This window comes from Streptomyces sp. NPDC033177 (assembly GCF_055577715.1).
On record NZ_JBVIPS010000005.1, the window covers coordinates 12624 to 69529 of the forward strand.

General features: G+C 70.3%; 51 protein-coding genes (1 of these 51 only partly in view). 33 read left to right on the forward strand and 18 right to left on the reverse strand.

The window, feature by feature from the left end; translation table 11 throughout:
• From ACZ5U5_RS18120 to ACZ5U5_RS18155, 8 genes are all read right to left on the reverse strand, one after another.
• A partial coding sequence (locus tag ACZ5U5_RS18120) for a GNAT family N-acetyltransferase (protein WP_469022521.1) occupies positions 1-1115 on the reverse strand: 1115 nt, incomplete at its 3' end.
• Entirely contained in the window at positions 1112-1771 is a 660-nt protein-coding gene (locus ACZ5U5_RS18125; RefSeq protein WP_469022523.1) for a YveK family protein, read from the reverse strand. The genes ACZ5U5_RS18125 and ACZ5U5_RS18120, both read right to left, overlap by 4 nt.
• Positions 1771-2901, reverse strand: coding sequence for a glycosyltransferase (locus ACZ5U5_RS18130; protein ID WP_469022526.1), 1131 nt, complete (start codon positions 2899-2901; stop codon positions 1771-1773). Before ACZ5U5_RS18130 ends, ACZ5U5_RS18125 begins: the two co-directional genes overlap by 1 nt.
• Positions 2898-3683 (reverse strand): polysaccharide deacetylase family protein, encoded by a 786-nt coding sequence (locus ACZ5U5_RS18135; protein WP_469022528.1) that lies wholly within the window; start codon positions 3681-3683, stop codon positions 2898-2900. Before ACZ5U5_RS18135 ends, ACZ5U5_RS18130 begins: the two co-directional genes overlap by 4 nt.
• A complete protein-coding gene (gene murJ / locus ACZ5U5_RS18140) occupies positions 3673-5337 on the reverse strand; it encodes a murein biosynthesis integral membrane protein MurJ (protein ID WP_469022530.1) in 1665 nt (554 codons plus the stop codon). Before murJ ends, ACZ5U5_RS18135 begins: the two co-directional genes overlap by 11 nt.
• A complete protein-coding gene (locus ACZ5U5_RS18145) occupies positions 5334-6638 on the reverse strand; it encodes an O-antigen ligase family protein (RefSeq protein ID WP_469023704.1) in 1305 nt (434 codons plus the stop codon). Before ACZ5U5_RS18145 ends, murJ begins: the two co-directional genes overlap by 4 nt.
• Before the next feature lie 59 nt (positions 6639-6697).
• Positions 6698-8176 carry a sugar transferase gene (locus ACZ5U5_RS18150; RefSeq protein ID WP_469022533.1) on the reverse strand — a complete coding sequence of 493 codons (1479 nt, stop codon included), beginning with the start codon at positions 8174-8176 and terminating at the stop codon, positions 6698-6700.
• Positions 8173-9327 carry a glycosyltransferase gene (locus ACZ5U5_RS18155; protein WP_469022535.1) on the reverse strand — a complete coding sequence of 385 codons (1155 nt, stop codon included), beginning with the start codon at positions 9325-9327 and terminating at the stop codon, positions 8173-8175. Before ACZ5U5_RS18155 ends, ACZ5U5_RS18150 begins: the two co-directional genes overlap by 4 nt.
• 354 nt (positions 9328-9681) lie before the next feature.
• Between ACZ5U5_RS18155 and ACZ5U5_RS18160 the strand changes: the two genes are divergently transcribed.
• The 7 genes from ACZ5U5_RS18160 (at position 9682) to ACZ5U5_RS18190 (ending at position 14140) form a co-directional block, all read left to right on the forward strand.
• Positions 9682-9921: a chaplin gene (locus ACZ5U5_RS18160; protein WP_365820107.1), complete on the forward strand. Its 240-nt coding sequence runs from the start codon at positions 9682-9684 to the stop codon at positions 9919-9921.
• 179 nt (positions 9922-10100) lie between these two features.
• Entirely contained in the window at positions 10101-10778 is a 678-nt protein-coding gene (locus ACZ5U5_RS18165; RefSeq protein WP_469022538.1) for a hypothetical protein, read from the forward strand.
• A 246-nt stretch (positions 10779-11024) separates the two neighbouring features.
• Positions 11025-11306, forward strand: a complete 282-nt coding sequence (locus ACZ5U5_RS18170; RefSeq protein ID WP_363209031.1) for a hypothetical protein — start codon at positions 11025-11027, stop codon at positions 11304-11306.
• Positions 11307-11528: 222 nt separating this feature from the next.
• Positions 11529-12032 carry a DUF5949 family protein gene (locus ACZ5U5_RS18175; RefSeq protein WP_469022541.1) on the forward strand — a complete coding sequence of 168 codons (504 nt, stop codon included), beginning with the start codon at positions 11529-11531 and terminating at the stop codon, positions 12030-12032.
• Between the two features lie 83 nt (positions 12033-12115).
• Positions 12116-12766, forward strand: coding sequence for a vitamin K epoxide reductase family protein (locus tag ACZ5U5_RS18180; RefSeq protein ID WP_469022543.1), 651 nt, complete (start codon positions 12116-12118; stop codon positions 12764-12766).
• 45 nt (positions 12767-12811) lie between these two features.
• Entirely contained in the window at positions 12812-13228 is a 417-nt protein-coding gene (locus ACZ5U5_RS18185; RefSeq protein WP_469022546.1) for a tyrosinase family oxidase copper chaperone, read from the forward strand.
• 39 nt (positions 13229-13267) lie between these two features.
• The gene (locus ACZ5U5_RS18190; protein ID WP_469022549.1) at positions 13268-14140 is read left to right on the forward strand and encodes a tyrosinase family protein; all 873 of its coding nucleotides are present in this window, start codon (positions 13268-13270) and stop codon (positions 14138-14140) included.
• Between the two features lie 76 nt (positions 14141-14216).
• On the opposite strand, the gene ACZ5U5_RS18195 is transcribed toward ACZ5U5_RS18190, so the two are convergent.
• Entirely contained in the window at positions 14217-14492 is a 276-nt protein-coding gene (locus tag ACZ5U5_RS18195) for a chaplin (RefSeq protein ID WP_469022551.1), read from the reverse strand.
• Positions 14493-14651: 159 nt separating this feature from the next.
• On the opposite strand from ACZ5U5_RS18195, the gene ACZ5U5_RS18200 reads away from it, so the two are divergent.
• From ACZ5U5_RS18200 to ACZ5U5_RS18255, 12 genes are all read left to right on the forward strand, one after another.
• Positions 14652-14915 carry a hypothetical protein gene (locus ACZ5U5_RS18200; RefSeq protein WP_469022554.1) on the forward strand — a complete coding sequence of 88 codons (264 nt, stop codon included), beginning with the start codon at positions 14652-14654 and terminating at the stop codon, positions 14913-14915.
• Between the two features lie 416 nt (positions 14916-15331).
• On the forward strand, positions 15332-17392 hold the full coding sequence (fusA, locus tag ACZ5U5_RS18205) for an elongation factor G (RefSeq protein ID WP_469022556.1): 2061 nt from the start codon (positions 15332-15334) through the stop codon (positions 17390-17392).
• A 281-nt stretch (positions 17393-17673) separates the two neighbouring features.
• Positions 17674-18003, forward strand: a complete 330-nt coding sequence (locus ACZ5U5_RS18210) for a hypothetical protein (protein WP_135335256.1) — start codon at positions 17674-17676, stop codon at positions 18001-18003.
• A gap of 56 nt (positions 18004-18059) precedes the next feature.
• The gene (locus ACZ5U5_RS18215) at positions 18060-18371 is read left to right on the forward strand and encodes a pore-forming ESAT-6 family protein (protein WP_469022560.1); all 312 of its coding nucleotides are present in this window, start codon (positions 18060-18062) and stop codon (positions 18369-18371) included.
• A gap of 57 nt (positions 18372-18428) precedes the next feature.
• Complete coding sequence (locus ACZ5U5_RS18220; RefSeq protein ID WP_469022563.1) at positions 18429-18821, forward strand: DUF6507 family protein; 393 nt, start codon at positions 18429-18431, stop codon at positions 18819-18821.
• The gene (locus ACZ5U5_RS18225; RefSeq protein WP_469022566.1) at positions 18818-21325 is read left to right on the forward strand and encodes a hypothetical protein; all 2508 of its coding nucleotides are present in this window, start codon (positions 18818-18820) and stop codon (positions 21323-21325) included. The genes ACZ5U5_RS18220 and ACZ5U5_RS18225 overlap by 4 nt, the downstream gene beginning before the upstream one ends.
• On the forward strand, positions 21300-22160 hold the full coding sequence (locus tag ACZ5U5_RS18230) for an immunity 49 family protein (protein ID WP_469022569.1): 861 nt from the start codon (positions 21300-21302) through the stop codon (positions 22158-22160). Before ACZ5U5_RS18225 ends, ACZ5U5_RS18230 begins: the two co-directional genes overlap by 26 nt.
• 14 nt (positions 22161-22174) lie before the next feature.
• A complete protein-coding gene (locus tag ACZ5U5_RS18235) occupies positions 22175-22465 on the forward strand; it encodes a hypothetical protein (RefSeq protein WP_469022571.1) in 291 nt (96 codons plus the stop codon).
• A gap of 64 nt (positions 22466-22529) precedes the next feature.
• Complete coding sequence (gene eccD / locus ACZ5U5_RS18240) at positions 22530-23861, forward strand: type VII secretion integral membrane protein EccD (RefSeq protein ID WP_469022574.1); 1332 nt, start codon at positions 22530-22532, stop codon at positions 23859-23861.
• 9 nt (positions 23862-23870) lie between these two features.
• Positions 23871-24965 (forward strand): type VII secretion protein, encoded by a 1095-nt coding sequence (locus tag ACZ5U5_RS18245; protein ID WP_469022575.1) that lies wholly within the window; start codon positions 23871-23873, stop codon positions 24963-24965.
• Positions 24962-28972, forward strand: coding sequence for a type VII secretion protein EccCa (gene eccCa, locus ACZ5U5_RS18250; protein ID WP_469022578.1), 4011 nt, complete (start codon positions 24962-24964; stop codon positions 28970-28972). Before ACZ5U5_RS18245 ends, eccCa begins: the two co-directional genes overlap by 4 nt.
• Positions 28969-30405 (forward strand): DUF6177 family protein, encoded by a 1437-nt coding sequence (locus ACZ5U5_RS18255; protein WP_469022580.1) that lies wholly within the window; start codon positions 28969-28971, stop codon positions 30403-30405. The genes eccCa and ACZ5U5_RS18255 overlap by 4 nt, the downstream gene beginning before the upstream one ends.
• 79 nt (positions 30406-30484) lie before the next feature.
• Here ACZ5U5_RS18255 and ychF read toward each other — a convergent pair whose 3' ends face one another.
• Positions 30485-31573: a redox-regulated ATPase YchF gene (ychF, locus tag ACZ5U5_RS18260; protein WP_469022583.1), complete on the reverse strand. Its 1089-nt coding sequence runs from the start codon at positions 31571-31573 to the stop codon at positions 30485-30487.
• Positions 31574-31770: 197 nt separating this feature from the next.
• On the opposite strand from ychF, the gene ACZ5U5_RS18265 reads away from it, so the two are divergent.
• Positions 31771-32409, forward strand: a complete 639-nt coding sequence (locus tag ACZ5U5_RS18265; RefSeq protein ID WP_469022586.1) for a DUF6542 domain-containing protein — start codon at positions 31771-31773, stop codon at positions 32407-32409.
• Positions 32410-32447: 38 nt separating this feature from the next.
• Here ACZ5U5_RS18265 and ppgK read toward each other — a convergent pair whose 3' ends face one another.
• Positions 32448-33194, reverse strand: a complete 747-nt coding sequence (ppgK, locus tag ACZ5U5_RS18270) for a polyphosphate--glucose phosphotransferase (protein WP_469022589.1) — start codon at positions 33192-33194, stop codon at positions 32448-32450.
• 35 nt (positions 33195-33229) lie between these two features.
• Entirely contained in the window at positions 33230-34222 is a 993-nt protein-coding gene (locus ACZ5U5_RS18275) for a 4-hydroxy-3-methylbut-2-enyl diphosphate reductase (protein WP_453448389.1), read from the reverse strand.
• 76 nt (positions 34223-34298) lie between these two features.
• Here ACZ5U5_RS18275 and ACZ5U5_RS18280 point away from each other — a divergent pair, with 76 nt between their 5' ends.
• From ACZ5U5_RS18280 to ACZ5U5_RS18295, 4 genes are all read left to right on the forward strand, one after another.
• The gene (locus ACZ5U5_RS18280; protein WP_469022593.1) at positions 34299-35705 is read left to right on the forward strand and encodes an APC family permease; all 1407 of its coding nucleotides are present in this window, start codon (positions 34299-34301) and stop codon (positions 35703-35705) included.
• A gap of 153 nt (positions 35706-35858) precedes the next feature.
• On the forward strand, positions 35859-37100 hold the full coding sequence (gene xseA, locus ACZ5U5_RS18285; protein ID WP_469022595.1) for an exodeoxyribonuclease VII large subunit: 1242 nt from the start codon (positions 35859-35861) through the stop codon (positions 37098-37100).
• 56 nt (positions 37101-37156) lie between these two features.
• A complete protein-coding gene (locus tag ACZ5U5_RS18290) occupies positions 37157-37420 on the forward strand; it encodes an exodeoxyribonuclease VII small subunit (RefSeq protein WP_469022597.1) in 264 nt (87 codons plus the stop codon).
• 152 nt (positions 37421-37572) lie between these two features.
• Entirely contained in the window at positions 37573-38163 is a 591-nt protein-coding gene (locus ACZ5U5_RS18295; protein ID WP_451206895.1) for a malonic semialdehyde reductase, read from the forward strand.
• Positions 38164-38254: 91 nt separating this feature from the next.
• Here the strand turns inward: ACZ5U5_RS18295 and ACZ5U5_RS18300 are convergent, their stop codons facing one another.
• Entirely contained in the window at positions 38255-38773 is a 519-nt protein-coding gene (locus ACZ5U5_RS18300) for a DUF4245 domain-containing protein (RefSeq protein WP_469022599.1), read from the reverse strand.
• A 195-nt stretch (positions 38774-38968) separates the two neighbouring features.
• On the opposite strand from ACZ5U5_RS18300, the gene glpX reads away from it, so the two are divergent.
• The gene (glpX, locus tag ACZ5U5_RS18305; protein ID WP_451206901.1) at positions 38969-40000 is read left to right on the forward strand and encodes a class II fructose-bisphosphatase; all 1032 of its coding nucleotides are present in this window, start codon (positions 38969-38971) and stop codon (positions 39998-40000) included.
• A gap of 101 nt (positions 40001-40101) precedes the next feature.
• On the opposite strand, the gene ACZ5U5_RS18310 is transcribed toward glpX, so the two are convergent.
• Both ACZ5U5_RS18310 and ACZ5U5_RS18315 read right to left on the reverse strand, forming a co-directional pair.
• Entirely contained in the window at positions 40102-40482 is a 381-nt protein-coding gene (locus tag ACZ5U5_RS18310; RefSeq protein WP_469022602.1) for a WhiB family transcriptional regulator, read from the reverse strand.
• A gap of 127 nt (positions 40483-40609) precedes the next feature.
• Positions 40610-41290 carry a DUF1707 SHOCT-like domain-containing protein gene (locus ACZ5U5_RS18315; protein ID WP_469022605.1) on the reverse strand — a complete coding sequence of 227 codons (681 nt, stop codon included), beginning with the start codon at positions 41288-41290 and terminating at the stop codon, positions 40610-40612.
• 180 nt (positions 41291-41470) lie between these two features.
• Between ACZ5U5_RS18315 and ACZ5U5_RS18320 the strand changes: the two genes are divergently transcribed.
• Positions 41471-43180: a fumarate hydratase gene (locus tag ACZ5U5_RS18320; RefSeq protein ID WP_469022607.1), complete on the forward strand. Its 1710-nt coding sequence runs from the start codon at positions 41471-41473 to the stop codon at positions 43178-43180.
• A gap of 84 nt (positions 43181-43264) precedes the next feature.
• On the opposite strand, the gene ACZ5U5_RS18325 is transcribed toward ACZ5U5_RS18320, so the two are convergent.
• On the reverse strand, positions 43265-44830 hold the full coding sequence (locus tag ACZ5U5_RS18325) for a ricin-type beta-trefoil lectin domain protein (protein WP_469022609.1): 1566 nt from the start codon (positions 44828-44830) through the stop codon (positions 43265-43267).
• A gap of 120 nt (positions 44831-44950) precedes the next feature.
• On the opposite strand from ACZ5U5_RS18325, the gene ACZ5U5_RS18330 reads away from it, so the two are divergent.
• From ACZ5U5_RS18330 to ACZ5U5_RS18345, 4 genes are all read left to right on the forward strand, one after another.
• Positions 44951-46363, forward strand: coding sequence for a class II fumarate hydratase (locus ACZ5U5_RS18330; protein WP_469022612.1), 1413 nt, complete (start codon positions 44951-44953; stop codon positions 46361-46363).
• A 65-nt stretch (positions 46364-46428) separates the two neighbouring features.
• Entirely contained in the window at positions 46429-47115 is a 687-nt protein-coding gene (gene fomD, locus ACZ5U5_RS18335; RefSeq protein ID WP_469022614.1) for a cytidylyl-2-hydroxypropylphosphonate hydrolase, read from the forward strand.
• Positions 47116-47242: 127 nt separating this feature from the next.
• The gene (locus tag ACZ5U5_RS18340) at positions 47243-47935 is read left to right on the forward strand and encodes a class I SAM-dependent methyltransferase (RefSeq protein ID WP_469022617.1); all 693 of its coding nucleotides are present in this window, start codon (positions 47243-47245) and stop codon (positions 47933-47935) included.
• A 55-nt stretch (positions 47936-47990) separates the two neighbouring features.
• Positions 47991-50090: a SpoIIE family protein phosphatase gene (locus tag ACZ5U5_RS18345; protein WP_469022620.1), complete on the forward strand. Its 2100-nt coding sequence runs from the start codon at positions 47991-47993 to the stop codon at positions 50088-50090.
• Positions 50091-50160: 70 nt separating this feature from the next.
• Here ACZ5U5_RS18345 and ACZ5U5_RS18350 read toward each other — a convergent pair whose 3' ends face one another.
• A complete protein-coding gene (locus tag ACZ5U5_RS18350; RefSeq protein ID WP_469022623.1) occupies positions 50161-52425 on the reverse strand; it encodes a transglycosylase domain-containing protein in 2265 nt (754 codons plus the stop codon).
• Positions 52426-52662: 237 nt separating this feature from the next.
• Between ACZ5U5_RS18350 and ACZ5U5_RS18355 the strand changes: the two genes are divergently transcribed.
• Genes ACZ5U5_RS18355 through ACZ5U5_RS18365 form a run of 3 tightly spaced genes read left to right on the forward strand, consistent with a single transcriptional unit; the run spans position 52663 to position 56299 of the window.
• Complete coding sequence (locus ACZ5U5_RS18355) at positions 52663-53190, forward strand: PadR family transcriptional regulator (protein ID WP_160506940.1); 528 nt, start codon at positions 52663-52665, stop codon at positions 53188-53190.
• Positions 53187-53873 carry an ABC transporter ATP-binding protein gene (locus ACZ5U5_RS18360; RefSeq protein WP_469022625.1) on the forward strand — a complete coding sequence of 229 codons (687 nt, stop codon included), beginning with the start codon at positions 53187-53189 and terminating at the stop codon, positions 53871-53873. Before ACZ5U5_RS18355 ends, ACZ5U5_RS18360 begins: the two co-directional genes overlap by 4 nt.
• Positions 53870-56299, forward strand: coding sequence for an FtsX-like permease family protein (locus ACZ5U5_RS18365; protein WP_469022627.1), 2430 nt, complete (start codon positions 53870-53872; stop codon positions 56297-56299). The genes ACZ5U5_RS18360 and ACZ5U5_RS18365 overlap by 4 nt, the downstream gene beginning before the upstream one ends.
• Positions 56300-56334: 35 nt before the next feature.
• Here the strand turns inward: ACZ5U5_RS18365 and ACZ5U5_RS18370 are convergent, their stop codons facing one another.
• Positions 56335-56906, reverse strand: partial view of a LysR substrate-binding domain-containing protein gene (locus ACZ5U5_RS18370; RefSeq protein ID WP_453687345.1) — the 3' portion only. The gene runs 367 nt beyond the window's last position; only the last 572 of its 939 coding nucleotides appear in the window; its start codon lies beyond the right edge, outside the window — the gene reads right to left on this strand; its stop codon occupies positions 56335-56337.

Genomic DNA, 56906 nt, shown 5'->3' on the forward strand with positions numbered 1-56906 from the left:
TCCTCCTGACTCTTCTTTTTCCCCCCCCCCCCCCCCCACCCCCCCCCCCCCTCTCCCCCCCCCCCCCCCCCCCCCCCCCCCCCCCCCAGCACGGGGGCGGTGCGCCGGCGGGCGAGGAGCAGCCGGTGGTTGGTGGCTTCCTCCGGCCGCCAGTGGCGCTTGTACGGTTCGTTGCCGCGCAGGAGGCTGAGCACCCGGCTCCGCTCACCCTCGGCATGCTGCGTGCAGGCGTTCAGGAGCATCGTCGCCACGTCCACCTTCCGCTCGCGGAGCCGCGGGTGCGCCCCGTACAGGTAGCCGCCGACGAGGTGGGGCGAGAGGAGGGTCAGGTCGGCCGCCACCACGTCGTCGTCGAGCCTGAACTCGGTGACCACCGCGTCTCCCGACCTGACCATGAGCCCCACCGACCTGATGAGGTGCTCGGAGAACCGCGGCTGCAGGTGCTCGGACGTCACCTTGCGGCCCTGCCACTGGAGTTGGTGCAGGCGCAGGAGCGTGCGCACCGACGCGTCCACCTCGTCGTGCCGTACGACCCGTCGCTGGACGCCGATCGCGTCCAGCTTCCGGATCTTGGCGCGCGCCCGCTGGGCCCGCGGTGCGGGCAGCCGCCCGAGCAGCTCCTCCATGGACGTGGTGGGCAGCTCCAGGCAGAGCGAGTCCGCCAGGCGGAGCCTGGGCCCGCGCCAGCGCTCGTAGATGCGCTCCACCGCGGCTCCGGAGCGGACCTCGCGGAAGTCGATCAGGGCGCCGCGGGCCAGCTTCGCCAGGCCGTCGGCCAACGCGTCCGCGGCTTCTTCGGCGCACGTGTCGTCGATCAGCACGTCGGTGAAGTCGGAGATCGCGCCGCCCAGCGGCACGAGCGCGGGGAGCGGGAGGTACGTGCGCATCAGCGGCGCCGCGGCGACGAGTTCGCCGTTCTTACGCACGAGGACCACGCGCAGCCGACCGCGCGTGCCGTAGGAGAGCCACCACGAGTGCAGCCACGCGTGGCTCTGGAACGGCGTCGCCGTCCGGCACGTGCGGTGCAGCCGGGCCCACGCCGAGGCGAGGCCACCGAACTCCGCCTCGTCGGTGCAGAGTTCGACCGCCAGGGCGTTGTCCGCCACTCCCGTCACCTTTCCCGGTCGATGTCGGCCGACTGCGCGGGGCCCGGTACCGCGGCCGAGGGTGCGTCCTCGCCGCGACGCGGCCGCACGAGGAGGGCGAGCCCGCCGAGCAGCCCGCCCGCGCAGGCGCCCACCAGGGCGGTCATGGGCGCCGACGCCGACGCGGGGGCCTCGGGCTTCACCGCCCGGGAGAGCTGCAGGAGGCGTACCCGGGTGCTGTCCTTGGTGTGGTTCGCGTTGTTGGTCAGGGAGCGCGAGACCGCGTTGGCGATGTCGGCCGCCTTGCCCGGCTTGGCCGCCGTCGCCGAGATGGAAATCATCGGGGCGTCGGGCGAGGTGGCGGCCTGCACGCTCTCGCGCAGCGTCTGCGCCGAGACACCCGACTCCACCTGGGCGTCGCCGAGCACCGCGACCTGGGTGGCGACACGGCCGTACGCGGTGGCGAAGCCCAGCGCGGCGGTGGGGTCGGAGTCCTTCTGCGGGACGGCGATCACGTAGCTGGTCGCGGTGTATTCGGGTGTCGCGACCGCGCCGTACAGACCGCCGGTGAGGGCGCCGAGCGCGGCACCGGCGGGCAGGAGCCACCACGCGGGCAGTCGCTTCACGCGGGCCAGCATCAGGGCCGGGTCGGCCGGGCGGTACCGCCTGCTGAGGGTATCGGTCATCAGGAACTCACTCTCGGGGTCGAGCCGGAGGCAGCTGCCTCGTAGACGTGCATCAGCTGTGCGGCGCTGCGGGTGATGCTGTAGTGCTGCGCGGCCGCCGGGGCGAGACGCGGCCGTGACCCCGCCGACCTGGCCCGCAGCAGCGCCCCCGCGAAGGAATCCGCGTCGCCCGGCACGCGCTCGGCGCCGGTGGCGGCCTCCGGCGGGAGATCCTCGACGGCGGGACACCGGACGTAGACCACCGGCAGCCCGGCGGCGAGACCCTCCACGACGGCAAGGCCGAAGGCCTCATCGGGGGACGGCGACGCGAGGACGTCCATGGCGGCGAGGTACGCCGGGAGCCCGGTCGCCCCCTCGGACAGGTACGGCTGCTCCCCCGCGAACACCACGCGGTCCGCGACGCCCAGTCGTGCCGCCGCGGCCCGCAGCCCTGCCTCCTCGGGGCCGCCGCCGACCAGAAGCACGCGAACGTCCTGGGGCAGCGCGGCCAGCGCACGCAGCAGGACGTCGAACCGCTTGCCGGGGGCGAGCCGGCCCACACCGCCGACGACGAACGCGTCGTCCGGGAGGCCCAGTCGGCGGCGTACGGCGACCCTGGCGCGGGGGTCGAAGCGGAACCGCTCGACGTCGATGCCGTTGGGCACGACGTGGATGCGCTGCCGGGGCACCCCCCACCGGCTGAGCCGCTCGGCGACGGATGGGGAGACCGCCACCGTGGCCCGCCCGAGGCGCTCGCCGGTCAGGTACAGGGCGCGGACGCCCGCGGTCAGCGGCCGGCCCTCCATCTGCGAGTCGCCGAGGGAGTGTTCGGTGGCCACCACGGCACGTGTCCCCGCGAGGCGGGCGGCGATGCGCCCGTAGAGGCAGGCGCGGAACAGGTGGGTGTGCACGAGGTCGTATCCGCCGCCGCGGATGAGCTTCACCAGGCGCGGCACGGCGCCCAGGTCGCGGTTGCCGGACATGCCCAGGTGGACGACGCGCACCCCGTCGGCCGTGAGGCCTTCGGCGACCGGGCCGGGGTTGGTGAGGGTCACGACGTCACACTCGGCGGGCAAATGGCGCAGGAGCAGGCGTAGTTGCTGTTCCGCACCGCCGACTCCCAGACCGGTGATGATGTGCAGGGCCCTCATTCGGTCACCGCCGGTTCGCGGACCGCACGGCGGCGCAGCCGGTTCAGCCGCAGCTTCAGCTGGAGCCGCAGGGCGGTGTCCTCCTGCCCGATGTGGACGCGCGGCAAGGCGTGCATCCCGGTCAGGGCGCCGGGGGAGATCGCGCAGGCGTAGCGGTAGCCGGCCGCTCGTACGGTGTCGACCACGCGTTGGTCGACGGTGCCGTACGGGTAGCAGAAGCCCTCCACCTCGCGGCCGATGAGGTCGGACAGGGCGACCCGGCTGCCGCTGGTCTCCTGCCACAGCAGCCGGTCGTCCGCCTGGGTGAGGTCGACGTGCGTCAGGCCGTGCGAGGCGACCTCCATCCCCTCGGCGGCGGCGACGCGGATGCCCGCCGCGTCGAGCAGCGGTTTGCGCGGGCCCAGCGGGTCCCACGCGTTGTCGCCCGCGAGGCGGCCGGGGAGCACGAAGACGGTGGCGTCGAAGTCGTAGTGGTGCAGGAGCGGCAGGGCGTTGGCGACGAAGTCGGTGTACCCGTCGTCGAAGGTGAGGCCGACCAGGTCGCGTCCCTCGCCGCGGGCGCGCGCCGTGAGGAGCCGCGACATGCTCACCCCGCGCAGGCCCTGGCGCCGCAGCCAGCGCAGTTGGGCCGCGAGGCGTTCGGGCGAGACGGTGATCTTGTAGGGGTCGTCCGCGCAGGTGTCCACGGAGTGGTACATCGCCACCCACATCGGCGCTCGGGGCAGCCAGCGCCGCGTACGCCGTGAACGGGGGGTCTCACCGAGTGCTGTGTCAACGGACATGCGTGAGCTTTCGTGTGGCGGATGTGACGGAGCGTGTGACGGAGCGGAGGGCGGGCTCGACGGCCTTGGTCCTGAGGGCCCAGAGCGCCAGGACGAACACGACGGCGACGGTCGAGGCGCCGCCGGCGAAGGCGGCGAACGGGGAGCCGAGGGCACTCGCGACGGCGGCGCCCGCGCCGGTGGCGCACACCGCCGCGGCCACGGGCTTGGCCAGCTCGCCGAGCACCCCGCGGACCCGGATCGGCACATTGCGCGGCCCCATCCCGCACAGCAGCACGCAGGCCGCGATGCTGATGCCCGCCGCGTTGGCGAGCGCGATGCCGCGTACGCCCCACAGGTCCACCGCCCAGCTGCCTGCCGCGGCGGTCGCGGCGACCCCGGCCGCCATCGCGCCCAGCGGGAACCACGTGGCCCGGCCGCCGGAGAAGTAGGAGCGGGTGAGCGCCCCCACCAGCGTGTGGCCGAGGAGCCCCAGGGCGTACACGCGCATGACGGCGGCCGTGGCGTCGGTGTCATCAGCGGTGAACGCGCCGCGCTGGAACAGGAGTTGGATGAGCTGGGGTGCGCAGGCGATCACCACGGAGGTACCGAGGAGCACCACGCAGCCGGCCAATCCCAGGTCCCGCTCGACGCGCGACCTCGCGCGCTTCACGTCGCCTTCGGCCAGGGCCCGTGCGACGACGGGGAGCGTGACCGTGCACAGCATCAGGGAGAGGATCATCGGCACCTGCGCCACTTTTTGCGCGTAGTTGAGGTGCGAGATGGCCCCCGAGGGCAGCGAGGACGCCAGGAAACGCTCGATGAGCACCTGCGACTGCCGGCACAGCGCGAACAGCAGCACGGTCGCGACGAGGGTGCCGCTCATCAGCGCGGGGGCCGAGGGACCCGCGGCCCGCTCGTCGGGCGCGTCCGCCGTGTCGCGGGTGAGCTGCCGCCAGAGCGAGGGGGCCTGGACGAGCACCATGAGTACGCCGCCGGCCGCGACGCCCAGTGCCGCCGCCCGGACGCCGTAGCGGGGAGCCAGGACGAACACCGCGGTGATGATGCCGATGTTGTAGAAGACGTAGATGCCCGCGGGGGCCACGAACCGGCGGTGGGCGCGCAGGGCCGCGCTGCAGTATCCGGCGAGGCCGAAGGTGAAGACGCAGGTGGCGGTGAGCAGCGTGCAGTCCACGGCGAGGCGCGGGTCGGGCAGCCCCGGCGCGAGGACGTCCACCAGGACCGGTGCTCCGGCCATCAGGATCAGCGCGACCGCCCCGGAGGCCAGCATCAGGCGGGGCAGCGACTTGGCGACAAGTGCGCGGACCGGGTCGCGGCGCGCGCCCTGGCCCCGGCGGGCGAGCGCCATGCTGAAGGCGGGGACGAGGGCGAAGGCCAGGCCGTCCTCGATGAGCAGGGTGGTGGCCACCTCGGGGACGGTCCACGCGACGAGGAAGGCGTCGGTCTCGGGTCCCGCCCCGAAGAAGTGGGCCAGCGCCTGGTCGCGTACGAGACCGAGCACCGATCCGGCCACCGTCAGGGCGGCGGTGATCAGGGCGGCCTTGGCGAGGAACCCGTTGGAGGGGTCGGCGCCCTTGGCGGGCCCGGCCCCGGAGGCCGGAGCGGGCACCTTGCCGGCCGGTACCGCGCCCACGGAGTGCGTGGTGGAGGTCATCGCGGCACCTCCCCCGGCATCGGCGCGGACAGCGCGCGGCCGGACAGCGCCCACCAGGCGACGAGCCCGAGGACCACGGCCATGAGCACCGTCGAGGGGCCGCCGATGTCGGCGTACGAGAAGTCCACGAGCTGCCACAGCAGCAGCCCGCACGCGACGAGCGCGCAGTCCGCGCCCGCGCCCCCGCGCACCCGGATCAGCCGCCGCATGCCAAGGAGCAGGAAGGCCGCCCAACTGCCCACCAGCGCGCACAGGCCGAGCAGCCCCTGCTCGCCGAGGACGAGCAGGTACATGTTGTGCGGGGAGAGCAGCGGCTGGCGGCTGAACCCCGCGCCCGCGCCCGCGGTGTCGCTGGCCGCGGAGAGCGCCAGCGAAGCGTGGCTGTCGCGGTGGTCGGGGAAGGCCTTGAGCCCCACGCCCGTCACCGGCTCGGCACGCCACATGTCCACCGCCGCCGCCCACATGGTGTACCGGTCGGTGACCGACTGGTCGGGGGCGTCCGAGACCTGCGTGATGCTGGTGACGCGCTCCTGCAGCATCTGCGTGCCGATGCCGAAGCCGCCCACGAGGACCACGGCCGCGGCAGCCGTCACCGCGAGGGCCCGCAGCGCGTTCCGTACGCCCGCGAGGCCCAGCTGGGCGCCGCAGGCCACGACGGTGGCGATCCAGGCGCCGCGGCTGAAGGAGAGCGCGAGCGGAACGGTCAGGAGCAGCGCGCACGCCAACGCCATCTGACGCTGCCTCGGGGAGGCGGGGCCGAGCGCGAGAGCTACCGCGCACACCACCCCGTACGACACCACCGTCGACATCCCCATGACGTCCGTCGCGCCGAAGGTGCCCACGGCCCGGACGTCCGCACCCATGTAGCTGGCGCCCGTGCCCGTGACGTACTGATGAACGCCGATCGAGCCCTGGAACAGGGCGAGGCCGATGAGCGACCAGGCCACCAGGCGGAAATCGCGGCGGTCGCGGACGAGCAGCAGGACCGCGGCCGGCACGAGGACGAAGACCTGCAGATAGCGCGCGAGGCCGGTCATCCCGGCGGTCGCGCTGCTCGCGCCGACCGCCGCGACCGCGATGCCGACCACCGGCATGCCGAGCACGATTGCCGCGGTCCGGGTCAGCGGTCGGCGCGCCCCGCGCACGGTGCGGACCACGCACCAGAGGACCACGAGGGCGGAGGCCGCGTCGGCGATCGTGCCGCCGCCGGTGCCACCGTCGCTCGGCGGGACGGGCAGCGCGAGCAGCGCGACCACGGCCATGACGGGCAGCACGGGACCGGCGCTGCGGAGTGCCGACATCAGTGCGGCGGCGGGTGATCCGGCCGGGAAGAGCGTGATCGGGGCACCGTTCAACGAGGTCAGCTCCCCGTCGGGCGTACGAGGGAGACGGCGGTGCGCAGCAGGATGCAGAGGTCCTGCCAGAACGACCAGCTGTCGATGTAGGCGTTGTCGAACCGGCACCGGTCCTCGATCGAGGTGTCGCCCCGCAGTCCCTGGACCTGGGCGAGCCCGGTGATGCCGGTCGGCATCCGGTGGCGCTCGGCGTAGCCGGGGTACGCCTTGCTGAACTGGCCCACGAAGTAAGGGCGTTCGGGGCGCGGGCCGACCAGGCTCATGTCGCCCCGCAGGACGTTCCACAGCTGGGGAAGCTCGTCGAGCGACGAACGGCGCAGGAACTGGCAGAAACGGCTCATGTGCTGCTCGCCCGCGACGGTCCACCGGGTCGCGGCCTCGTGCGGGTCGGCGGGCCGGTGCGTGCGGAACTTCAGCAGGGTGAACGGCCGCCCGTCCCTGCCGATGCGTTCCTGACGGAAGATCACCCCGGGGCCGTCCGTGGCGCGCAGGACGAGGGCGCACGTGAGGAGCACAGGGCTGATGAGCAGCAGCAGGATCCCCGAGGTCACTAGGTCGAGGGCGCGCTTGCTGACGCTGAAGTGCCTGCGCCGCACGGGCACGAGCTGACGGCAGGGGAATCCCGCGAGCCGCCCGGATCTCGCCTGGCGCCCGGGTGCGTCATAGCCGGGCGGCTGGGTCGCGTCGACCGCCCACACGTCACAGCCCGAACCGCTCAGGGTCCGCAGCCATCCGATCTGCTCCGGGCCCGGGGTCGGCCCGACGACCAGGACCGTGCGTACGTCGTTCTGGATGACCGCCCGGCGCAGCTCCTCCATCGTGGAGAGCACCGGCAGTTCGGCGCCCTCCGACTCCGGGCGCTCGGCGGGCGCGTCCCCCACGAGGCCCACGGGCCGCACCCCGGCCCGCGGGTGGCGCAGGACCGCCTCCGCCACGCGCCGGGCGACGGTTCCGGGGCCGACCACCAGGGCGGGGCGTGGCTGGCGGAGCGCCGCTCTGCGCGCCCATCCGTACAGGGTGCCGCGGCCCGCGCAGCACAGCACGCTCTGGAGTGCCGCCGCCGTGCACAGGGTGGTGAGGGAGAGCGGGGCGAGGGCGGGGACGCTTGCGGCGATGAGGCCCACGGCGCTCCAGCTCAGGAGGGCCTGCCAGGCGAGCGACGGCAGTTCGTCGAGGGCGCAGGGCACGGCGAGCGGGCGGTACAGCGCGGCGCGTGCGTTCAGGCCGGCCACCGCGGCGAGCAGCAGGACCACGAGCAGGGGGTGGCGCTGCGGGTCGGCGAGCAGCACGGTGGCCAGGAGGGCGGCAGTGCAGTCGACGGCGTACAGGGGGAGCGCCGATGAGCGGCGCGCCGAAGCCCCCCAGGTGATGCTCGTCCTGCGGCCGCCCCCGGCCCCGCGGGGTGGGATGACCGAGGCGGTGGCGATGGCGTGGTCGGCCGCCCGTGGCTGCGCGGCAGGGGCGACGGTTCGTTCCGCACTCACGGGTTGATGGACTCCCTGCACTTGGTGGGTCCCACGCCCAGTAGCTCGCGGTACACGGCCGCGACAGCGTCCGCGGTGTGCCGCACGTCGTGGGTGTTCAGGACGTGGCGGTGCGCTGCCCGGCCGAGGGATTCACGCAGTGGCGGATCGCCGAGCAGACGCAGGAGGGCTCGCGCCAGTGCCTCGGGGTCCTCGGCAGGTACCAGGCCGTGGGAGACCAGAGCGGGCGGCAGGCTCTCGCGCGCGCCGTCCACGTCGGTGACCACCACGGGCCGTGCGCAGGCCATCGCCTCCAGGGGTACGAGTGCCATGCCCTCCCACCGGGACGGCAGGACCACGAGGTCGGCCGCCTGGTACCAGGGGGTGGCGTCCCCGACGTCTCCGGCGAACCGCACGGAGGCGGGCGCCCGCTCGCGCAGACCGGCCGCGTCGGGTCCGTCCCCGACGAGCACGAGACGGGCGAGCGGCAGCCGCTCGGCGACCGAAGCCCAGGCCCGCAGCAGGACGTCCTGCCCCTTCTGCCGGCACAGCCGCCCCACGCACACGACAAGCAGCTCCTGCCCGGAAAGCCCGAGGCAGGTCCGTGCTGCCTGCGCGGACACCGGCCGGAAGCGTGCCACGTCCACCCCGTTCGGGATCACGGACCAGGGCGCGTCGATCCCGGAGCGCTGCCCGGTGAGCCGTTCCGCCTCGCTGACGCAGACCATGTGCGTGGCCCAGCGCGCCCCGAAGCGCTCCCAGTGCCGGGCCAGCCGCGCGGTCACCCCGCCGACGGCCTCGAAGGACCAGGCGTGCGGCTGGAAGACGGTGGGCACCTTGCCGCGCAGGGCGAGGCGTGCGGCGAGCCCGGCCTTGGCGCTGTGCGCGTGTACGACGTCGGGCCGCAGCTCCTCGACGATGCGGGCGAGGCGCCGCACCTCGGCCGGGAGCCCCGGCCCCGGGGAGCGGGCCGCCGCCCACGCGTGTGCGGCGCTGCCCAGGCCGCGCACGGCATCCGGCAGACGGCCGCCGGCCGGACACGCCACGTCGACCCGCATTCCGGTGGACAGCTGGGACTTCACCAGGTCGGTGACCACGCGGGCCACTCCGCCGTCGACGGGCTGGGCGACGTGAAGGACGCTCAGCCGATGGTCAGTTGATGACAGTTGCATGCACGGCGCCTCGGCGTTGCCCTTTCGGGAAAGGTCCGAACCAGAAGGGAGAATTAAAATGCGACAGTCACACCGGACGCGTAACTTCCCGCACTTGTTCTTACAAATGGCTTCAGGAGGAGAGCAACACTAGCCGCTTTCCGCATTAATCCAGGAAGGCTGACAAGTGTGTCGGAAACGTGAAGTGCGTAACGCCCGGAACCTGCCGGGAACACGGCCCGGCAGACCCCTCGCGTTAACTCGGCGCCAGCAGATCACCCTTTTGGGCCCACAACTCCTGCGGGCGACATCCGTTGATCCATGGGCCGGGCACCCCGCCCTGCCAAGCATCAACTGACCAAGGAGCAACCCCGCATGTCGCGTACCGCGAAGGCCCTCGCCCTCTCCACCGTTGCCGTGGCCGCCATGGCCGGCAGCGCCGGCATCGCCGCCGCCGACGCCGGCGCCGAGGGTGCGGCCGTCGGCTCGCCCGGCGTCCTCTCGGGCAACATGGCCCAGGTCCCGGTCCACATCCCCGTCAACGTCTGCGGCAACACCGTGAACGTGATCGGCCTGCTGAACCCGGCGTTCGGCAACACCTGCGTCAACAGCTGACGCTTCGGCAAGACGCTCTACGCGACGGCCGTTCTCCCCCGAGGAGGACGGCCGTCGTGCGTTCCCTCCCGTGCCCCGTACGGCGGCCATGCCCCCGAATGGCAGTCGCTCGGTTGCGGCCGGTCCACACCGCTTTCACGGTGAACACAAGATCCGACGCATCACCGAAGGGAACATCCATGCGCGCTCTGCCCGTACGGCGTATCGCGACCACCGTCCTCTGCGCCTCTCTCCTCATCGGGACGGCAGGCCCCGTCATCGCCGCCGAGAGCGACACTTCGCATGGCAGCACCCAAGCGGCGGCCCGCGAACCGGTGCCCGACGCGGACAAGCTGCTCGCCCAGGTCAAGGTTCTGGGCAACGCGGGCGGTGTGCTCACACCCGTCACCGATCTGCTCACGGCCGTGCTCAAGGCCGACCAGGGTCAACTGCCCGCCGCGGAGGCCAAGAAGCTCGCCGCCCCGGTGAAGGACGCCATCACGAAGGCCGAGGCCCTGCCCTCCAAGGCCCCGGAACTCCCCCAGACCCCGGCGGCCCCCGAGGCCCAGACGCTCCCGCAGCCCCTGGCGCTCCCCAAGGCGCTGCCGGATGACGACACCGCGTCCGCCGACCCGAAGGCCGACGCCCTGAAGGCACTGCAGACCTCGATCGACGCCCTGCTCAAGGCGGCCACCGGGGGCGACTCCAAGACGGTGGCCGGGTCGGCCCCGAACGTCGTGACCGGTCTCGTCAACCTCGTCGCCGCCACGCTGGTCGGCGGCAGCCTTCCCGCTCCCGACCTGGCGGGGCTCCCGTCCCTGCCGAAGGCCCCTGAGCAGTCGGCGGCCCAGGTGCCGCAGGCGCCCGCGGCCTCCTGAGCCCCCGCCAGCCTCACCAGTCAGTTCAGGCCAGCCTCACCCGTCGCGTCGGTCTTCAAGGCCGACGCGACGGGCTTTTCACGTCCGCGTGACCGTCCATCTCATACGAGAATGAGACCCCGCCTTCGTTCGGGTGGGTTCCGTGAATTTCCGCCGCACAGAGTTTCCGCCGTACACAGCGCTCGTTACCCATGGCGAAGTGAAAAGCCCCTCTGGCGATCATTTGTCGCCGCAGAAAGGAACACGATGAAGCCCCTGAAGGCTGCCGCTGTCGTTGCCGGATCCCTGGTCATCGCTGGTGTCGCCGCACCCGCCTTCGCCGCCGACCTCACGCCCACCAGCCTGAATGGTGCCGTCGACACGATCGCCGGCTCGACGTCGTCCCTCGACGCGGCCCCGCTGGCCACCAACGCCCTTGACACCGAGAACAAGGACTCGGTCGTCAACGCCGTGTCAGGTGCCGCGGAAAGCCTGCACGCGGGTGGCGGCGCCGGCAAGCTCCTCGGCGGACTTCCCGTCGCCAAGTAGAGCTCTCCTCTGCTTCTCCACCAGGGCCGGTTCCGCGGACGCATTGCGCGGAACCGGCCCTCGGGCTTTTCCCGGCCTTTTCCGTATTCCCGCCCCCAGTTCGACTGCGGTGGCCCGGAGTTCGACCGGCACGTGCCCCGATCGTGTGATCGGTCGTCCGTACTCACCCAGTTCAGTGAAAGATTGGCCCGGCGTCCCGGATCACCTCGATACCGTTCCGGGATGACGTCGACATCGAGCGAGACCCGCACCTTCCGAGCCGCCGATCTGGGCTCCCTCACCGTGGTCGCCTGGAGTGGTGAACACCCCGACGACGAGAAGGACATGCCTTTCCTGCTCGCCTATTCGCTCGGTGACGGCGAAGGCGGCCCCGAGGCGTCGACCGAAGCCATCGAGCTCTTGCTGCAGAACACCGGACTCCCCCTCGGCGGCCCCGTCGTGGAGACCTCCCGCAACCCGAGCCTGCCGGTCACCCTCCTCGTCGAGGCCGGGCAGGCCGTACTGAACATGCCGCACCTCAACGCCCAGTGCGTGGTGCCGCCGGAGTGGCTCACCGCGGTGGGCGAGCGTGGCCACGCCTACTTCATGTTCACCACGCGCCCCTGGCCCGAGGCCAAGCCCGGCGTCCCCCTCGCCGAGGAGGCCCTCGCGGCGTTCGCCGGTTCCGAGGAGACCATGACCAGCTCCGCGCACTGCCTGGTCACCGCGAAGAGCCTGCGCGGCTAGGAACGGCCGCCAGCGCCCGTACACGACTGGGGACCGCCGGCCGGGACAGACCGGCGGTCCCCGGCACCAGTGAGGACACCGCGATGCACACCAAGACGCCCCTCCCCGCGGCCCGTGAGCCCGAAGCTTCCTCAGGGCACGTGGAGCCGCCGGCCCCCGGCACCGGCGGGAGCCGTGCGTTCGCGCTGCTCCTGGTGATCACGGGCGCCGCGGGGCTGCTCGCGGCCTGGGTCATCACCCTGGACAAGTTCAAGCTCCTCGAAGACCCGGACTTCACGCCGGGCTGCAGCCTCAACCCGGTGGTCTCCTGCGGCAACATCATGACGAGCGAGCAGGCGTCGGTCTTCGGGTTCCCCAACCCGATGCTGGGCCTCGCCGCCTACGCCGCCGTGATGTGCGTCGGCATGAGCCTGCTGGGCGGCGCGCGCTTCCCGCGCTGGTACTACCTGACGCTCAACGCGGGCACGCTCTTCGGAGTCGCCTTCTGTACCTGGCTCCAGTACCAGTCGCTGTACGAGATCAACTCGCTGTGCCTGTGGTGCTGCCTCGCCTGGGCCGCCACGATCACCATGTTCTGGTACGTGACCTCGTTCAACGTCCGCAACGGCTTCCTGCCCGCGCCCGCCGGACTGCGCACGTTCCTCGGTGAGTTCACCTGGGTCCTGCCGGTACTGCACGTCGGTGTCATCGGCATGCTGATCCTCACGCGCTGGTGGGAGTTCTGGACCAGCTGACACCCCCGTACGGCAGCACGCGGCACGCGCAAGGAGGCAGCAGCAGTGGCCAGAGGAACAGCGGCCGACCGGCGGGGCACCGGGTGGATCACCCGCCGGGCCACGACGGGCGGGCTCATCGGAGTCGCACTCGCCGCGGTGACGGCACAGGCCGCCCTCCAGTGGCGGACCCGGCAGCCGGCTCAGGACCCGCCGTCCGACGACCTCGGTGACGGCTCGTTCGACGAGGTCTACGCGGGCCGCCACATCCGCGGGTCGCGCGTGGACGCCGCGCGGCAACACCCGCACGGCTCCTGGGACATCACCGTGGACGGGCGTCCGCTCCACCTCATGCGGCGCGCCGACGGCGGCTATCTGAGCATGATCGACCATTACCAGTCGTATCCGACGCCGCTCATCGCCACCCGCAGAGCAGTGGACGAACTCGGCCGTGGTCGGCAACTGCGCGGCAGGACGGCCTGATCCCTGCCCCGCACCCCCGGATCGGAGGATCGAACCGAAGTGGTCCACACGCGCAAGAACCAGGCCCGGCTGACCAGCGCCGAGAAGCGGCGGTTCGTCAACGCGGTGCTCGAACTCAAACGCCGGGGCGAGTACGACGAGTTCGTCCGGATCCACGTCGAGCACTACGTGTCCGACGGGGAAGAGGGCCTGCGGGTGGCCCACATGACGCCCTCCTTCCTGCCCTGGCACCGCAGGTTCCTCCTGGAGTTCGAGCGCGCCCTGCAGCGCCTCGACTCCTCGGTGACCGTCCCGTACTGGGACTGGACGGCGGACAGGTCACCGGACGCCTCGCTCTGGGGCAGCGGGCTCATGGGCGGCAACGGACGGCGCTCCGACCGGCAGGTCACGACCGGGCCGTTCGCCCGGTCGAACGGGACCTGGATCATCACGGAAGGGGAGACGGACGGCGATTTCCTCATGCGTGACTTCGGCCGCCCACAGAACCCGATCGAACTGCCCACCGAGGCGACGCTGGACTGGGCCATGCGTGACCCGGTGTACGACAGGGCGCCCTGGGACTCCACGTCGGACGGCGGCTTCCGCAACAAGCTGGAGGGGTGGACGTCCGGCACCGGCAACAGCAAGTGGCGCAACCACAACCGCGTCCACCGCTGGGTCGGCGGACACATGCTCGGCGGCGCGTCCGTCAACGACCCCGTCTTCTGGCTGAACCACGCCTTCGTGGACCTGCTGTGGGACCGCTGGCAGGCCCGGCACCCCCGCTCCGCGCCCTACCTGCCCGAGAAGCCGCCGGGGCCCGGGAAGGGCCCGCTGCACGGCCGTATCTGCGCCCGCTTCGAGCGGATGCCGCCGTGGGACGTGAAGCCGGACGAGCTGATCAGCCACCGGGGCATCTACCGGTACGCGTGACGGATGGACTACGCGTGACGGTGGGCAGGGAAAAGCCCCCGGCGGTCACGGACCGCCGGGGGCTCACACGCGGGGGTCAGCTGCCGTAGCCGCCGTTGCCGCCCTTGTGGCCGTCGCTGTTGACGCAGGTGTTGCCGAACGCCGGGTTCAGCAGCCCGATGACGTCGACCGTGTTGCCGCACACGTTGACCGGGACGTGGACCGGGACCTGGACGAGGTTGCCCGAGAGGACGCCGGGCGAGCCGACGGCCGCACCCTGGGCGCCCGCGTCGGCCATGGCCATACCGGTGCCACTGAGCACCACGGCGCCGGTGCCGACGGCAACAGCGGCTGCCTTCGCGATGCGAGACATCACGTTCTCCTTTGAATTGACGAGTACGGCCGCATGCACGCGGCCGTACTGTCCCTTCAACGGCGTCATCGACCACAGGTAACGGCACCGATCGGTACATCATTGGTGAAATCGGCGGGGTGCCCGTGTCCAGGGCTGCGCCGAGCCGTTGCGCATCACATGATCTCAACACGACGCATGGCCGCCGTCCTCGCTCTCGCCGCCGGCGCCTCCGCCCTGGCCGCGCCCGCCGCGAGCGCCGAAGCCATCAACCCCACCGGCCTGGTCAACTCGCTCGCCTCGTCCTCGATCCCGGAGGAGCAGCGCGCCGAGCTGCCCACCGTGACCGAGCAGCTCAACGGCCTCAACGGCCTGTACGAGCTGCAGCAGCTCCACCAGGTGACCGACCTGGCCGCCCCCGTCACGGGTCTGCTCAACGCCTAGTACCGGTCACGCGCGACGTGAGGCGGGGTCGGGTCCTTGCGGGCCCGGCCCCGCCTCATGTCGTGGCGCCCCGGCAATATTCCGGTGCGGCAGAGGACGCGTGCTGCCTAGACTCCGGTCAGCCGAATGATCGAGTCGTCGAGCGACCGAACGACCGAACCACAGACCAAGTGAGGGGGCAGGGCCATGCGTCACCGCACAGCTGCCCGCCCTCCCCGGACACGGTTCGACGTGATCCTGGTGTCTTCGCGCGTGCGGTGCCGGCTGCGCGGCCGTCACTGAATCTCCGCGGCGAACTCCTGAAACAGGCTGCTGACGCCTGACCTTCGGCTCCAGCACCCTGTGTGCTGACACCTGGCTCAGCCCCGCCCGGACATCGCGCTGCCCCGCCCCAACGCATCGAAAGACAAAGGGCCATGCGCACCAACACCACCACACTCGCCGCTGTCCGCAATCTCGGCATCCTCGCCCACGTGGACGCGGGCAAGACGACCGTCACCGAACGGATCCTGTTCCTGACCGGCGCCACCCACAAGAGAGGTGAGGTCCATGACGGCACGACCGTCACCGACTTCGACGCGCAGGAACGCGACCGGGGGATCACCATCTTCGCGGCAGCGGTCAGCTGCGCCTGGGACGGTCACCGGATCAACCTGATCGACACCCCCGGGCACGTCGACTTCGCCGACGAGGTGGAGCGTTCGCTGCGGGTGCTCGACGGCGCGGTCGCGGTGTTCGACGCCGTCGCGGGCGTGGAACCGCAGAGCGAGTCGGTGTGGCGGCAGGCGGACCGGTACGACGTGCCGCGGATCGCGTTCGTCAACAAGCTGGACCGGATGGGCGCCGACCTCGACACGGCGGTCGCGTCGATCAGGGAGCGCCTGCACACGGTCCCGCTGGTGGTGCAACTGCCGATCGGGCGGGAGGACGAGTTCACCGGGGTGGTGGACCTGCTGCGCATGCGCGCACTGGTCTGGCAGCCGGGCAAGGACACGTACGAGACGACGGAGATCCCCCAGCCGCTGGCCGCCCAAGCACACGCACGCAGAGGGGAGTTGGAGGAGAGGGTGGCCGAGCTGCATCCGGCGGCGATGGAGGAGTACATCGCGACATCGGCGCTCACCACCGCCACCCTGACGGCCGCGCTGCGCGACCTCACCCTCAGCGGTGAGGGCGTGGTGGTGCTGTGCGGGTCGGCGTACCGCAACCGCGGGATCGAGCCGCTGCTCGAGGCCGTCGTGTCGTACCTGCCGTCGCCGCAGGACGTTCCGCCGATACGCGGGACTCTCGGCGACGCGGAGCAGGAGCGAGCCGCTGACCCGGCGGCGCCGTTCGCGGGTCTGGCGTTCAAGGTGAACGCGACGGCGACAGGGCGGCTCACGTACGTGCGGGTGTACTCGGGAACGATCGCGAAGGGAGAGACAGTGATGGACGCGGGCACGGGCCGCACGGAGCGGATCGGCCGGATCCTGCGCGTGCAGGCCGACCGCCACGCGGAGCTCGACCGGGCGACGGCAGGGGACATCGTGGCCTTGGTGGGCCTGAAGACGGCCCGCGCCGGCACCACGCTGTGCTCCCCCGCGGCACCTCTGGTCCTGGAACCTCCCGCGGTGGCGGCTTCGGTGGTCTCGGTGGCGGTGGAGGCACGCAGGAGCGTGGACACGGGACGCCTCTCGTCGGCCCTCGCCCGCCTGGTCGAGGAGGACCCGTCGCTGGCGGTACGGGTCGATCGCGAGACGGGCCAGACGGTGCTCTCCGGCATGGGTGAGCTGCACCTGGAGGTCGCGGTGGAGAAGATCCGCCGCGCCCACGGCATCGAGGTCGGCGTGGGCCGCCCGCAGGTGGCGTACCGCGAGACGGTCGTGCGAGGGGTGTCGGGCCTGGTGTACCGGCACGTCAAACAGGACGGAGGAGCAGGCCAGTTCGCCCACGTGGTCCTGGACGTGGAACCACTGGAGGTACAGCCGGGCCCGACGCCCACCTTCACCTTCGAAGCCACGGTGACCGGCGGCAGGGTCCCCCAGGAGTACATCCGTGCGGTGGAGGCCGGCTGCAGGGACGCGCTCACGGAGGGCCCCCTGGGCGGCCACCCGGTGACGGGCGTACGAGTCACGCTCACGGACGGGGCGACCCACTCCAAGGACAGCTCGGAGATGGCGTTCCGCACGGCGGGCAGATTCGCACTGCGCGCGGCTTTGAGGGAGGCGACGATGCAACTCCTGGAACCGGTGGCGGAGCTGACGGCAACGGTGCCGGAGGACGCGGTGGGCGGAGTACTGGGCGACCTGGCAGCCCGCCGGGCCCAAGTCACCAACACCACGACACGCGCCGGCACATCCACCCTCACGGCGACGATCCCCCTGTCCGAACTCTTCGGCTACGCAACCCGCTTGCGCAGCCGCACCCAGGGCAGAGGCACGTTCACCTCGCGGGCTGTGGGGTATGTGGGGGTGCCGGTGGGGGTGCTGGGCCGGTAGGCCGATAGGTGGGGGCGACGCTCCACACCCTGTGGACGCGTTCGCCCCCTGTATTTCCCTCCACCGGACCTCATCCGGTGGAGGGAAGCCGTACGAGCTTCGAGAGTCCGACGCGGCCCACCGGCGACTTCGCGCCACGGCGGGCTTTTCACGTTGCGCCTGCAATGTGCCGTGGGACAGTATGTTCGATACGCTTACGTGGCGTGAGTGACACATGCGCCTGCTGTTACCGACAACCGGAGGCAGTGCGCACATAGTTGGCGAGTTACGGGGGTGGACTCATGAAGTTCGACATGGGAGACACGACTCTCGCGGTGCTGGGGAAGAACACCGTGGGGTCCAGCGACGATCTCGGGACGCTGATCAGCTTGCTGGTCCAGGCGGCCGAGCCGCTCGAGGGCAAGTTCAACGGGGCGGGCAAGGCGACCTTCGACTCGTTCAAGCTGCGCGCGGACGAGATCACTTCGGACCTGAACGGGGCACTGTCCTCGATCCTGGGCGGCCAGGCGGGCATGGACACCGCGTTCGGCTCCGGTGACCAGGAGCAGTCCGACAACGCCCACCAGAACATGGGCGCGGCCAACTTCGACGGCGCCCGCTTCTCCGGCTGAGTTCGAGTCGGCCGGCTCGCACACCACGACACTTCGCACACAGGGGGAACTTCGTCATGGCTGGAAACCAGGACCGCCGCTCCTACGACACCGGCGCCTCATCGGACGTACAGGGCGGCCTGGCGATCATCATCGGGCAGCTGGAGCGGGTGCTCGGCGACCGCGACCGCGCTGTCAAGGCCGCCATGGCTGACTACCAGGCCGACGGCGTGTCAGACGACTACCACGGCAAGGAAGTCCGCTGGAACAAGGCGGCCAACGAGGTCCGGGAAATCATCCGCCTCGTACGCACCACGCTGGAACAGAACGACGGCACCGCCCAGTCGACGCTGGCACGGGCACGGGCCGCGGTCGACAACATCGGCTGACGTACGACGGCACCGAGCGGCTGAGCTGAAGTTACGGGGATCAGTAGGGGGTTTGGCATGCCTGCATGGGACATTTCACCGTCCGGGGTGGATTCGGTGACGTCGCTGGTGGGGCTGGCGATGGACGACTTGGCCAAGGAAGTCAAGGCGTACGGGACCCACGCCGAGAGTGCGGCCACCTCGGCCGGCACCATCAGCTCGGCGTATTGCGGGGACGTGCCCGTCGGACCGATCGGCGTGGCGCTGGCGCTGTTCGTGGACAAGTCCGCGGAGGACGCTCTCTTCCCCGGCGCTCGGGCCGCGAAGTCGGTGAACGGAGCGATCGAGGCGACCAACCACTACGTGCACGGGGACCTGGAGCAAGCCGCGACCGCACAGCGCAACGCGGAGAAGGCCCCGGACATGAAGGCCATCCTCGCCGACGCCCGTAAGAAGGGCGCCGACAAGTGAAGATGATCGAGCCGGGTGGCATAGAGCAGTTCATCGGCAACTTCGAGCAACTGGACAAGGACGTCTCCGCGCTGCGCAGCGACGCCATCGGGATCCGCAACGGCGGGGCCGACGTGCACTCCCGGTTCCAGATGCTGGGGGCGTACTACACCGCGCCGGAGGCCGACGATCTGTTCGCCTCCACTCAGCCGGTGATGGACAGGGCCGACAGCTTCGCCGCGGATCTGGAGACGGTGGCCGACGCCCTTGACACCTTCTCCAGCGAGGCGCGCCCGCTGGCCGAGCGCCTGAAGACGTTGCAGGACGACGCCAGGAAGTTCGTCGCCAGCGTCGAGGGTGACGACGACTGGCACTACGACGACGAGAAGACCGACCGCAACAACGAGCTCATGGACGACGTCGCCGTCACCAAGACCGCCTTCGAGGCGGCCGAGCGTCGGGCCGCGACCAAGATCTCGGCGATCGTGGGTGGCCCGAAGTTCATCGAGGACGACGGCAGTCACAAGGCGACGAAGAAGACCGTGATGTACGGCTACGACACCGACCTCCTCAAGCAGGCCAAGGAAACGCCCTGGGGCAGCCACGTCAGCGAGTCCGTCCACGCGTGGGAGATCCACCGGCACATCAAGCACTACGTCTGGGACGGCTTCATCGTCGGCGGTGGCGGAGCCGCCCTCGAAGGCCTGGGCCACCTGGTCGGCATCGGGGGCTCGGCCAAGGACGCCTGGAGCGGTCTGGCCGATGTGTTCGGCGGAATCGGCCAGTACACGATGAAACCCTACGACTGGGTCATGGACCACACGATCGGCCCGGACGAGGAAAGCGCCGACGTGAAACGGCAGAAGACGGCTGCCCGCGAGTTCGCCAAGTCCATGGTCGCCTGGGACCAGTGGGAAGAGCACCCGGTCCAGGCCGCGGGGACCACCACGTTCAACATCCTCACGCTCGGCGCGGGACCGCTGGGGATGGCCGCCAAGGGAGGAAAGGCGGGGGCGGCCTCCAAGGCAGCCGGTGTGGCGGCGAAGATCGGCACATACGCCGACCCGCTCTCCGCCGGTCTCACGGTGGGCGGCAAGGCGTTCAGCAAGTTGCCCAGCATCGCCGACCTCACCGGCCGCGTCCGAACCGGCACCGACGCCACGCCGGAGCTGCAACGCATCCACAGCGACCTGGAGTTCGACGGTTCCAGGGTCCGCGTCGAGGACGGCAAGTTCATCCGGGTGGACGCCGAGGGCAAGCCCCTTACGGACACGGCTCCGGTGGAACGGTCCGCCGCGGAGCGGACAGCTCCCGAAGGTGCAGCACCGCACCGGGAGCCTGCTCTGGTCGGCGCCGGGGCTCGGGCGCCCGGAGCCAGTGCTCACGCGGGCGAGAACTCACCCCCTCAGGGCAGCCTCGACGCTCCTTCTGGAGACGGCAGTGGCTCGCCAAGGGCGCGGCACACGGCACCAGGCGTAACGAGCGGCTCTGACGGATTGGGCACCGCCTCTCGCGGTGAGCCCGGTGCGGGCAGGTCGGCAGGCAGCAATGGCTCTGGTGGTCGACGCGGCACGACCGGGTCCGGTGGAGCCGGCAGGCCGGATGCCCCCGCTGCTGCGGACCAGTTGGAAGACTATGTGCGCGACCAGGTCGCAAAGGCCAATGCAGAGGACCCGACATGGCGCAAAGCTCACTATGGCAGTGACGGGCGCCGTCTGCATGAAGATGGCGTCGATGAGTTCGGTAATCCACTCACGAAGATGAAACCGGACCCAGATAATCCGGGAAAGTTCATTGCCAAGCCGGACCATATTCCTGTGGAACCACCGATATACCAGCTAGGGGAAGATGTTCCACGCCTCCGGAAAGATGTAAACCCCGATAACCTCGTTCCTTTTGACGACGCAGCACGCAAGCGTCAAGATGCGATCAGGGCTGATATTGACGCGCACCCTGGAGTCGCTGAAGCAGAGGCAGCACACGCAAAGAATCCGACCCCCGAGACAAAGGCACACCTGGCAGAGGCGCGAGCCGCGCACGCGCCTCTACACGACAGGATGGGAAAGGCCAGCGAAGAGTTCGGGGAGATGATCGCGGAGCGCCAGGTAATCCCTGAACACTACTCCGACTATTCTCCGGAGCCACTCGACGGCCCCCCAAACGGCTCAGACCGTTTCGATCAGGTGTGGAGCCGGAGTGACGGCAGCTTCGTAGTGGTCGAGGCCAAGAGCAGTACCAAAACGAGACTCGGATACCGAACGCTCGAATCCGGTAAGCGCGTGAGCCAGGGGACACGGGAATACTTCGAGGATATTCTCTCGCAAATGAAGGACCGAGGCCGCACCAACGAAAAGGAAGCAGAGCTCTACAGGGACCTTCGCCGCGCCTTGAAGTATGGCAAGGTAGAATATGTGCTGGTTAAGGGAAGACCAGATGGGCCCAAATATGGCGGGTACATCATGAGGAAGTTCAAGATCCTGACAGAAACGGAGTTGGCCCGTGGCCGTACAGCTGCCGCGCCATGAGATTCCGACTGCCACCTCCGTGCGCGGCATGGAGTTGCTCAGTGAGGACGCTGACGAGTCCATTGACGATCTCGAAGACTCGCCGAGCATGTTCAAGACGACCTTCGACTCGACTTTGATGTATGCGCGAGCCCGATGCGCTGTGGATCCGACCGCGAGCAGGCTTGAGACCTGGGAGGCATTCGTCTCCGCCATGCAGGTGGGGTCCGCTCTGTTCCAATCGGCAAGTGCCGTCGAGGGGACGATCGAGTGCCGCATCGGTGACAAACGGCGAGTGATCGCTGCCACCGGTCCGCAATATTACGCAGACGCAGGGAATTGGGTCACGACGTTTTGGCTCGCCCTAATTTGCCGAGAACGAGAGCGACTTACTCATTTGAGTGATGTCCCCCTCAGCCTCTTGCGGGCTTCAGGGTCGGGTTACGATGAGTACATTTATCACTGGGTAGACTCACTGCAAACCTATTGGCTCGAACGTCCGGGCCTCGTCGACAAGATGATCGCAGCTATCGATTCCTCCTACCCAGATGTGGCTCAACACACTGACCCTGAGCTGCTTGAAAAACTCCTGTACCAGCCGATCAACCTTTTCCATCGCTACCTGCGTCAGGATCACGATGGGTTCAACGAAGCACTGGTGGAGGCGCTTGCTCTGCACAAGGAATACTGGACGAAGACTCCGGACCGAGCTGACAGCGCCAAGGGGTTTGTCGCTCTTGGGCCATTGGCCGTGGCCTGCCTCGCCCGCGACGCGGGATTTCCGATCGAGGTGGAGTCCGAGTACTTGCCCAGCGCCCTCCTAGAGGGCGCCTGGGTGGGCGAGTTCGATACCTGAGAGCGGACAGCGTGATGGCAGCCCAGGACTACGACAGCCAGTTGCTGGAGTCGGTTTCGGTTCGGCGCCGGCGGCTGCGGGATGCCCTGTTGTTCGGGGGGCAGCGGCAGCGGCGTACCGTCGATGAGCGGTTGGGGAAGGTGTTTGCCGGGGTGGTGATCGCGGCGGTCCTGTGTGCCGGGTGCGTGGGGTGGTCGTTCATCTCGAACCGGCTCATCGGCAAGAGTCCTTACAGCTCCTCCGTGCCCTCTTCCACGCCGTCGGCCCCCGCCCCTTCGCCCTCCGTAACCCCTTCTTCTCGATGATAGGTTCGAACGCGTGATATCTGCGGGGCCGTTGAGCCGCACGAGCGGTACGAGTCGTACCGCCTTGAGCCGAGTCACCCTGATCGGTGAGCAGCGCCGCGTCGATCTCGTGCTTCCCTCGCAGGAGCCCATAGGGCTGCTGCTTCCCGAAGTCATGCGGCTGCTCGGTGATGGGGCGGGGACCCGGCCCATGCTGCGCCACCTCGTCACCGCCGACGGTTCCGCACTGGCTCACGACAGCACCCTGCTATCCGCCGGTGTCGCCGACGGCGCCGTACTGCGGCTGGTGCGCGTCGAGGATGCGCCGTCCGCGCCCGTGGTGCATGACGTCACCGATGAAGCCGCCGATGATCTGGATGTGCGGGCCTGGCGGTGGCGGCCCGCGGCTCGGCGGGTCGTCGCGAGTCTTGCCACTGTGTTCTGGGTGGTCGTGGCGGGGGTGCTGGCCGCCCGCGAGTTCGAACTGGCCGCGACGGGCCAGGCTTTGGCGGCTTCAGGCGCAGCCCTCGGCCTCGCCGGGATTCTCCTCGGGTGGCGCAAGCAGCCCGGCCTCGCCACCACGCTGATCGTGTCGGCGGGGGCGCTGGGGGCGCTCGGTTCGTGGACGTTGGGCGACGCGTATGCCTGGGGAGGCCCGGCGCTTCTGGCAGGCCTCGCCCTTGATGCCATCCTCGTGTTGCTGCTTTTGGGGTGGTTCTCGCCCTTGGGGCGGGGTGCCCTGATCGGCGCCGTAGCCGCACTGGCGTGTCTGGTTCTGTGGGAAGCCGCCTTCGCGCTGCAGGACGGTGCGCGGACCGGGGTCGAACAGGCTCGGGTGGGGGCGCTCCTCGCTGTCGTGTCCGTGGTCGTGCTCGGGGTGTTGCCGCGGCTGGCTCTGATGGCCTCCGGACTGTCGGGGCTCGACGACCGGCGTACCGGCGGGGCTTCCGTGAGCCGGTACCAGGTGGGAACGGCGCTGACCGCGACCCATCGTGGCCTGGCTCTGGCCACCCTCGTGTTGGCCGCATCTGCCGCCGCGGCCGGAGTCATGGTGTTGCGTGCGCCCACGGTGTGGACCGTCCTCGTGGCCGCTGTCACCGCCGTCGTCCTTGCTCTGCGGGCGCGCGCCTATCCGCTCACAGCCGAGGTAGTGGGGTTGTTCGTCGCCGCGGCCGTCGTCGTGGTGGCGCTGGTCGTGGTGTGGATGGAGCGGTCGGCCGCCGGAGGACCGCTTGCTCTGCTCGTCGTGCTGGCCCTGATTCCTCTGACGGTCCTTGCGGTGCAGCCCGCCGAGCATGTGCGGGTGCGGCTCCGCCGCGTCGGTGACCTGCTGGAGTCCGTCGGAGTCATTGCCCTGCTGCCGCTGGTCATCGGGGTGTTCGGTGTGTACGGGCGACTGCTCGACACCTTCGCGTAGGGGTGCGGCATGGCTCAGGAAAGTGACTGGCAGCGTGACGTGCTGAGGGAGTTGGATGCCGCTCCCCCGGAGTCCGCGACCGCGCCGCGCCCTGAATCCCCGAAGCAGCCGTCGCCCCCCTCGCCGGCGCCGCGCCCTTCGTCGGTCGCCCGGCCCGCCGAGCGCGACCCTCGCCTGCCCATGCCCACCCCCGAGTCCGTACCCACCGTCGATCCCCGCCTCGCCCGCGCTTTGGGCGGCCCCCAGCACGGAGACTCCGTCGTACGCCGCACCGGACGCTCGCTACGCAAGCTGACCGCGTCGGCCGGGCAGGAGGTCGCCGCTCAGACACGGCTCGCCCGCGAGGTGCAGCAGCCGGTCACCACCGGCCGCGTCATCGCGGTGACCTCCATTCGTGGCGGGGTCGGCAAGTCCACCGTCTCCGCGCTGCTCGCCCGGACGTTCAATCACTACCGGCACGACCCCGTCCTCGCCCTCGAAGCCGACGCCGCACTCGGCACCCTTCCCGTGCGCCTCGGTGCGGAGTCGGTGCGCTGGGCCTGCGCGGATCTGGCCCACATCCTCAGCCCGGCGATGCAACTCACCGACGTCACCGGCTATCTGGTGCCGGTGGCCGACGGCGGATGGCTGCTGCCTGCCGGCCAGGGGCGGGTCGGTGCCCCGCTCGACGTACGCACCTATCGCACCGTCACCCTCGCGCTGCGCCGCTACTTCGCGGTGTCTGTGGTCGACTGCGAGACGCTGCCGGGCGAGGTGGCGCGTACCGCGATGGACACCGCCCATGCCCGCGTCGTCGTCGCCCCGATGACCGCCGAAGGTGTCAACGGCACCCGCATGGTCCTCGACTGGCTGGCCCAGCTGCCGCACTCGGCCCTGGCCACCACCGTGGTCGCACTCTCCGCCAACTCCCCTGACACGACTCTCGACTTGAAGACGGCGGCCGCGCACCTGCGCGAGACAGGAGCGGCCGTGGTGCCCCTCCCCTACGACCGTCATCTGGCCCAAGGAGGCCCCATCCACACCGGCATGCTCAGCCAGAGCTCCCGCGACGCCGCCGTCCAACTGGCCGCCGAGGCGATGCAGCGGGCGGTGCGGGTGCGATGACCCAACAGCTCATACACCGCCCGGCCCGCTCCACGCGGCCACCGGCCGCTGTCCCGGAACGCACCATCGAGCCGCCCCCGAACCTCCCCGAGGGCAAGATGGGCAACGCGGCCACCGCACTGCTTCCGATGGCCGGCGTCATGGGCTCGGTCGTCATGATGACGGTCATCCGCAACAGCCAGTTCGCCGCCATCGGCGCGATCGTCCTCGTCTTCGCTCTCCTCGGCGCCGTCGCCCTGTTCCTGTCCCAGCGAGGCAAGGCCCAGCGCACGCGGCGTACGCAGCGCGAGCGGTATCTGGAGTACGTCGAGGAGCAGCGCGAGGAACTCGGCGCCACCGAGCGGGAGTTGCGGCGGCAGGCACGCATTCTCAATCCGCCTCCCGCGGCGCTGTACGACCTCGTGCGTGACCCGGCCCGGCTCTGGGAGCGGCGTCGCCTCGACGCGGACTTCCTGCGGGTGCGGCTCGGCACCGGTGACGTGCCCGTGCAGGGGCTGGCGATCGGCCAGAACCAAGGCAGCGGCGTACTCACCCCGCCCGACCCGTTCATGCTGAACGAAGCGCGTGCGCTGCAGCACCGCTTCACCACCGCCACCGACTTCCCGCTGACCGCGCCGCTGGACAGGGCGGGCAACGTCAGCATCATCGGCGACCGGGACGGCGTGCTGCGCGTGGCCCGCGCCCTGCTGATCCAGACCGCGGTGACGCACGCCCCCGACGACGTCGCCATCGCCCTTGGTGTGCCCGGCGAACGCCTGGAGGAGTGGGAGTGGGCCAAATGGATGCCCCACGTCCTCGACACCCAGCAGGACGACGGGCCGGTCGCCGCCCGACGCATTGCCCCGAGCCTCGATCAGCTCGCCCGGCAGTGCGCCCCCGATCTGAGGCGCCGCTCCGCCTACGCCGCCGAAGTCCGCCGCGGCCTCTCCGACCGCAACGCCCTGCGGATGAACGACCGGCTCCTGGTAGTCAGCGACTCCCACGGCAGCGCGGCCACCGAACTGCCCCGCCCCGACACGGCCGTCGATCTCACCGGGATGGGTGTGACCGTGCTCCACCTGCTCGAGCAGCAGGTTCACGAGCCCGACCAAGTAAGCGTACGAATCACTGTCGACGGCGATCAAGTGAGTGTCGAAGACCTGCGTGCCCCTGACGTGCTACCCGCACACGGGACCGCCGATGAGGTGAGCACCGCGGGCGCCGAGGGTCTGGCCCGCATGCTCGCCCCGCTGCGGCTCTCCGCCGAGTCCGCCGCCGAGGGCACCCCCATCTCCGGCCCCGTCGACTTCCCCACCCTGCTCGGCATCGACGACCCGGCCGCACTCGACCTGAAGCAGCTGTGGGCACCGCGCGGCGAGCGCGACTTCCTGCGCGTGCCCATCGGTCTCAACGATCGCCATGAACCCGTCCTGTTGGACCTCAAGGAGTCCTCCGAACTGGGCATGGGTCCGCACGGGCTGTGTGTCGGCGCCACCGGCTCCGGCAAGAGCGAACTCCTGCGCACCCTTGTCCTGGCCCTGGTCGCCAGCCACTCCCCCGAGGAACTGGCGCTGGTCCTGGTCGACTACAAGGGCGGTGCCACCTTCGCCCCGTTCACCGAACTCCCGCACGTCGCCGGTGTCATCACCAACCTGGAGAACCAGGCCGGGCTCGTCGAACGCGTCCACACCAGCCTGGCCGGCGAGGTCAAACGCCGCCAGCAGGTCCTCAAGGACGCCGGGAACGTCGCCGACATCGGGCACTACGCCGCCCTGCGCGCCAAACAGCCCGAGCTGGAAGCCCTGCCCCACCTGTTCGTCGTCATCGACGAGTTCGGTGAACTCCTCACCGCCAAGCCGGACTTCATCGACCTGTTCCTTTCCATCGGCCGCATCGGCCGCTCGATCGGCGTGCACCTGCTGCTCTCCAGCCAGCGCATCGAGTCCGGCAAGCTCAAGGGCCTGGAGACCTACCTCTCCTACCGGCTCGGCCTGCGTACCTTCTCCGCCGACGAGTCACGCACCGTCCTGGACACCGTGGACGCCTTCCAGCTGCCGCCGCTGCCGGGCTTCGGCTACCTCAAGGTCGACACCTCGACGTACGAACGCTTCAAGGCGGGCTATGTCTCCGGCGCCTATCGCGGCCCGGCCCTGCGCGAGCAGACGGACGCCGAGCCCCTCGCCTGGCCCTACCCCACCTTCAACACAGGCCAGAGCCCCAGCACCGGTAGTGCGCCGGAAGAACCCGCGATGCGCGAGCGGGAGACCGGCCCGACCGTCCTGACGGCCATGGTCGACCAGTTGCGCACCGCCGCCCCGCCCGTACGCCGTATCTGGCTGCCGCCGCTGCCCGACGCGATCTCGCTCGATGCCGCCGCTGGGCCGGTGCGGGCCTCCGAACGCGGCCTGCACCTCGCCAGTGCCGCGGGCCCCATGCAGATACCCCTGGGCATCCTGGACGACCCGGCCCAACAAGGCCAGAGGCCCTGGGTCCTGGACCTGACCGTCGCCGGCGGACACACCGCCGTCATCGGCGGCCCGCAGTCCGGCAAGACCACCCTGCTGCGCACCCTCGCACTCTCCCTGGCCCTGACCCACACCCCTGCGGACGCCGCCGTGTACGGCCTGGACCTGGTCGGCGGCGGGCTCTCCGCGCTCTCCGGTCTGCCGCACGTGGGCGGCATCGCGGGCCGCGCCGACCACGAACGCGCGGCCCGCACCGTCGCCGAGGTACGCGCCCAACTCGCCCTGCGCGAGGAACTCTTCCGCGAGCACGGCATCGACTCCGTCGACCAGCTGCGCCACCTGCGTGCACAGGGCCGGCTGACCGAGCTCGGCTCCACCGACATCGTGCTGCTCATCGACGGCTTCGGCGCACTGCGCGACGAGTTCTCCGAACTGGACGACACCGTTGCCGACCTCCTCAAACGCGGCAGTGGCTACGGCATCCACATCGTGGCGGGCATGCTGCGCTGGAACGACGTACGCATCGCCACCCAGTCCATGTTCGGCACCCGTATCGAACTACGCCTCAACGACCCTTCCGATTCCAGCGTCGACCGCAAGCTGTCCGAAACGTTGAGCCCCGACACCCCGGGCCGAGTCCTGACCGACGCCAAGCTCTTCGCGCAGACCGCGCTGCCCCGCATCGACGGCCAACCCTCCACCGGCGACCTCGGCCCGGCCCTGGAACGCGCCGCCCGCACCCTGCGCGCCAGCTGGCACGGTGAACTCGTCGCTCCTGTACGGGTGTTGCCCACCGCCCTCGCCGCCACCAAGCTGCCCACGCGCACTGCCGAACCCTCCCGCATCCCCCTCGGCATCGACCAGGACAACCTGGCCCCCGCGCTCCTGGACCTGACCGGGCAGGACCAGCACCTGCTGATCCTCGGCGACAACGAGTGCGGCAAGACCAACCTGCTCAAGCTCATCACCCAGCAGCTCATCGACCGCCACAGCGATACGGACCTGGTCTTCGGCGTCTTCGACCCCCGCCGCGGCCTGCGCGGCGTCATCCCCGAGCCCTACCGCGGCGGCTACGCCCACAACGCCAAACTCGCCCAGGCCCTCGCCACCGGCATCGCCGGCGAACTCGAAAAACGCCTGCCGGAAACCGCCGACCCGGACACGATCACCGACGGGCCCGCCTTCACCGGCCCCCGCATCGTCATCCTCGTCGACGACTACGACATCCTCACCACCGCAGGCCAACAGCCCCTCGCGCCCTTCCTGCCCTACATCTCCTCCGCCCAGGACATCGGCCTGCACTTCATCGTCACCCGCCGCGTCGCCGGCGCCTCCCGCGCCCTGTACGACCCCTTCCTCACCACCCTGCGCGAAACCGGCGCCACCGCCCTGCTCATGACCGGCGACCGCACCGAAGGCCAACTCTTCCCCGGCCTCTACGCCTCCACCCAACCCCCGGGCCGCGGCACCCTGGTCCGCCGGGGCCGCCGCCACCAGCTCATCCAAACCGCCCTCGCCGTACCCCGCGAGGCCGACGACACCGCGGAGAACAACCACCCGTGACCAAGGACGTCATCGCCCTCACGCCCAAGATGCCCGACATCAACACCCTGCTGGCCGGGCTCTTCGCGGGCGGCCCCAGCCTGGGCGTCGATTCCCTGGCCGACGGTGCAGTCGTCCAGCTCTGCGCACCGGGTGGCCGCCCCCTCGTCTCCGTCGAGGCTCCCCTGCTCATCCAGGTGCCCGGCGAGGCACAACGCCTCCTCGGAACCGAGGTGGCAGCCCCCGACGGGCCGTTCTGGTGGACCGAGGCGCGCGCGTCCACCGCCGTAGAGGAGGGCGAACGCCTCGCCGGATCGTTCGCCGGGCGCCTGGCCACCGTGCTCGGCGGCACGGTCTGGCCACCGGAAGCGGCACACACCGACGTCGTGCCGCTCACTCCGGAAACCGCCACCGCCACATCGGCGTCCGTGACGGCACCACCGGCGGTCGACGTCCTCACGGACAAGGCCGCGGTCGTCATCCAGGAACGTCCGGTCGTCGCGATGACCAGCTGGCTCGCCGACGCCCTGCGCACCGCCTCCGCATCCGACCGCGCCCTGCAGATCGTCACCCCGCCCCGCGCCTCCCTCACCCTGCCGACCCGCAACGCGCTGCACGGCGACCCCAACCGCTGGGTCGTGCAGGATCCCGGCTGCGGCTATTACGACGGCCTCTCCGGAGCCGAACTCCACTGGCGTGAGGGCCAGTTCACGCCGGTGCGGTCAGCGGACGGGAGCACGAGGATCGCGGAGGCATTCAAGCCCGACCCGGTCTCTCCTCCCGCCTCAGACGCCATGGGCGAAAGCCAACTGCTCCTCTCCCTCCACACCGCCCACCCCGCCGACGAAGACCTCCGCCTCGGCGGCGCCCTGGAGTCGGCCTGGCAGGCCCTCACCGGCGCCCCGCCCGCGGGATGGTCCACAGCCGAGCCCATCGCCCTGCCCTGGTCCCCGCGTCAGCTGACCGAACTGGCCCGCGCCCGCGCCCAGAAGAACGCCCCGACATGGCTGACGGTCGTCGGCGCCCCCGACCGCCCGGCCATCGCCACCACCCGCATCACCCACACCACGGCGGGTATCGAGGAACACACCGCGCTCGCCCTGGGCTACGCGCCCGACGAAGCCCCGCCCCTGGACGCCATCGCACCCCTGGCCGAGACCCTCGCCACCGAGCACGGCCTGACCTCCATGCTCGCCACGCTCCGCTCGGCCCGCAGAGACCTCACCGTCCCGCCCCACTTCGAAGCCCCGCCCGTCCCCATCTCCTTCACCCTGGGATCATCCGCGGTGGCCGAGGTCGGCCTCACCCACGCCCAGCACCCGCCCCAGGCCCCCCGCCCCAGCCGCCTCGGCTCCCCGGCACGCCCCGCACTCCACTACGTACTGGGCGACGGCACCGACCCGTCCTCCTGGACCACCCTGCAGCAGCTCACGCGGCACCTCGGGGCGGCATAGCCACAGCGGCCCACGCACCACCAGAAACGAGAAAAGGCCACGCCCCAGGGGACGTGACCCGATCTCACCGGCGCGACGGCTACACGTTGAAGCGGAACTCCACCACATCCCCGTCCTGCATCACATACTCCTTGCCCTCCATGCGGGCCTTGCCCTTGGCTCGGGCCTCTGCGACCGAGCCGACCTCTACCAGGTCCTCGAAGGAGATGACCTCGGCCTTGATGAAGCCCTTCTGGAAGTCCGTGTGGATCACGCCCGCGGCCTCGGGGGCCGTGGCTCCCTGGGGGATCGTCCAAGCTCGGGATTCCTTGGGGCCGGCCGTGAGGTACGTCTGGAGGCCGAGGGTGCGGAAGCCCACGTGGGCGAGGGTGGCCAGGCCGGGCTCTTCCTGGCCCACCGACTGGAGGAGTTCGAGGGCCTCGTCCTCGTCCAGCTCCACGAGCTCCGACTCCAGCTTCGCGTTGAGGAAGATCGCCTCCGCGGGGGCGACCAGGGCGCTCTGCTCGGCCTTGAACGCGTCGTCCGTCAGCTCGTCCTCGTCCACGTTGAACACGTAGAGGAAGGGCTTCGTCGTGAGGAGGTGGAGGTCGTGGAGGAGCTCCTCCTTGCCCGAGCCCTGGACGATGCCCTGGGAGAAGAGCGTGTCGCCCTTCTCCAGGATCGCCTGGGCCTCCTCGACCGCCTTCACCTTCGGGGCGACGTCCTTCTTGATGCGCGATTCCTTCTGGAGGCGCGGGAGGACCTTCTCGATGGTCTGGAGGTCGGCGAGGATCAGCTCGGTGTTGATCGTCTCGATGTCGTCCTTGGGCGAGACCTTGCCGTCCACGTGCACGACGTTCTCGTCCTTGAAGGCGCGGATGACCTGGCAGATCGCGTCCGACTCGCGAATGTTCGCGAGGAACTTGTTGCCCAGGCCCTCGCCCTCGCTCGCGCCGCGCACGATGCCCGCGATGTCGACGAAGTCGACCGTCGCCGGGAGGACCTTCTGGGAGCTAAAGATTTCCGCCAATTTTGTGAGGCGGGGGTCCGGGACGCCTACCACGCCGACATTCGGCTCGATCGTCGCGAACGGGTAGTTGGCCGCAAGGACGTCGTTCTTGGTCAGGGCGTTGAAAAGGGTCGACTTGCCGACATTGGGCAGGCCGACGATTCCGATCGTGAGCGACACGTTGCGACTTCCCGTACGTGGAGGCTGTGGGTGGACGGCCCGGAGGGCCGGAGCGACCGTAGGGCGATCCCCCAGTCTACGGCGTGCGGGCCCAGCCCTCGTCGGCGTACCGGACTTGTATCGAACGCTTGGCCAAGGTCAGCCAAAGGGCGTGTCCCGTGCAGGATTATCGGTATGGCGCGACCTAGGTTGGTCCGGTGGAGCAACACAGGACGCGTCCCCCTCAGCCTCCGGCCCGGCCACGACGCACCGCGCCCCTGCCCCCGCAGGGCAGATCCGCCGACGCGGCGGCGGTCTACCGCGCCGCGCCGCGGCCCCGCCGTCCCGTCCCGCCCGTCGTACGCAAACTGCGCGCACTGCCGCTCTACCGCAGACTGCGCGCGATGCCGAACCCACGTCTCACCGGGCTCGGCAGCGGCCTCTTCTGTGCCGCGACGATGTTCCTGCTCGCCTGTCTGCTGTGGCTGCTCTTCGGCAGTTCCGTGGTCGCGTACGGCGTGCTCTTCCTGCCCGTGAGCGCGCTGACCGCGTACTGGGTGCGGCCCGCCGACGTGGTCACCGCGCCGATCATCGCGCCGATCGCCTTCGCCGTCGGGCTCGTACCCCTCTCGGGCGGCAACGGCGGCGGCTTCAGCGGTCACTTCATGGGACTCGTCACGTCGCTCGCGCTGCACGCCGGCTGGCTGTACGCCGGGACGCTCGTCGCCGCTCTCGTCGCGGTCGTGCGCCGCGTCAAGCTCATGGGGCAGCGGCGCCGGGCACGCGCCGTCCCCTCCCCCTCCCCCACCGCCGGGGTCCGGCCGCAGGGAGCGAAGAGGCGCATGCCCACCGCGTAGGCCTGCCCGCGTAGGCATGCGCCACGGCCAGTACGTTGCTAGTCCTTTTCCGCCGCCGCCATCGCCGCTCCCACGATCCCCGCGTTGTTCTGCAGCTCCGCGGGGACGATCTCCGCCCTGATGCCCTTGATCAACGGCAGGAACTTGTGTGACTTGCGGCTCACCCCGCCGCCGATGATGAAGAGCTCGGGCGAGAACAGCATCTCCACGTGCGCCAGATACTTCTGCACGCGGTGCGCCCAGTGCTCCCAGCTGAGGTCCTCGTCCTCCTTGGCCTTGGACGACGCCTTCTTCTCCGCGTCGTGTCCGTGCAGCTCAAGATGGCCGAGCTCCGTGTTCGCGACGAGGCGGCCGCCGGTGAAGAGGGCGCTGCCGATGCCCGTGCCGAGGGTGAGCAGGAGGACCGTGCCCGTACGGCCGCGTCCCGCCCCGAAGTGCATCTCGGCCACGCCCGCCGCGTCCGCGTCGTTCAGGACGGTGACCGGCGCGGTGGAGCCGAGCCGGTCCGCGATCAGGCTCTCGATGTCCGTGCCGATCCAGCTCTTGTCGACGTTGGCCGCCGTGCGCGCGGTGCCGTCCGTGATCACGCCGGGGAACGTGGCGCCGATCGGGCCCGTCCAGCCGAAGTGCTCGACGACCTCACGCACCTTGTCGGCCACGCCGTCGGGCGTGGCCGGTTGCGGGGTCAGCACTTTGTGCCGCTCTTTTGCCAGGTCTCCACGGTCCAGGTCCACGGGCGCGCCCTTGATCCCTGATCCGCCGATGTCCACACCGAAGATCTGCATGAGACCCACCGTACGACCCGGGCCTGGCCTTCGCGTTACTTCTGGGACAGCTCCGCGGCCTCGGCGCGCAGGTCGCGGCGGAGTTCCTTCGGCAGCGAGAAGGTGATCGACTCGTCGGCCGTCTTCACCGTCTCCACGTCTCCGTACCCCCGCTCGGCCAGCCACTCGATGACGCCGTCCACCAGGATGTCGGGGACGGAGGCTCCCGAGGTGAGGCCGACCGTGGTCACGCCCTCCAGCCAGGCCTCGTCGATCTCGTCGGCGTTGTCGACGAGGTGCGACGCGGCCGCGCCCGCGTCCAGGGCGACCTCGACCATGCGGATCGAGTTCGAGGAGTTCTTGGAGCCGACCACGATGACCAGCTCGGCGTCCTCCGCCAGCTTCTTCACCGCGACCTGGCGGTTCTGCGTGGCGTAGCAGATGTCGTCGCTGGGCGGCGAGATCAGGCCCGGGAACTTGGTCTTGAGGGCGTCGACCGTCTCCATGGTCTCGTCGACCGAAAGCGTGGTCTGGGAGAGCCAGACGACCTTGTCCGGGTCACGGACCTCGACGTTCGCGACGTCGTCAGGGCCATCGACCAGCGTGATGTGGTCGGGGGCCTCACCGGAGGTGCCGATGACCTCCTCGTGGCCCTCGTGGCCGATCAGGAGGATGTCGAAGTCGTCCTTGGCGAACCGGACGGCTTCCTTGTGGACCTTCGTGACCAGGGGGCACGTCGCGTCGATCGTCGCCAGTTTCCGCTCTGCGGCCTCCGCGTGGACCGTCGGCGCCACGCCGTGCGCCGAGAACATGACGATGGAGCCCTCGGGGACCTCCGCCGTCTGGTCGACGAAGATGGCCCCCTTCTTCTCCAGGGTCTGCACCACGTACTTGTTGTGAACGATCTCGTGGCGGACATAGATCGGAGACCCGTACTGCTCAAGGGCCTTCTCGACGGCGATCACGGCACGGTCCACACCCGCGCAGTAGCCGCGGGGGGCGGCGAGCAGGACTCGGCGGGCAGGAGTCGAAGCAGTCATACCCCCCATCGTAAGGCCGAGCCCAGCGCGTCAAAGATCGGCTTCTTGGGGAGACTGGGGGCCTGCGTTCACTTACGGAGGCCCGATGTCCGGTAACCAGTCCGGTAACCCCGGCGACTCAGACACGACGGGCGGCGCCCACACCGCCGCCGCTGCCGAGGGCGACGGCCTGCGGCGCAGTCTCGGCTTCCGTGATCTCGTCGTCTACGGGTTGCTGTTCATCGCCCCGATGGCGCCGGTCGGAGTCTTCGGGACGCTGGACGCCAAGTCGCACGGCGCCGTGGCGCTCGTCTACATCATCGCCACGATCGCGATGGCGTTCACCGCGTTCAGCTACGCCCAGATGGTGAAGGTGGTCCCCCAGGCGGGTTCCGTCTTCGCCTACGCGCGCGTGGGGCTCGGCAACGGTCCCGGGTTCATCGCCGGGTGGATGGCGATGCTCGACTATCTCCTCATCCCGGCCGTCGCCTATCTCTTCTCCGGGATCGCGATGGAGGCGCTCGTGCCCTCCGTCTCCCGGTGGGTATGGACGGCGATCGCGGTCCTGGTGACGACCGCGCTGAACCTGTGGGGCGTACGGGCGGCCGCGCGGGTCGGGTTCCTCGTCCTCGCCATGGAGATCGTGGTCCTCCTTGTCTTCGTGGTGTCGGCGATCGTCGTCCTTGCGCAGGACGGGGCGCAGCGGGACTGGCTCTCGCCGCTGAGCGGTGACGGCTCGCAGGGGGCATTCGCGCTGGGTGCCGTGGTGGGCGCGGTGTCGGTGGCGGTGCTCTCGTATCTGGGCTTCGACGCGATCGCCTCGTTCGCGGAGGAGGTGACGGGGGGCTCGGCGAAGGTGGCGCGGGCGGTGCTGGTGTGTCTGGCGGTCGCCGGTGTGCTCTTCGTCGCCCAGACGTATCTGGTGGCGCTCCTCGAGCCGATGTCGTCGGCGCAGCTGGCCGCCGAGCCGGCCAAGCAGGGGTCTGCTTTCTACGACGCCGTCGACTCCGGGGTCGGGGACTGGCTGCACGATCTGGTGGCCGTCAGCAAGGCGATCGGCGCGGCGTTCGCGGCGCTGGCCGGGCAGGCGGCCGCGGGGCGGCTGCTGTACGCCATGGCGCGGGACCGGCGGCTGCCGGGCGCGCTGTCCAAGACCGACTCGGGGACGCCTCGGCTCGCGCTGCTGTGTGCGGCTGTCGTGACGCTGGTGGCCGCGGTGTGGGCGGCTCGGCGGGACGACGGGATGGATCACCTGGTGTCGGTGGTGAATGTCGGGGCGTTGACGGCGTTCGTGCTGCTGCACGCGAGCGTGGTGGGGTGGTTCGCCGTCCGCCGTCGCGGGGGTCCCGTGAGCTGGTGGCGGCATCTGCTCGTCCCCGTGCTGGGGGCGGCCATCACCATCGCGGTGATCGTGGAGGCCTCGGGGTCCGCGCAGGTGGTGGGCGCGGTTTGGTTCGTCGCGGGGCTTGCGGTGCTCTTTGGCCAGCGGGCTCGTCGGGGGGAAGAGCCCTAAGCCGCCGCTTCGCGGCGGATGTTTCCCCCCCGCCCACCCGAAACTCCGGGTCCAGTCCTCGACGTAGGAACAACGATGGGCGGAGAAGCACGGCCGCCGCCTCTCGCCGCAACGGAAACCCGTCCTGTCAGACCCTGCCGATACGCTCGGGGCATGGCCTTGAATACGTCCGCTGATGCTCCGCTGCCCGTCGGTGAGGTGTCGCGGCTCATCGGTGGGTGGATCGATCGGCTCGGTGCCGTGTGGGTCGAGGGGCAGATCACCCAGCTGTCCCGCAGGCCCGGCGCCGGCGTCGTATTCATGACGTTGCGCGACCCCTCGCACGACATCTCCGTCAGCGTCACCTGTTACCGGCAGGTGTTCGACGCCGTCGCCGACGTCGTCTCCGAGGGCGCCCGAGTCGTGGTCCACGCCAAGCCCGAGTGGTACGCGCCCCGGGGGCAGCTGTCCCTGCGAGCCGTCGAGATAAAGCCCGTCGGTGTGGGCGAACTGCTCGCGCGGATCGAGTTGTTGAAGAAAAGCCTTGCCGGGGAAGGGCTTTTCGCCGCAGACCGGAAGAAGGCGCTGCCCTTCCTGCCCCAGCTCATCGGCCTCGTCACCGGCCGCGCATCCGCCGCCGAGCGGGACGTGCTCGAAAACGCCCGGCACCGCTGGCCCGCCGTCCGCTTCGAGGTGCGCAACGTCCCCGTCCAAGGCGTGCACGCCGTGCCTCAGGTCGTCCAGGCCGTGAAGGACCTCGACGCGCTCGACGCCGTGGACGTGATCATCGTTGCGCGCGGCGGCGGCAGCGTCGAAGACCTGCTGCCGTTCTCGGACGAGCAGCTCGTACGCGCCGTCGCCTCCTGCCGTACGCCCGTCGTCTCCGCGATCGGCCACGAGCCGGACAACCCCCTGCTCGATTACGTGGCCGACCTGCGCGCCTCCACCCCGACCGACGCCGCCAAGAAGGTCGTGCCGGACGTCGGCGAGGAGTACGAGCGGGTGCGGTGGCTGCGGGACCGGGCCCGGCGCTGCATGGACGCCTTCCTCGACCGCGAGGACCGCGGCCTCGCGCACGCCCTCGCCCGGCCCTCCATGGAGAATCCGCACCGCATGATCGAGGAGCGCGAGGAGCAGGTCTCGGCCCTCGTGGACCGCAGCCGCCGCACGCTCGGGCATCTCCTCGACCGCGCCGAGTCGGAGCTGACGCACACCCACGCGCGCGTGGTGGGCCTCTCCCCCGCCGCGACGCTCCAGCGGGGGTACGCGGTGCTGCAGAAGGCGGACGGCGCGGTGGTGCGGGCCGCGGAAGAGGTGACCCCCGGCGAGGAGCTGCGGGCACGGGTCGCCGAGGGCGCCTTCACCGTACGAGCCATGGAAGCCAAAGCGGCCGAAGCAGCCGAAGCAGCCAAGTAAGACGCAGCACGCGCGAGCCGCACAAGCCGTACGAACCGACATTTAGGGTGGGGCACATGACCAGCAAGACGGACGAGGCCACGAGCCCGGCGGACGCACTCGGCTACGAGCAGGCGCGGGACGAGCTCATCGAGGTCGTACGCCGCCTCGAGACCGGCGGCACCACCCTGGAGGAGTCACTCGCCCTGTGGGAGCGCGGCGAGGAACTGGCCAAGGTGTGCCGCCGCTGGCTCGACGGCGCCCGCGCCCGCCTGGACGCGGCCCTTGCCGGTGGCGACGAGGACGCGGACGACGGCGACGAGGTCGCCGAAAGCGCCTGAGACGGAGGAACCCACCCCCACGCCCCCTCGCCACGCCCCGCCCCACGCTGTGAAGCGGATCACCAAGCCCCGCTTTTGGTTGAACATTAAACCGCAACGCCGTACCGTCGGTGACGCAAGCTGATCCACGCACGCACCGAGAAGGTTGATCCATGTCTCTCGTCCTTGACCCCGCCGCACAGGACCTGCTCTTCCGCGAGGCCCGCACCGCGAACTCCTTCACCGATGAGCCGGTCACCGACGAGCAGGTGCAGGCGATCTACGACCTGGTCAAGTTCGGCCCGACCGCCTTCAACCTGTCGTCGCTGCGCATCACGCTGGTCCGCTCCCCCGAAGCCCGCGAGCGCCTGGTCCAGCACATGGCCGAGGGCAACCAGCCGAAGACCGCGGGCGCCCCGCTCGTCGCGATCCTCTCCGCGGACAACGAGTTCCACGAGGAGCTGCCGGCGCTGTTCCCGCACTTCCCGCAGGCCAAGGACGTGTTCTTCTCGGAGCGTCCGGCCCGCGAAGGCGCCGCGCACCTCAACGCCGCGCTGCAGGCCGCCTACTTCATCATCGGCGTGCGCGCCGCCGGTCTGGCCGCGGGCCCGATGACCGGCTTCGACGCCGCCGGCGTCCAGAAGGAGTTCCTGGACGGCGACCACACCCCGCTGATGGTCGTCAACATCGGCAAGCCCGCCGAGAACGCCTGGTTCCCGCGCTCCCCGCGCCTCGAGCTCGACCAGGTCATCCAGACCGTCTGACCGAACTGACCGGGCTTACCGGACTGACCGAGTAGAGGGCCCCGGCGACAGTCGCCGGGGCCCTCTACTCGTACCACCCAACAACCACCACTCAGGTCGTCTTCAGCGCCTGCGCCATCTCCGTCAGCTGCCCGAACGACGCCGTGCCCGCGACCACCGTCGTCGCGCCCTTGTCCTCGCGCACCAGGGCGTCGTACGTCTGCCCCTTGTAGCGGTGCCACGTCTGACCGTCGATCTTCTCGGTGGCCTTCGTCCGCACCGCCCGCTGCGTGGCCTCCTCGATGAATTTGACCGGCTTGGCCGTGGACTGCTTGACCGCGACGTACTCACCGGACGGGTCGAGGAAACCCAGGTGCCAGCTGTCGCCCTTGGAGCCGTCGAACCGCACCGACGTCGGCTTCCACGCCTTGGCCAGGCCCTCTGGGGCGGCCACCGGGTATGCCGCGGCCCGTCGCGCGGTCAGCAGCTCGATGCTGTAGTCGACGCGCTTTACGGGGGTCTTGGAGTCGTCGTGCGGGATGAAGACGTAGATCACGCCGGCGACGAGGGCGATCACCGCCATCGACCACAGCATGTTCCGTACGGTCTGCTTGCCTTGTCTGCCTGCCACGCCCCCATGTTCTCAGGCCACGAGCACAGCTCTTCCCCCGGTCTTCCCTTGACCACCCCCGGCGCCACCCCGGCGCCACCCCCGGCGCCCGATCCGCTCATGCGTGGGGCCCTCTGCTCATTTTGTCGGCCTACGGATAGAGTCGTGCCACACCCTCATCCGGCCGTCGTCGTATCAGCAGAAAGGTGCGCTCCGATGACCGAGCATCATCTCCCCTCCGAGCTCGAAGTCTCTCCCGAGGCTCCCGACCGCAACCTCGCCCTGGAGCTCGTCCGGGTCACCGAGGCCGCCGCCATGGCCGCGGGCCGCTGGGTCGGCCGCGGCGACAAGATCGGCGCCGACGGCGCCGCCGTCAGGGCCATGCGGACCCTCGTCTCCACCGTCTCGATGAACGGCATCGTCGTCATCGGTGAGGGCGAGAAGGACGAGGCCCCGATGCTCTTCAACGGGGAGCGCATCGGCGACTCCACCGGCGCCGAGGTCGACATCGCCGTCGACCCGATCGACGGCACGACCCTGTGCGCGAAGGGGATGCCGAACGCCATCGCCGTGCTCGCCGCCGCCGACCGCGGTGCCATGTTCGACCCGTCCGCGGTCTTCTACATGGACAAGCTGGTCACGGGCCCGGAGGCCGCCGACTACGTCGACATCAACGCCCCGGCGTCCGTCAACATCCGCCGCGTCGCCAAGGCCAAGGGCCGCTCGCCCGAGGACGTCACGGTGATGATCCTGGACCGCCCCCGTCACGAGGGCATCGTCAAGGAGATCCGCGAGACCGGCGCGCGCATCAAGTTCATCTCGGACGGCGACGTTGCCGGTTCGATCATGGCGGTGCGCGAGGGCACCGGCGTCGACATGCTCATGGGCATCGGCGGCACCCCCGAAGGCATCATCTCGGCCTGCGCGATCAAGTGCCTCGGCGGCACGATCCAGGGCAAGCTGTGGCCGAAGGACGACGCGGAGCGCCAGCGCGCGCTCGACGCGGGCCACGACCTGGACCGCACGCTCTCGACGACCGACCTGGTCCGCGGGGACAACGTCTTCTTCGTCGCGACCGGCATCACGGACGGCGAACTGCTCCAGGGCGTGCGCTACGCCGCGGAGACGGCCTCGACCTCGTCCCTGGTCATGCGCTCCAAGTCGGGCACGATCCGCAAGATCGACTCCGACCATCGGCTGGCGAAGCTGCGCGCCTACAGCGCCATCGACTTCGACCGCGCCAAGTAGGCTCAGGAGCGCGCGAGTTGCGCACACCGGAGGGGGCGCCCCGTGCGGGGGACGCCCCCTTCGGCGTACGCGACAACCGGCCGAAGGACCGGCCGAAAGAACTAGCCGGCCGCGGCTATCGGTCCGGCGGACGTGTGCGCGGCCTTCTTGAGCTCCACCTCGCGCCGGCGCCGCCTGGCGAGCACCACGCGGCGCTCTGCGGCCGTGAGGCCGCCCCAGACGCCGTACGGCTCGGGCTGGAGCAGGGCGTGCTCCCGGCATTCGACCATCACGGGACAGCCTCCGCAGACGCGCTTCGCGGCTTCTTCCCGGGACAGGCGTGAGGCGGTCGGTTCCTTCGACGGGGCGAAGAACAGCCCGGCCTCGTCTCGTCGGCACACCGCCTCGGTATGCCATGGGGCGTCTTGGTTGCGATCTCGCACTGGTCCACGCTGGGCCGGAACGGCGGCGACCTGCAGGGACTGATGCGACGGCTGCAGCACGGGTCTACTCCTGACGACGGCTTCGCGAGCGAGAGACGATGCAGCAAGCTCTACCCGCTGTGCACACGCCTATGCACTGAGTTCCGATGAACGGAATATCGCGCCGTCAGTGGCCCGGATGCGCTCCTCAGTGGCCGAGATGCTTGCGCAAGTGCTTGTGCAGGTCCCGGATGACCTTGCCCCGCTTCGCCTTCGCCTCGATGTTGCCCAGGACCGCGAAACCGTCGACGAAGACGACCGGCGCGTCCCGCTCGGCCGAATCGAGTGTGTCCACCTCGAAGTTGCCGAGCACGCCAGTGCCGTTGCCCCGCAACGAGATGTTCTCCGGGACGCGGATCTCGACGTTCCCGAAGATGGAGACCGCCTTGATCACGACCTGCCGCTGCTCGAAGATCGCCTCGCTGAGGTCGATCTCCACGTTGCCGAAGATCGCGTACGCGTGCGTGCGGCGGCTCACGCGCCAGCGGCCCTTGCGGACGGAGCTGCTGAAGACCGCGACCAGGTTCTCGTCGGCGACCGGGGGCACCACGCCGTCCGACGGCCGGGAGGGGACGGGCTCGGGCATCACCGTGGGGTGGGCCGCGCCGCTCGCCGCGGGCAAGTCGCTGACCAGCGGCTCCAGTTCACCCATGGTCTTGGCGCGATAGACCCCGTCGATCCGCTCGCCGTGTTCCTCGGCGGTCAGCCGCCCCTCGGCGAGCGCCTCGCGCAGGATGTCCGCCGTGCGGTCCCGGTCGGCGTCCGACGCGCGCAGGCCTGCCGGCCGCGGTTCCGGGTGGGTCTGCTGAGGGCGCTTTTCTAGGTCCACACCACTCAGCCTACCCAAACGCGATAGATCGCGACTACCCCTGTGGACAACCTCGGACAACCCATGAGGGCAACCGCGAGCGCTACTGAGCCTTACCTCACAAGCCCGGCCGTCCCGTCGCGTTCTACGCTGGTTGGCGCGTCGCCAATGGAGGCCGCGCCGCTGTCTGCCGAGTGAGGAATGGCCGTAATGCCAGAGTTCGAGTACTCCGATCTGCTCCCCCTGGGAGAGGACACCACCCCGTACCGGCTGGTGACCTCCGAGGGTGTCTCCACGTTCGAGGCCGACGGGCGGACGTTCCTCAAGGTCGATCCCGAGGCGCTGCGCACGCTCGCCGCCGAGGCGATCCACGACATCCAGCACTACCTGCGGCCCGCGCACCTGGCCCAGCTGCGGCGCATCGTCGACGACCCGGAGGCGTCGGGCAACGACAAGTTCGTGGCGCTCGACCTGCTGAAGAACGCGAACATCGCGGCGGCCGGCGTGCTCCCCATGTGCCAGGACACCGGCACGGCCATCGTCATGGGCAAGCGCGGCCAGAACGTCCTCACCGAAGGTGAGGACGAGAAGGCGCTCTCGCACGGCATCTACGACGCGTACACGAAGCTGAACCTGCGCTACTCGCAGATGGCTCCCCTGAACATGTGGGAGGAGAAGAACACCGGCTCCAACCTCCCGGCCCAGATCGAGCTGTACGCGACCGACGGCGGCGCCTACAAGTTCCTCTTCATGGCCAAGGGCGGCGGCTCGGCCAACAAGTCGTTCCTCTACCAGGAGACGAAGGCGGTCCTGAACGAGACCTCCATGATGAAGTTCCTGGAGGAGAAGATCCGCTCGCTCGGTACGGCGGCCTGCCCGCCGTACCACCTGGCGATCGTCGTCGGCGGCACCAGCGCCGAGTTCGCCCTGAAGACCGCGAAGTACGCCTCCGCTCACTACCTGGACGAGCTGCCCGCCGAGGGCTCCCCCACGGGCCACGGCTTCCGGGACAAGGAGCTGGAGGAGAAGGTCTTCGAGCTGACGCAGAAGATCGGCATCGGCGCGCAGTTCGGCGGCAAGTACTTCTGCCACGACGTGCGCGTGGTGCGCCTGCCCCGGCACGGCGCCTCGCTGCCCGTCGCCATCGCCGTCTCCTGCTCGGCCGACCGCCAGGCGACCGCGAAGATCACCCCCGAGGGCGTCTTCCTTGAGCAGCTGGAGACGGACCCGGCGCGCTTCCTGCCGGACACGACCGACGAGCACCTCGGCGAGGACGCCGAGTCCGCCGCCCGCGGCGGAGCCGCTGATGTACGCAGTGTGAAGATCGACCTCAACCAGCCCATGGACGCGATCCTCGCCGAGCTCACCAAGCACCCGGTGAAGACCCGCCTCTCGCTGACCGGCCCCCTCGTCGTGGCCCGCGACATCGCGCACGCCAAGATCAAGGAGCGGCTCGACGCGGGCGAGGAGATGCCGCAGTACCTGAAGGACCACCCGGTCTACTACGCGGGCCCCGCCAAGACCCCCGAGGGCTACGCCTCCGGCTCCTTCGGCCCGACGACGGCGGGCAGGATGGACTCCTACGTGGAGCAGTTCCAGGCGGCGGGCGGTTCCAAGGTCATGCTCGCCAAGGGCAACCGCTCGAAACAGGTCACCGACGCCTGTGACGCGCACGGCGGCTTCTACTTGGGCTCGATCGGCGGCCCCGCCGCGCGCCTCGCCCAGGACTGCATCAAGAAGGTCGAGGTCGTCGAGTACGAGGAGCTCGGCATGGAGGCGGTGTGGAAGATCGAGGTGGAGGACTTCCCGGCCTTCATCGTGGTCGACGACAAGGGCAACGACTTCTTCCAGAACCCGGCCCCGGAGCCGACGTTCACGTCCATCCCGGTGCGGGGTCCGGGCCTGGCGTGATCCTTTGAGGGGCGCGGGGAACTGCGCGACCAGCCACGACGCACCCGCGGCGTAGGACGCGCAGTTCCCCGCGAAGGCGGGCTCCTAGGCGAACCGCTGGTTCGCCGCCCCCGTGCACTTCTGGAGCCTGAGCGGCTCCTTGGCTCCCGCGAGGGTCAGGCAGAGCCCGGCGTCGGCGGCCGGCCGAAGCGTCCCCGCCTCGCGCACGAACTTCTGGTTTCCGCCGCCGTGGCAGTTCCAGAGCGTGACCGCGGTGCCTTCCTTGTACGCGCTGTCGGGCACGTCGAGGCAGCGGTCCTGGGTCAGCCCCGTGTGCAGCGACCGCTGCCCGCCGGACCCGCCGTCGTACCACCACGTCTGGTTGCGGTTGCCGGTGCAGTCCCAGCCCTGGACCTTGGTGCCGTTACGGCTCTTGGACGCGTCGACGTCCACGCACGTCCCCGTGCCCGCGTTCCTGAGCGGCTTGTACGCGTCGTCCCAACCGCCCGGATAGAGCTTCGGGCTGCCCGTGCTCGCCGGGTCCGCGCAACCGGCTTCGCTGAGGCCGGAGTCGTAGATCTGCGTCAGGCAGGAGGCGAAGGCGGCGTGGCCGCGGGCGTTGGGGTGGAAGGACTGGCGGACCGAGTTGGAGTCCGGCGGGAAGGGGTTGGAGAGGTCCACGTAGAGACCGCGCGCCCAGGTGTCCTCCATGCAGACCTCATGGCCGTGGAAGAGGCGGGAGTTGTCGAGGTAGGTCGCGCCCGCGGCCTTGACCGCCTTGCGCATGCCGGTCTCGAAGGTGGGGACGGCGTAGTTGCGGCCCCACTCGGTGTCGGAGTCGTAGCCGAGACCGCCGCACGCCAGCTTGCCGGGGAACTTGGGGTTGTCCCGGAAGTCGGGGCCGATCGGGCTCGGATAGCCCATGACGACCAGCTTGTAGTCGTCGCCCGCGTATCCCGCGTCCCTCATGACGGTCTTCAGGTCGCGGACGGACTGCTCGACCTTGGGCACCAGCGCGTCGACCCGCGCCTGCCAGCCCGCCGTGTACTTGCCCGCGCAGGCGCCCTGGCTGAGCAGGAAACGCGTCACGCAGTCGGTCATCACGGGCGCGAACTGAAGGTCGTCGTTGGCGCCGATGACGAGCAGCACCGCCTTGATCTTCGTGTTGCGCGCCTTGACGGCGAGGTTGTCGCTCTGCACGAGCTCGTCGGGGTACTGCTTCTGACCGCCGATCCTGATGTTGACGGTCTGCGCCCCCGAGCAGGCGACGTTGTACGTCTCGTCCGCGGGGATGCCGGTGCGGTGGATCGCGGCGTCCGGGGAGCGGTGGCACCAGTTGTCGGGGCCGTCGGTGCCGGGTTCGTACGTCCCGACGCCCTCCCCCGAGATCTCGCTGTCGCCGAGCGAGATGAGCCCGGTCTTCCGGTCGGCGAGCGGGCGCTCGGCCGGGTCGCCGTAGAGCTCGGTGGCCTCGGCGGCCCGGATCTTCTCCAGGTCCGGCGATAGGGGCGTGGAAGTGGGTGCGACGCTCCCGCGGTCCTTGCCGTCCGCCCGGCCGTCCGCCGCCTGGGCGGGTGTGCCCGCCACGGTGCCGAGCACCGCCGCCATCGCCACGGCCGCCGCGAACATACATCGCGGACTGCCCCGGCGGCCCTGTCTGGTGCGCTTCATTGCGCCTCCCCGGTTGGTGTTACCCACGGTTTTACTGGTGAGTAAGAGCTCGGGGAATACCTAGAACAAGACAAGTGCTCAACTTTTCAGCGAGGTCTGACGGAGAGGTAGGTTCGAGGCATGACCAGCGACGCCAGCGCAAGCGCAAGCGGTGAGTACCGGATCGAACACGACTCCATGGGCGAGGTGCGGGTTCCCGAACACGCCAAGTGGCGGGCGCAGACGCAGCGGGCGGTGGAGAACTTCCCCGTCTCCGGGCAGCGCCTGGAGCGCGCGCACATCGCCGCGCTCGCCCGGGTCAAGGCGGCGGCCGCGAAGGTCAACGCGGATCTCGGGGTGCTCGACAAGGACATCGCCCAGGCGATCGTGGACGCGGCGGGCGAGGTGGTCGAGGGTCGCTGGGACGACCACTTCCCCGTGGACGTCTTCCAGACCGGCTCCGGCACGTCGTCCAACATGAACACCAACGAGGTCCTCGCGACGCTGGCCTCCGAGCGCCTCGGCCGCAGCGTCCACCCGAACGACCACGTGAACGCGTCCCAGTCGTCGAACGACGTCTTCCCCTCCTCGATCCACATCGCGGCCACCGGCGCCGTGACCCAGGACCTGATCCCCGCGCTCGAACATCTGGCGACCGCCCTGGAGCGGAAGTCGGCGGAGTTCGCCGATGTGGTGAAGTCCGGGCGCACGCACCTGATGGACGCCACCCCCGTGACCCTGGGCCAGGAGCTCGGCGGGTACGCCGCCCAGGTGCGCTACGGCGTGGAGCGGCTCAACGCCTCGCTGCCCCGCCTCGCCGAACTGCCGCTCGGCGGCACGGCGGTGGGCACCGGGATCAACACTCCGCCCGGTTTCTCGGCGGCCGTGATCGACGAAGTGGCACGGGCCACGGGGCTTCCGCTCACCGAGGCCAGGGACCACTTCGAGGCCCAGGGCGCGCGCGACGGCATCGTCGAGACCAGCGGGCAGCTGCGGACGATCGGCGTCGGCCTCACGAAGATCGCCAACGACCTGCGCTGGATGGCTTCGGGCCCGCGGACCGGCCTCGCCGAGATCAACCTGCCCGATCTGCAGCCCGGTTCCTCGATCATGCCGGGAAAGGTGAATCCGGTCATCCCGGAAGCGGTGCTCATGGTCGCCGCGCAAGTCACCGGCAATGACGCGACGGTGGCCGCCGCGGGCGCCGCCGGCAACTTCGAGCTGAATGTGATGCTGCCGGTCATCGCCAAGAACGTCCTGGAGTCCGTGCGGCTCCTCGCCAATGTCTCGCGGCTCCTCGCCGACCGTACGGTGGACGGAATCACCGCGAATGCCGAGCGGGCCAGGGAGTACGCCGAGTCCTCGCCCTCCGTGGTCACTCCGCTGAACAAGTACATCGGCTACGAGGAGGCGGCGAAGGTCGCCAAGAAGTCCCTCGCCGAGCGGAAGACCATCCGGGAGGTCGTCCTGGAAGGCGGGTACGTCGAGCGGGGCACGCTCACCCTGACGCAGCTGGACGAGGCCTTGGACGTTCTGCGGATGACGCATCCATAGGCTGTTTTCCTTTACGCCCGGACAAGTTCTGAGAACCTTGTCCGGGCGCCGACTAATATCTGTGCATGACAGACCTCACCACGCCGCCAACGACGAGCAGCGAGACAGCACGCTGGGCCCCCGGCTCCCACGTCCTGTGGCGGTACAAGGAGAACGCCGGGAACGGCATTCACATCTGCCGGCCCGTCACGGTCGTGCGGGACACGGAAGAACTCCTCGCCGTCTGGTTGGCCCCCGGCACCGAATGCGTGAAGCCCGTCATGGCCGACGGGACTTCCGTTCACCAAGAGCCGCTCGCCACCCGCTACACGAAGCCTCGCGCCCTGCGCAGGGACCGCTGGTTCGGCACCGGCGTGCTGAAGCTGGCCCGCCCCGCGGAGCCGTGGTCGGTGTGGCTCTTCTGGGACCCGGGATGGCGGTTCAAGAGCTGGTACGTGAATCTCGAGGAGCCACGGGCCCGTTGGGCCGGAGGCATTGATTCCGAGGATCACTTTCTGGACATCTCCGTGCGGCCGGACCGGACGTGGCAGTGGCACGACGAGGACGAGTTCTCCCAGGCCCAGCGGGCCGGTCTGATGGGCGCCGGAAAGGCACGGGAAGTGCGGGCGGCCGGGCAGGCCGCCATCGAGGTGATCCGCTCCTGGGGGCAGCCCTTTTCGGACAACTGGCCGCACTGGCGCCCCGATCCGGACTGGGCGATTCCAGCCCTTCCGGACGACTGGGACCGCACGCCCGCGCATGTGACGTCATGAGACCCTTGATGCGCCCCCATGGTTCAAACGTAGGATCGTCCTCCGCAAGGGCGCACAGCAGCAACTCAGCAGCAACTCCCTGAGCTTGCGCGTTGCCTGACAGGATGTCATCGAAGGGCGGCAGTACGTGAGCGAGGCGAGCGAGTTCGACGGGTACGGCGGGCCATCCGGCCCGCTGCCCGACCGGACGGGCCAGGCCGAGGCCTTCGACGCCATCGGCAGGCAGTACGACGATGCCTTCCCCCACAAGGACGGGCAGGTGGCCGCGGGCCGCAGGCTCGCCGAGGCGCTGCCCCCCGGGTCCAGGGTGCTCGACGTGGGCTGTGGCACCGGCGTCCCGACCTCCCGGCAACTCGCCGACGCCGGGCACCTCGTCCTCGGCATCGACCTCTCGTCGGGCATGCTCGATCTCGCCAGGAAGAACGTGCCGGCGGACCACGCCGATTTCCGGCAGCTCGACGTGGCGGCGTTGCGCGCCGAAGGCCCGGACGGCGTCGGGACGTTCGACGGGATCGCGGCATTCTTCGCGCTCCTGATGCTGCCGCGCGCCGAAATCCCGTACGCTCTGCGGCTGCTGCACGGACTGCTGCGCCCCGGCGGCCTGCTCGCGCTGTCCATGGTCGAGGCCGACCTGGACGACGCGGGAATTCCGTTCCTGGGGCACACAATCCGGGTATCCGGTTACCTGCGGGAGGAACTGCGGCAGGTCGTGCGTGACGCGGGCTTCGACATCCTCGACGAGGACACGTACTCCTACGCCCCGGCGAGCACCGATGTACCACCCGAGCACCAGCTCTTTATGCACTGCCGACGCGGCTGACCAACGTAGCCACCGGACACCAAGGCGCAGCCCCGGACGGACGGATTCGAAACGCGTGACGGAGCACTCCATCCCCGACGAGGGCCGACAGCCCCGAGCTGCCCGGCCCGCCGCCCCCGCGGACCCCCGCGGGGCACAGGCGCGTGCCCAAAAGGCGCGGAACACCCCGGGCGCGGCCGCTCTCCCCGCACAGGCCCAGGCCCGTACGAGCGACTGCACCGCGAACCCGAGCGACGAGCACTCCCAGCCGTCCGGGCTCCCCGGACAGCAGCCCGGCCCGCACCGACCGCGCCCCGACCAGGGGACCGGGCAGGACGGCGGGCAAGGCGACGCGCACGACGGCGGACACGACAAGCCCGACGGCGTCCCCCCGGGCGCCCCCGGCGGTGAGGAGCGGCGTACGGGACAGCCACGGCCCGCGGGCTCCGGCCCCGCGGCGATGCGGCGTGACGGCGACCGGCTGCGCTTCGTGGGCGCCGCGACCCGGCGCATCGCCCGCGGCATCGACCTGGACGAGATCGTCATGGGCCTGTGCCGGGCCACGGTGCCGACGTTCTCCGACGCGATACTGGTCTATCTGCGCGACCCGCTGCCGGTCGGCGAGGAGCGGCCCAGCGGTGCGCTCATCCTGCGGCTGCGCCGCACCGACCGGCTGCGCTCGATCGAGGAAGGCGCGGAGGACCCCGACACCGAGGGCGGCAGCCCCCTGCCCGCCCTCCAGGTGCAGACCGACCTGGTGAACACCGCCGAGCTGTGCGAGGTGCGCCCCGGCGGCGCCCTCGCCGAGGTTCTGCGTGGTGTGCGCCCGGTCTTCGCCGACGCCCCCGCGGCCCGCGCCGCCCTGCCCGAACTGCTCGGCGAGGGACGGACGGTGCCCTCGGGCCAGCGGACGATCCTCGCGCCGCTGCGGGGCAGACGCCGGGTGATCGGCGCAGCGGTGTTCCTGCGCCGCCCCGACCGGCCCGCGTTCGAGAACGACGACCTGCTCGTCGCCGCCCAACTGGCCACGCACAGCGCGCTCGGCATCGACAAGGCGGTGCTGTACGGCCGCGAGGCGTACATCGCCGACGAGCTGCAGCGCACGATGCTGCCCGAGACCCTGCCGCGCCCGACCGGCGTCCGCCTCGCGTCCCGCTATCTCCCGGCCGCCGAGACGGCCCGGGTCGGCGGCGACTGGTACGACGCGATTCCGCTGCCCGGCAGCCGGGTCGCGCTCGTCGTGGGCGATGTCATGGGGCACTCCATGACATCGGCGGCGATCATGGGCCAGCTGCGGACGACCGCACAGACCCTGGCCGGGCTCGACCTGCCGCCCCAGGAGGTCCTGCACCACCTGGACGAGCAGGCCCAGCGGCTCGGCTCGGACCGCATGGCGACCTGCCTCTACGCGGTCTACGACCCGGTCGCGCACCGCATCACCATCGCCAACGCCGGTCATCCGCCGCCCGTCCTGCTGCACCTGGGCGGTCGCGCGGAGGTCCTGCGGGTCCCGCCGGGCGCCCCCATCGGCGTGGGCGGCGTCGACTTCGAGGCCGTGGAGCTGGACGCGCCCGCGGGCGCCACGCTGCTGCTCTACACGGACGGTCTCGTCGAGTCCCGGCTGCGTGACGTGTGGACGGGCATAGAGCAGCTGCGCGAACGCCTCGCAGCCACCGCCCAGTTGACGGGCCCTGACCATCCGCCGCCCCTTGAGGCCCTGTGCGACGACGTGCTCGACATGCTCGGCCCCGGCGACCGGGACGACGACATCGCGCTGCTCGCCGCCCGCTTCGACGGCATCGCGCCGAGCGACGTCGCGTACTGGTTCCTGGAGCCGGAGGACGCCACGCCCGCCCGCGCCCGGCGCCTGGCCCGCAGCGCCCTGGAGCGCTGGGGCCTCGAAGAGCTGACCGATTCCCTGGAGTTGCTTGTCAGCGAGGTCGTGACGAACGCCGTGCGGTACGCGTCGCGCCCCGTGACGCTGCGCCTGTTGCGTACGGACGTGCTGCGCTGCGAGGTCGGCGACGACGTGCCGCAGCTGCCGAGGTTGCGGCAGGCGCGGGCCACGGATGAGGGCGGTCGGGGGCTCTACCTGGTCAACCGCCTTGCCCGGCGGTGGGGTGCGACCCGGCTCAGCACCGGGAAGGTGGTGTGGTTCGAGCTGAACCACAGCTGAGCGCGGAGCAGTTCACGGCGAAGGCCCCGGAAGCGTGTGCTTCCGGGGCCTTCGCCGTGCCAGGTGTCCCTCAGTCCCTGCCGGGCCGTCCGTTCGGGTTCTCCGGGATCTCGATGGAGTCCGTCGGGTCCGGCTCCTCCGGGTCCCCCGTCGGCGACCCCGTGGTCGGGTCGTCCGTCGGCGGCTCGGTCGTCGGGGTCTCGGTCGGCTTGTCCGTCGTCGGGTCGTCCGTCGGCGGCTTCGTCGTCGGGTCCTCGGTCTCCGAGGGCTCCTCCGTCGGCTCCTTGGGGGCCTGCGTGGTCGGCTCCGGGGGCGGCGCGACGGCCGCGCCCATGGAGGTGTCCAGGTTGAACTCGCTGGGTGAGCCCATCGCGTCGAAGGTGTACGCCGCCCAGATCTGCGCCGGGAAGCTGCCGCCGTCAACGCGCGGCAGACCGCCCGCGCCCTTCATGGAGACCTGCTTGCTCTCCTCGGCCGTGCCGGCCGCGCCCTCGCCGAACAGGCCGACGGAGGTGACCAGCTTCGGCGTGTAACCGGTGAACCAGGCCGACTTGTTGTCGTCGGACGTACCGGTCTTGCCCGCCACGTCCTGCACGGGGCTGCGCACCGCGCGGCCCGTTCCGTCGTCGACCACGCCGGTCAGGACCGAGGTGAGCGAGTCGGCGGTGCCGCGCTCGACGACCTGCTCGCCGATCGGGTCCGGCAGCTCGATCGAGCGGTCCTTGTGCTCGACGGAGGCCACGATCTGTGGCGTGACCTTCTTGCCGTGGTTGTCGAGCGTCGCGTAGACGCCCGCCATCTCCAGCGGGCTCGCGCCCATGGTGCCCAGGGTCTGGGCGGGCACGGCGGGCAGATCCTCGACGTCCATGCCGAGCTTGCCCGCGGTCTCCAGGACGTCGTCCATGCCGACGTCCACGCCCATCTGCGCGAAGACGGAGTTGATGGACTTGTTCATCGCCTTCTGGACGGTGACCTGGCCGTAGCTCTTGTCGTCCTCGTTCGGCGGCGCGAAGGCGACGTCGCTGCCCTTGACCGGGCGCTCGCTGGTGCCGTCGTAGACCGTGCTCGCCGTGATCGGCTGGCCGGACTGCGTCGTGGCGCCGTTCTCCAGGGCCGCGGCGAGGATCAGCGGCTTGAAGGTGGAGGCCGGCTGGTAGTCACGCCGGGTGGCGTTGTTCGTGTAGTGCTTGACGTAGTCCTCGCCGCCGTACATGGCGAGGACCTTGCCGGTCTTGGGGTCGACGGACGCGGCGCCCGCCTGCACCCGGGCGTCGGCCTTGCGCTTGTCGGGGTCGAGCTGCTTGTTCAGCTTCTTGTCGACGGCCTTCTCGAGCTGCTGCTGCTTCTTCTTGTCGATGTTGAGCGTGATCGTGTAGCCGCCCGCGTCGAACTGCTCCTCGCTGAGGTGACCGGCCTTCATGACCTCGGCCTTGGCCTCCTTCACGAGATAACCGGTCTGGCCCTCCAGGCCGGGCGCCGCCTTGGGAGCCTCCGGCTTGTCGAACGTCAGGCCCTCGCGCTCGCTCGCCGACAGCCAGTTCTCCTCGACCATGTTGTCGAGCACGTAGTTCCAGCGGGCCTTGACCAGCTTCTTGCTGGCGGGCGTGGCGGAGGTGTAGTCGTACTGGCTCGGGGCCTGGAGGAGGGCTGCGAGGTAGGCGCCCTGCGTGACGTTCAGCTTCTCGGCGTCGATGCCGTAGTACGCCTGGGCGGCGGCCTGGATGCCGTAGGCGCCGCGGCCGTAGTAGCTGGTGTTGATGTACCCGGCGAGGATCTTGTCCTTGCTGCTGTTCTGGTCCACCTTCAGCGAGATGACCAGCTCCCTGAACTTACGGGTCACCGTCTGGTCCTGCGTCAGGTAGTAGTTCTTGACGTACTGCTGGGTGATCGTCGAGCCGCCCTGCTTGCCCTTGCCGGTGACGGTGTTGATCAGGCCGCGGGCCGTGCCCTTGAAGTCGACGCCCTTGTCCTTGTAGAAGGACTTGTTCTCGGCGGCCACGAACGTGCGCTGGACCTTCTTGGGCACCTTGGCCAGGTCGACGACCTCGCGGTTCAGCTCGCCGGTCCTGGCGATGACATCGCCGTTCTTGTACTTGTAGACGTTGCTCTGGAGCTTGGCCGCGGCGTTGCCCTCGGGCACGTCGACCATCATGTAGAGGACGACGAAGCCGAGCATGCCGAGCAGGCAGAGCCCGAAGAACGTCCCGAGTATCTTCTTCAGCGTGAAGAAGCGGCGTATGCCCGTGCGCTTGGGTTTGCCGCCGCCGGCAGGGCGTACGCGCGCTGCCCGGCGCGCACCGCGCTGCCGCGCCTGTCGCTCTTCCGCTCGGCCCATGGCTCTGAGTGCTCCGCTTCCGTCTAGTCCTCATGCGTACGTCGAGTCAGCTCATGAAGCTAACACCGCACCCTGGGACAAACTCCTGCCGATCCGGTCTTTTCCGGACGTGACAATGAGCACCTGCCCTTGTGTACCGACGAACACGAGCCTCAGAAGGTTGCCCGAACCTCGAACCTGTGAGCTCCCCGTGACAGCTATACATGCCACGTATACACACCGTGTAGAGTGCTCCGCATGTCCATCGGTCACACCCTCCTCGGCCTCCTTGAGTCGGGCCCGCGCCACGGCTACGACCTCAAGCGCACCTTCGACGAGAAGTTCGGGCACGACAAACCCCTGCACTACGGGCAGGTCTACTCGACCATGTCCCGCCTCCTGAAGAACGGCCTCGTCGAGGTCGACGGCATAGAGGCGGGCGGCGGTCCCGAGCGCAAGCGGTACGCGATCACCGAGGCCGGCATCACCGATGTCGAGCGCTGGCTCGCCACCCCCGAGAAGCCCGAGCCCTACCTCCAGTCGACCCTCTACACGAAGGTCGTCCTCGCACTCCTCACCGAGCGCGACGCCTCGGAGATGCTCGACGCCCAGCGCGCCGAACACCTGCGCCTGATGCGCATACTCACCGACCGCAAACGCAAGGGCGACCTCGCCGACCAGCTGATCTGCGACCACGCCCTCTTCCACCTCGAAGCCGATCTGCGCTGGCTGGAACTCGCCGCCGCGCGCCTCGGCAAGCTCGCCCAGGAGGTCCGCTCCGCATGACCCCCGCCGGTTCCCTTCTCACCGCCTCCGGGCTCCGCAAGGCGTACGGTCCGACCACCGCGCTCGACGACGCCGAGTTCTCCATCCACCCCGGCGAGGTCGTCGCCGTGATGGGACCCTCCGGCTCAGGCAAGTCCACGCTCCTGCACTGCCTCGCGGGGATCGTCAAGCCCGACGCCGGCTCCATCACCTACAACGGCCGTGAGCTCACCGGCCTGCCGGACGCCACGCTGAGCGCCCTGCGCCGCAGCGAGTTCGGCTTCGTCTTCCAGTTCGGGCAGCTCGTCCCCGAGCTGACGTGCGTGGAGAACGTCGCGCTTCCGCTGCGGCTCAACGGCGCCAGGCGCAAGGACGCCGAGGCGACCGCCCGTACCTGGCTGGAGCGCCTGGAGGTCGAGGACGTCGCCGCCAAGCGGCCCGGCGAGGTCTCCGGCGGGCAGGGCCAGCGCGTCGCCGTGGCCCGCGCGCTCGCCACGAGCCCGCGCGTGCTCTTCGCCGACGAACCCACCGGCGCCCTGGACTCCCTCAACGGCGAGCGCGTCATGGAGCTGCTCACCGACGCCGCCCGCTCGACGAACGCCGCCGTGGTCCTGGTCACGCACGAGACGCGGGTCGCCGCCTACTCCGACCGCGAGATCGTCGTACGCGACGGCAGGTCACGGGACATGGAGCGCGCGATATGAGTCTCGACGCGCGCACCAGGGCCGAGACGGCGCCCCGGCCGCCGCTCGCCGACGCCACCGCGGCTGTGTCCAAGGGGGGACCCCGCGCCTTCGTCCGCGACCTCGCCATGGGCATCCGCTTCGCCGTCGGCGGCGGCCGTGAGGGCTGGACCCGCACCCTCCTGACGGCGGTCGGCGTCGGCCTCGGCGTGGCCCTGCTGCTCGGCGCCGCGTCCGTGCCCACGCTGCTCCAGCACCGCGAGGACCGCTCGGTGGCCCGCTCGGCGGAGGACCAGTTCTCGGGCAAGAAGGTCGAGCGGTCGGACTCCACGGTCCTCCAGCGCGACGTCCCCACCGACTTCCGCGACGCGACGGTGAGCGGCCGCGTGCTGCGCGCCGACGGCGCCCACCCGGCCCTGCCGCCCGGCCTCACGAAGATCCCGGCGGACGGCGAGATGGTCGCCTCACCCGCCCTGCGTGAACTCCTGGACAGCTCCGAGGGCGCCCTCCTGAAGGAGCGCTTCGGCGAGTACCGGGTCACGGGCACCATCGGCGACGCGGGCCTGACCAACCCCAGGGAGCTCTACTACTACGCGGGCTCCGACGCCCTCACCCCGGCCAGGGGCGGCCACCGCGTGGCCGACTTCGGCTTCAAGGAGCCCGCGGAACCCCTGGACCCGATGCTGATCGTCCTCGTGGTCCTGATCTGCGTGGTCCTGCTCACCCCGGTGATCATCTTCATCGGTACGGCGGTCCGCTTCGGCGGTGACCGGCGCGACCGGCGTCTTGCCGCGCTGCGTCTGGTCGGCGCCGACGCCCACAGCGTGCGGCGGATCGCGGCGGGCGAGGCCCTGTGCGGCGCGCTGCTCGGCCTTGCGCTCGGCGGTCTGTTCTTCCTGGGCGTGCGCGAGGTGATCGGCACCCTCGACGGGTGGAAGATCAGCGCCTTCCCCTCCGACGTGGTGCCGGTGCCCGGCCTCGCCGTCCTCATCCTGCTCGCCGTGCCGGTCACCTCCGTCCTGGTGACGCTGATCTCGCTGCGGGCCGTCTCCATCGAGCCGCTGGGCGTCGTGCGGAGCACCAAGCCGCGCAAACGCCGCGTGTGGTGGCGCGTCGTGATGCCGCTCGTCGGTCTCGGCATCCTGCTCGCAGCGGGCCGGGTCGGCGGTGACTACGCCCCGCCGGTCTTCGCCATCGGCGCCGGCGCGACGCTCACCCTGGTGGGCCTTGCGGTGCTGCTGCCCTGGCTCGTCGAGACCAGCGTGGCGCGGCTGCGCGGCGGCGGACCCGTGCCCTGGCAACTCGCCACCCGAAGGCTCCAGTTGAGCAGCGGTACGGCGGCGCGAGCGGTCAGCGGCATCACGGTCGCGGTGGCGGGCGCCATCGCCCTGCAGATGCTGTTCGTCGCGATGCACGACGACTTCAACACGACGACGGACAGCGACCCCGGCCGGGCCAAGATCTCGGTCCGCGCGGACGTCGGCGACGGTGCCCTCGCAGGGCGGATGATCGAGAAGTTCCGCGCCACCAAGGGCGTCAAGAACGTCATCGCCACGACCACCTCGTACGTCGTACGGCCGGGCAAGCTGGAGAGCGGCGAGGACTTCCGGCCCCTGACGGAGCTGACGGTCGGCACCTGCGCGAACCTGCGCGAGCTGGCCCGCATCGGCTCGTGCCGGGACGGCGACACCTTCGTCGTGCACACCGGCAACAAGAGGCTGAACGCGTGGGTCGACAAGTCGGCCCGCCCCGGCAAGCCCATCGACCTGAGCGTCGACAGCTGGGACGACCCCGGCAAGCGGCACATCCCCTGGACGCTGCCCGCCGACTCCCGCACGGTCAAGGCCCGCCCCGACCCGGGCGGCGACCTGCACGACGGCATCTACGCGACGCCCGGCGCGATCGACATGTCCAAGATGAAGGACGCCTCGACGACGGCGATGATCCAGGTGGACCCGAAGTCCCCGGACGCCGAGGAGTACATCCGCAACACCGCGGCCCACGTCGACCCGTTCCTCCAGGTGATGACGCTGCGGGCGGTCGAACGCGACAAGCAGTACGCCACCATCCAGACCGGCCTGCAGATCGGCGCGATGGCCACGATGGCGCTGATCGCCGCGTCCATGCTCGTCTCGATGATCGAGCAACTGCGGGAGCGCAAGCGCCTCCTCGCCGCCCTCACCGCGTTCGGCACCCGCCGCGCGTCGATGGCGTGGTCGATCCTCTGGCAGACCGCGATCCCGGTCGCGATCGGCCTGGCGCTCGCCGTGGCGGGCGGGCTCGGCCTCGGCTGGGTCATGGTCCGCATGATCCAGAAGTCGGTCACCGACTGGTGGCTCTTCGCTCCCCTGACGGTCGCGGGAGCCGCACTCGTCGCCGTGGTGACGCTGCTCAGCCTGCCGCCGCTGTGGCGCATGATGCGCCCGGACGGCCTGCGTACGGAGTAACTCGCCCGCCAGGGCGGTACGTTGCCGGTGCGGGGTCACACCACCCGCACCGGCAACGGCTTCACGGCCCCCCGCATCGCGGCGGCCAGCGCCTCGTACTCCGCGGCCCGCGCGGCCCCCGTACGCATCGCGAGGGCGATCCGCCGGGTCGGCGCCGGGTCCGCGAAGTACCCGGTGAGCAGTTGATTGCTGCGGCTGGTCTCGACGCGGACGGCGGTGCGCGGGAGCAGCGTCACACCGAGCCCGCCGGCCACCAGCTGTACGAGGGTGGAGAGCCCTGCGGCCGTCGTGGTCACCGGGGCGTCCGCGCGCCCGGCCTCCCGGCAGATGTCCAGGGCCTGGTCGCGCAGGCAGTGCCCCTCGTCGAGCAGCAGCAGGTTCAGCTCGCGCAGGGCTTCGCGCGGGATTCCCTCGCGGCCGCCGAGCCAGTGGTCCAGCGGCGTGACGAGCACGAAGTCCTCGTCGAACAGAGGGAGTTCGGTGACGCCGGGCACGCCGAGCGGAACGGCGAGAAGCAGCAGGTCGAGCCGTCCGGCACCGAGCCCCTCGATCAGCGAGGAGGTCTGCTCCTCGTGCACCTGAAGGTCCAGATCCGGGTACTTCTCGT

What these genes read in the sequence shown, in the direction of transcription:
- ACZ5U5_RS18165 (WP_469022538.1), top strand. Translation starts at nt 10,101, where the DNA reads ATGCGCGCTCTGCCCGTACGGCGTATCGCGACCACCGTCCTCTGCGCC.
- ACZ5U5_RS18130 (WP_469022526.1), bottom strand. Translation starts at nt 2,901, where the DNA reads ATGAGGGCCCTGCACATCATCACCGGTCTGGGAGTCGGCGGTGCGGAA.
- glpX (WP_451206901.1), top strand. Translation starts at nt 38,969, where the DNA reads ATGACCGAGCATCATCTCCCCTCCGAGCTCGAAGTCTCTCCCGAGGCT.
- ACZ5U5_RS18275 (WP_453448389.1), bottom strand. Translation starts at nt 34,222, where the DNA reads ATGGGGGGTATGACTGCTTCGACTCCTGCCCGCCGAGTCCTGCTCGCC.
- ACZ5U5_RS18145 (WP_469023704.1), bottom strand. Translation starts at nt 6,638, where the DNA reads ATGTCGGCACTCCGCAGCGCCGGTCCCGTGCTGCCCGTCATGGCCGTG.
- ACZ5U5_RS18135 (WP_469022528.1), bottom strand. Translation starts at nt 3,683, where the DNA reads ATGTCCGTTGACACAGCACTCGGTGAGACCCCCCGTTCACGGCGTACG.
- ACZ5U5_RS18180 (WP_469022543.1), top strand. Translation starts at nt 12,116, where the DNA reads ATGCACACCAAGACGCCCCTCCCCGCGGCCCGTGAGCCCGAAGCTTCC.
- ACZ5U5_RS18325 (WP_469022609.1), bottom strand. Translation starts at nt 44,830, where the DNA reads ATGAAGCGCACCAGACAGGGCCGCCGGGGCAGTCCGCGATGTATGTTC.
- ACZ5U5_RS18245 (WP_469022575.1), top strand. Translation starts at nt 23,871, where the DNA reads ATGGCTCAGGAAAGTGACTGGCAGCGTGACGTGCTGAGGGAGTTGGAT.
- ACZ5U5_RS18360 (WP_469022625.1), top strand. Translation starts at nt 53,187, where the DNA reads ATGACCCCCGCCGGTTCCCTTCTCACCGCCTCCGGGCTCCGCAAGGCG.
- ACZ5U5_RS18355 (WP_160506940.1), top strand. Translation starts at nt 52,663, where the DNA reads ATGTCCATCGGTCACACCCTCCTCGGCCTCCTTGAGTCGGGCCCGCGC.
- ACZ5U5_RS18170 (WP_363209031.1), top strand. Translation starts at nt 11,025, where the DNA reads ATGAAGCCCCTGAAGGCTGCCGCTGTCGTTGCCGGATCCCTGGTCATC.
- fomD (WP_469022614.1), top strand. Translation starts at nt 46,429, where the DNA reads ATGACAGACCTCACCACGCCGCCAACGACGAGCAGCGAGACAGCACGC.
- ACZ5U5_RS18215 (WP_469022560.1), top strand. Translation starts at nt 18,060, where the DNA reads ATGGCTGGAAACCAGGACCGCCGCTCCTACGACACCGGCGCCTCATCG.
- ACZ5U5_RS18160 (WP_365820107.1), top strand. Translation starts at nt 9,682, where the DNA reads ATGTCGCGTACCGCGAAGGCCCTCGCCCTCTCCACCGTTGCCGTGGCC.
- ppgK (WP_469022589.1), bottom strand. Translation starts at nt 33,194, where the DNA reads ATGCAGATCTTCGGTGTGGACATCGGCGGATCAGGGATCAAGGGCGCG.
- ACZ5U5_RS18235 (WP_469022571.1), top strand. Translation starts at nt 22,175, where the DNA reads ATGGCAGCCCAGGACTACGACAGCCAGTTGCTGGAGTCGGTTTCGGTT.
- ACZ5U5_RS18365 (WP_469022627.1), top strand. Translation starts at nt 53,870, where the DNA reads ATGAGTCTCGACGCGCGCACCAGGGCCGAGACGGCGCCCCGGCCGCCG.
- xseA (WP_469022595.1), top strand. Translation starts at nt 35,859, where the DNA reads ATGGCCTTGAATACGTCCGCTGATGCTCCGCTGCCCGTCGGTGAGGTG.
- ACZ5U5_RS18210 (WP_135335256.1), top strand. Translation starts at nt 17,674, where the DNA reads ATGAAGTTCGACATGGGAGACACGACTCTCGCGGTGCTGGGGAAGAAC.
- ACZ5U5_RS18220 (WP_469022563.1), top strand. Translation starts at nt 18,429, where the DNA reads ATGCCTGCATGGGACATTTCACCGTCCGGGGTGGATTCGGTGACGTCG.
- ACZ5U5_RS18200 (WP_469022554.1), top strand. Translation starts at nt 14,652, where the DNA reads ATGATCTCAACACGACGCATGGCCGCCGTCCTCGCTCTCGCCGCCGGC.
- ACZ5U5_RS18280 (WP_469022593.1), top strand. Translation starts at nt 34,299, where the DNA reads ATGTCCGGTAACCAGTCCGGTAACCCCGGCGACTCAGACACGACGGGC.
- ACZ5U5_RS18125 (WP_469022523.1), bottom strand. Translation starts at nt 1,771, where the DNA reads ATGACCGATACCCTCAGCAGGCGGTACCGCCCGGCCGACCCGGCCCTG.
- ACZ5U5_RS18350 (WP_469022623.1), bottom strand. Translation starts at nt 52,425, where the DNA reads ATGGGCCGAGCGGAAGAGCGACAGGCGCGGCAGCGCGGTGCGCGCCGG.
- ACZ5U5_RS18175 (WP_469022541.1), top strand. Translation starts at nt 11,529, where the DNA reads ATGACGTCGACATCGAGCGAGACCCGCACCTTCCGAGCCGCCGATCTG.
- eccCa (WP_469022578.1), top strand. Translation starts at nt 24,962, where the DNA reads ATGACCCAACAGCTCATACACCGCCCGGCCCGCTCCACGCGGCCACCG.
- murJ (WP_469022530.1), bottom strand. Translation starts at nt 5,337, where the DNA reads ATGACCTCCACCACGCACTCCGTGGGCGCGGTACCGGCCGGCAAGGTG.
- ACZ5U5_RS18330 (WP_469022612.1), top strand. Translation starts at nt 44,951, where the DNA reads ATGACCAGCGACGCCAGCGCAAGCGCAAGCGGTGAGTACCGGATCGAA.
- ACZ5U5_RS18155 (WP_469022535.1), bottom strand. Translation starts at nt 9,327, where the DNA reads ATGCAACTGTCATCAACTGACCATCGGCTGAGCGTCCTTCACGTCGCC.
- ACZ5U5_RS18195 (WP_469022551.1), bottom strand. Translation starts at nt 14,492, where the DNA reads ATGTCTCGCATCGCGAAGGCAGCCGCTGTTGCCGTCGGCACCGGCGCC.
- ACZ5U5_RS18295 (WP_451206895.1), top strand. Translation starts at nt 37,573, where the DNA reads ATGTCTCTCGTCCTTGACCCCGCCGCACAGGACCTGCTCTTCCGCGAG.
- ACZ5U5_RS18320 (WP_469022607.1), top strand. Translation starts at nt 41,471, where the DNA reads ATGGCCGTAATGCCAGAGTTCGAGTACTCCGATCTGCTCCCCCTGGGA.
- ACZ5U5_RS18290 (WP_469022597.1), top strand. Translation starts at nt 37,157, where the DNA reads ATGACCAGCAAGACGGACGAGGCCACGAGCCCGGCGGACGCACTCGGC.
- fusA (WP_469022556.1), top strand. Translation starts at nt 15,332, where the DNA reads ATGCGCACCAACACCACCACACTCGCCGCTGTCCGCAATCTCGGCATC.